At 69.4% G+C, this 54,523-nt stretch carries 58 protein-coding genes, 2 tRNA genes and 1 other RNA gene (2 of these 61 only partly in view); 32 read left to right on the plus strand and 29 right to left on the minus strand.

Annotation, left to right across the window (positions count from 1 at the left end):
- The 3 genes from Q0833_RS02045 to Q0833_RS02055 all read right to left on the minus strand — a co-directional run.
- A protein-coding gene (locus tag Q0833_RS02045) for a capsular polysaccharide biosynthesis protein (protein ID WP_298429750.1) crosses the window boundary here: on the minus strand, window positions 1-34 show its start. Its footprint begins 1,925 nt before the window's first position; 34 of the gene's 1,959 nt are visible here — the first part of the coding sequence; the start codon lies at window positions 32-34; its stop codon lies beyond the left edge, outside the window.
- A 124-nt stretch (window positions 35-158) separates the two neighbouring features.
- Window positions 159-1,298 carry a polysaccharide biosynthesis/export family protein gene (locus tag Q0833_RS02050; RefSeq protein ID WP_298429752.1) on the minus strand — a complete coding sequence of 380 codons (1,140 nt, stop codon included), beginning with the start codon at window positions 1,296-1,298 and terminating at the stop codon, window positions 159-161.
- A 103-nt stretch (window positions 1,299-1,401) separates the two neighbouring features.
- Window positions 1,402-2,685, minus strand: coding sequence for a capsule biosynthesis protein CapA (locus Q0833_RS02055; RefSeq protein ID WP_298429754.1), 1,284 nt, complete (start codon window positions 2,683-2,685; stop codon window positions 1,402-1,404).
- Between the two features lie 130 nt (window positions 2,686-2,815).
- On the opposite strand from Q0833_RS02055, the gene Q0833_RS02060 reads away from it, so the two are divergent.
- The 8 genes from Q0833_RS02060 to nusB all read left to right on the plus strand — a co-directional run bounded on the left by Q0833_RS02060 (window position 2,816) and on the right by nusB (window position 7,834).
- The gene (locus tag Q0833_RS02060) at window positions 2,816-3,415 is read left to right on the plus strand and encodes a riboflavin synthase (RefSeq protein WP_298429756.1); all 600 of its coding nucleotides are present in this window, start codon (window positions 2,816-2,818) and stop codon (window positions 3,413-3,415) included.
- Window positions 3,412-3,624 (plus strand): hypothetical protein, encoded by a 213-nt coding sequence (locus tag Q0833_RS02065; protein ID WP_298429758.1) that lies wholly within the window; start codon window positions 3,412-3,414, stop codon window positions 3,622-3,624. Before Q0833_RS02060 ends, Q0833_RS02065 begins: the two co-directional genes overlap by 4 nt.
- A 73-nt stretch (window positions 3,625-3,697) precedes the next feature.
- Window positions 3,698-3,940, plus strand: coding sequence for a YdcH family protein (locus Q0833_RS02070; RefSeq protein ID WP_298429759.1), 243 nt, complete (start codon window positions 3,698-3,700; stop codon window positions 3,938-3,940).
- Between the two features lie 44 nt (window positions 3,941-3,984).
- Window positions 3,985-4,527, plus strand: a complete 543-nt coding sequence (locus Q0833_RS02075; protein ID WP_298429761.1) for a hypothetical protein — start codon at window positions 3,985-3,987, stop codon at window positions 4,525-4,527.
- Between the two features lie 58 nt (window positions 4,528-4,585).
- Complete coding sequence (locus Q0833_RS02080; protein WP_298429763.1) at window positions 4,586-5,347, plus strand: SDR family oxidoreductase; 762 nt, start codon at window positions 4,586-4,588, stop codon at window positions 5,345-5,347.
- A gap of 63 nt (window positions 5,348-5,410) precedes the next feature.
- Window positions 5,411-6,529 (plus strand): 3,4-dihydroxy-2-butanone-4-phosphate synthase, encoded by a 1,119-nt coding sequence (gene ribB / locus Q0833_RS02085; RefSeq protein ID WP_298429765.1) that lies wholly within the window; start codon window positions 5,411-5,413, stop codon window positions 6,527-6,529.
- A 3-nt stretch (window positions 6,530-6,532) separates the two neighbouring features.
- On the plus strand, window positions 6,533-7,075 hold the full coding sequence (locus Q0833_RS02090; protein ID WP_298429767.1) for a 6,7-dimethyl-8-ribityllumazine synthase: 543 nt from the start codon (window positions 6,533-6,535) through the stop codon (window positions 7,073-7,075).
- 276 nt (window positions 7,076-7,351) lie between these two features.
- Window positions 7,352-7,834, plus strand: a complete 483-nt coding sequence (nusB, locus tag Q0833_RS02095; protein WP_298429769.1) for a transcription antitermination factor NusB — start codon at window positions 7,352-7,354, stop codon at window positions 7,832-7,834.
- Here the strand turns inward: nusB and Q0833_RS02100 are convergent.
- From Q0833_RS02100 to Q0833_RS02120, 5 genes are all read right to left on the minus strand, one after another.
- Window positions 7,831-11,439, minus strand: coding sequence for an efflux RND transporter permease subunit (locus tag Q0833_RS02100; RefSeq protein WP_298429771.1), 3,609 nt, complete (start codon window positions 11,437-11,439; stop codon window positions 7,831-7,833). The genes nusB and Q0833_RS02100 overlap by 4 nt on opposite strands.
- A complete protein-coding gene (locus tag Q0833_RS02105; protein ID WP_298429773.1) occupies window positions 11,439-12,887 on the minus strand; it encodes an HlyD family efflux transporter periplasmic adaptor subunit in 1,449 nt (482 codons plus the stop codon). The genes Q0833_RS02100 and Q0833_RS02105 overlap by 1 nt, the downstream gene beginning before the upstream one ends.
- 74 nt (window positions 12,888-12,961) lie before the next feature.
- Entirely contained in the window at window positions 12,962-13,492 is a 531-nt protein-coding gene (moaB, locus tag Q0833_RS02110; RefSeq protein WP_298429775.1) for a molybdenum cofactor biosynthesis protein B, read from the minus strand.
- Between the two features lie 88 nt (window positions 13,493-13,580).
- Entirely contained in the window at window positions 13,581-14,399 is an 819-nt protein-coding gene (yghU, locus tag Q0833_RS02115; protein ID WP_298429777.1) for a glutathione-dependent disulfide-bond oxidoreductase, read from the minus strand.
- A gap of 89 nt (window positions 14,400-14,488) precedes the next feature.
- Window positions 14,489-15,274: a uracil-DNA glycosylase gene (locus Q0833_RS02120; protein ID WP_298429778.1), complete on the minus strand. Its 786-nt coding sequence runs from the start codon at window positions 15,272-15,274 to the stop codon at window positions 14,489-14,491.
- Between the two features lie 18 nt (window positions 15,275-15,292).
- On the opposite strand from Q0833_RS02120, the gene Q0833_RS02125 reads away from it, so the two are divergent.
- The 7 genes from Q0833_RS02125 (at window position 15,293) to Q0833_RS02155 (ending at window position 20,701) form a co-directional block, all read left to right on the plus strand.
- Complete coding sequence (locus Q0833_RS02125) at window positions 15,293-15,712, plus strand: metallophosphoesterase (protein WP_298429780.1); 420 nt, start codon at window positions 15,293-15,295, stop codon at window positions 15,710-15,712.
- 431 nt (window positions 15,713-16,143) lie between these two features.
- Complete coding sequence (locus Q0833_RS02130; RefSeq protein WP_298429782.1) at window positions 16,144-17,079, plus strand: aspartate carbamoyltransferase catalytic subunit; 936 nt, start codon at window positions 16,144-16,146, stop codon at window positions 17,077-17,079.
- A gap of 381 nt (window positions 17,080-17,460) precedes the next feature.
- Window positions 17,461-18,000 carry a hypothetical protein gene (locus Q0833_RS02135; protein WP_298429785.1) on the plus strand — a complete coding sequence of 180 codons (540 nt, stop codon included), beginning with the start codon at window positions 17,461-17,463 and terminating at the stop codon, window positions 17,998-18,000.
- Window positions 18,001-18,040: 40 nt separating this feature from the next.
- The gene (pyrC, locus tag Q0833_RS02140; protein ID WP_298429787.1) at window positions 18,041-19,312 is read left to right on the plus strand and encodes a dihydroorotase; all 1,272 of its coding nucleotides are present in this window, start codon (window positions 18,041-18,043) and stop codon (window positions 19,310-19,312) included.
- A complete protein-coding gene (plsY, locus tag Q0833_RS02145; protein ID WP_298429789.1) occupies window positions 19,305-19,907 on the plus strand; it encodes a glycerol-3-phosphate 1-O-acyltransferase PlsY in 603 nt (200 codons plus the stop codon). Before pyrC ends, plsY begins: the two co-directional genes overlap by 8 nt.
- A 90-nt stretch (window positions 19,908-19,997) precedes the next feature.
- A complete protein-coding gene (locus Q0833_RS02150; RefSeq protein ID WP_298429792.1) occupies window positions 19,998-20,429 on the plus strand; it encodes a DUF805 domain-containing protein in 432 nt (143 codons plus the stop codon).
- Window positions 20,430-20,512: 83 nt separating this feature from the next.
- Complete coding sequence (locus Q0833_RS02155; RefSeq protein WP_367274931.1) at window positions 20,513-20,701, plus strand: hypothetical protein; 189 nt, start codon at window positions 20,513-20,515, stop codon at window positions 20,699-20,701.
- Here the strand turns inward: Q0833_RS02155 and Q0833_RS02160 are convergent.
- The 4 genes from Q0833_RS02160 to Q0833_RS02175 are packed head-to-tail and all read right to left on the minus strand — an operon-like array spanning window position 20,695 to window position 24,155.
- Window positions 20,695-22,065, minus strand: a complete 1,371-nt coding sequence (locus Q0833_RS02160; RefSeq protein WP_298429794.1) for a glutamate--cysteine ligase — start codon at window positions 22,063-22,065, stop codon at window positions 20,695-20,697. The two genes, Q0833_RS02155 and Q0833_RS02160, sit on opposite strands and share 7 nt — an antisense overlap.
- A gap of 55 nt (window positions 22,066-22,120) precedes the next feature.
- Window positions 22,121-22,633: a hypothetical protein gene (locus tag Q0833_RS02165; protein ID WP_298429796.1), complete on the minus strand. Its 513-nt coding sequence runs from the start codon at window positions 22,631-22,633 to the stop codon at window positions 22,121-22,123.
- Window positions 22,630-23,424: a hypothetical protein gene (locus Q0833_RS02170; protein WP_298429797.1), complete on the minus strand. Its 795-nt coding sequence runs from the start codon at window positions 23,422-23,424 to the stop codon at window positions 22,630-22,632. The genes Q0833_RS02165 and Q0833_RS02170 overlap by 4 nt, the downstream gene beginning before the upstream one ends.
- Entirely contained in the window at window positions 23,421-24,155 is a 735-nt protein-coding gene (locus tag Q0833_RS02175) for a 16S rRNA (uracil(1498)-N(3))-methyltransferase (RefSeq protein WP_298429799.1), read from the minus strand. Before Q0833_RS02175 ends, Q0833_RS02170 begins: the two co-directional genes overlap by 4 nt.
- Window positions 24,156-24,167: 12 nt before the next feature.
- Between Q0833_RS02175 and ubiA the strand changes: the two genes are divergently transcribed.
- From ubiA to Q0833_RS02200, 5 genes are all read left to right on the plus strand, one after another.
- A complete protein-coding gene (gene ubiA / locus Q0833_RS02180) occupies window positions 24,168-25,109 on the plus strand; it encodes a 4-hydroxybenzoate octaprenyltransferase (protein ID WP_298429801.1) in 942 nt (313 codons plus the stop codon).
- A gap of 54 nt (window positions 25,110-25,163) precedes the next feature.
- A complete protein-coding gene (locus Q0833_RS02185; RefSeq protein ID WP_298429803.1) occupies window positions 25,164-27,062 on the plus strand; it encodes an OmpA family protein in 1,899 nt (632 codons plus the stop codon).
- Entirely contained in the window at window positions 27,059-27,382 is a 324-nt protein-coding gene (locus Q0833_RS02190) for a hypothetical protein (protein WP_298429805.1), read from the plus strand. Before Q0833_RS02185 ends, Q0833_RS02190 begins: the two co-directional genes overlap by 4 nt.
- A gap of 529 nt (window positions 27,383-27,911) precedes the next feature.
- A tRNA-Glu gene (locus tag Q0833_RS02195) sits at window positions 27,912-27,986 on the plus strand.
- Window positions 27,987-27,996: 10 nt separating this feature from the next.
- Window positions 27,997-28,071 (plus strand) — tRNA-Asp (locus Q0833_RS02200).
- A gap of 187 nt (window positions 28,072-28,258) precedes the next feature.
- Here the strand turns inward: Q0833_RS02200 and Q0833_RS02205 are convergent.
- Window positions 28,259-29,017, minus strand: coding sequence for a DUF1013 domain-containing protein (locus Q0833_RS02205; RefSeq protein ID WP_298429807.1), 759 nt, complete (start codon window positions 29,015-29,017; stop codon window positions 28,259-28,261).
- A 158-nt stretch (window positions 29,018-29,175) separates the two neighbouring features.
- Between Q0833_RS02205 and Q0833_RS02210 the strand changes: the two genes are divergently transcribed.
- Window positions 29,176-29,817, plus strand: a complete 642-nt coding sequence (locus Q0833_RS02210; RefSeq protein ID WP_298429809.1) for a ribonuclease T2 — start codon at window positions 29,176-29,178, stop codon at window positions 29,815-29,817.
- On the opposite strand, the gene Q0833_RS02215 is transcribed toward Q0833_RS02210, so the two are convergent.
- The 3 genes from Q0833_RS02215 to Q0833_RS02225 form a co-directional block, all read right to left on the minus strand.
- Window positions 29,814-31,088 (minus strand): GGDEF domain-containing phosphodiesterase, encoded by a 1,275-nt coding sequence (locus Q0833_RS02215; RefSeq protein ID WP_298429811.1) that lies wholly within the window; start codon window positions 31,086-31,088, stop codon window positions 29,814-29,816. The genes Q0833_RS02210 and Q0833_RS02215 overlap by 4 nt on opposite strands.
- Window positions 31,089-31,189: 101 nt before the next feature.
- Window positions 31,190-31,786, minus strand: a complete 597-nt coding sequence (gene recR, locus Q0833_RS02220; RefSeq protein ID WP_298429813.1) for a recombination mediator RecR — start codon at window positions 31,784-31,786, stop codon at window positions 31,190-31,192.
- 5 nt (window positions 31,787-31,791) lie between these two features.
- Window positions 31,792-32,136: a YbaB/EbfC family nucleoid-associated protein gene (locus tag Q0833_RS02225; protein WP_298429815.1), complete on the minus strand. Its 345-nt coding sequence runs from the start codon at window positions 32,134-32,136 to the stop codon at window positions 31,792-31,794.
- 157 nt (window positions 32,137-32,293) lie between these two features.
- Between Q0833_RS02225 and Q0833_RS02230 the strand changes: the two genes are divergently transcribed.
- Complete coding sequence (locus Q0833_RS02230; protein ID WP_298429817.1) at window positions 32,294-32,902, plus strand: hypothetical protein; 609 nt, start codon at window positions 32,294-32,296, stop codon at window positions 32,900-32,902.
- 57 nt (window positions 32,903-32,959) lie between these two features.
- Here Q0833_RS02230 and dps read toward each other — a convergent pair whose 3' ends face one another.
- From dps to Q0833_RS02250, 4 genes are all read right to left on the minus strand, one after another.
- Window positions 32,960-33,439, minus strand: a complete 480-nt coding sequence (dps, locus tag Q0833_RS02235; protein WP_298429819.1) for a DNA starvation/stationary phase protection protein Dps — start codon at window positions 33,437-33,439, stop codon at window positions 32,960-32,962.
- A 251-nt stretch (window positions 33,440-33,690) separates the two neighbouring features.
- Complete coding sequence (locus Q0833_RS02240; protein ID WP_298429821.1) at window positions 33,691-35,412, minus strand: DNA polymerase III subunit gamma/tau; 1,722 nt, start codon at window positions 35,410-35,412, stop codon at window positions 33,691-33,693.
- Window positions 35,413-35,455: 43 nt separating this feature from the next.
- Window positions 35,456-35,848 (minus strand): DUF202 domain-containing protein, encoded by a 393-nt coding sequence (locus Q0833_RS02245; RefSeq protein ID WP_298429823.1) that lies wholly within the window; start codon window positions 35,846-35,848, stop codon window positions 35,456-35,458.
- 6 nt (window positions 35,849-35,854) lie between these two features.
- Window positions 35,855-36,421 (minus strand): TetR/AcrR family transcriptional regulator, encoded by a 567-nt coding sequence (locus tag Q0833_RS02250; RefSeq protein ID WP_298429825.1) that lies wholly within the window; start codon window positions 36,419-36,421, stop codon window positions 35,855-35,857.
- Window positions 36,422-36,509: 88 nt separating this feature from the next.
- Here Q0833_RS02250 and Q0833_RS02255 point away from each other — a divergent pair, with 88 nt between their 5' ends.
- Entirely contained in the window at window positions 36,510-37,346 is an 837-nt protein-coding gene (locus tag Q0833_RS02255; RefSeq protein WP_298429827.1) for an alpha/beta fold hydrolase, read from the plus strand.
- Between the two features lie 49 nt (window positions 37,347-37,395).
- Window positions 37,396-38,340 carry a DUF5996 family protein gene (locus Q0833_RS02260; RefSeq protein ID WP_298429828.1) on the plus strand — a complete coding sequence of 315 codons (945 nt, stop codon included), beginning with the start codon at window positions 37,396-37,398 and terminating at the stop codon, window positions 38,338-38,340.
- Between the two features lie 7 nt (window positions 38,341-38,347).
- Here the strand turns inward: Q0833_RS02260 and Q0833_RS02265 are convergent, their stop codons facing one another.
- From Q0833_RS02265 to Q0833_RS02290, 6 genes are all read right to left on the minus strand, one after another.
- Window positions 38,348-38,566 (minus strand): hypothetical protein, encoded by a 219-nt coding sequence (locus Q0833_RS02265; RefSeq protein WP_298429830.1) that lies wholly within the window; start codon window positions 38,564-38,566, stop codon window positions 38,348-38,350.
- 54 nt (window positions 38,567-38,620) lie between these two features.
- Window positions 38,621-38,719, minus strand: an RNA gene (ffs, locus tag Q0833_RS02270) — signal recognition particle sRNA small type.
- A gap of 36 nt (window positions 38,720-38,755) precedes the next feature.
- On the minus strand, window positions 38,756-39,679 hold the full coding sequence (locus Q0833_RS02275) for a hypothetical protein (protein ID WP_298429832.1): 924 nt from the start codon (window positions 39,677-39,679) through the stop codon (window positions 38,756-38,758).
- Window positions 39,680-39,750: 71 nt separating this feature from the next.
- Entirely contained in the window at window positions 39,751-40,515 is a 765-nt protein-coding gene (locus Q0833_RS02280) for an ABC transporter permease (RefSeq protein ID WP_298434927.1), read from the minus strand.
- Window positions 40,515-41,372, minus strand: coding sequence for an ABC transporter ATP-binding protein (locus tag Q0833_RS02285; protein ID WP_298429834.1), 858 nt, complete (start codon window positions 41,370-41,372; stop codon window positions 40,515-40,517). The genes Q0833_RS02280 and Q0833_RS02285 overlap by 1 nt, the downstream gene beginning before the upstream one ends.
- A 125-nt stretch (window positions 41,373-41,497) precedes the next feature.
- Window positions 41,498-42,502 carry an ABC transporter substrate-binding protein gene (locus Q0833_RS02290; protein ID WP_298429836.1) on the minus strand — a complete coding sequence of 335 codons (1,005 nt, stop codon included), beginning with the start codon at window positions 42,500-42,502 and terminating at the stop codon, window positions 41,498-41,500.
- A gap of 211 nt (window positions 42,503-42,713) precedes the next feature.
- Between Q0833_RS02290 and nudC the strand changes: the two genes are divergently transcribed.
- The gene (gene nudC, locus Q0833_RS02295) at window positions 42,714-43,649 is read left to right on the plus strand and encodes an NAD(+) diphosphatase (protein ID WP_298429838.1); all 936 of its coding nucleotides are present in this window, start codon (window positions 42,714-42,716) and stop codon (window positions 43,647-43,649) included.
- Window positions 43,650-43,744: 95 nt separating this feature from the next.
- Window positions 43,745-44,206 carry an SRPBCC family protein gene (locus Q0833_RS02300; RefSeq protein ID WP_298429840.1) on the plus strand — a complete coding sequence of 154 codons (462 nt, stop codon included), beginning with the start codon at window positions 43,745-43,747 and terminating at the stop codon, window positions 44,204-44,206.
- Here the strand turns inward: Q0833_RS02300 and Q0833_RS02305 are convergent.
- Both Q0833_RS02305 and Q0833_RS02310 read right to left on the minus strand, forming a co-directional pair.
- Complete coding sequence (locus tag Q0833_RS02305; RefSeq protein ID WP_298429842.1) at window positions 44,191-44,853, minus strand: glutathione S-transferase family protein; 663 nt, start codon at window positions 44,851-44,853, stop codon at window positions 44,191-44,193. The genes Q0833_RS02300 and Q0833_RS02305 overlap by 16 nt on opposite strands.
- Window positions 44,850-45,698, minus strand: a complete 849-nt coding sequence (locus tag Q0833_RS02310) for a prephenate dehydratase (protein WP_298429844.1) — start codon at window positions 45,696-45,698, stop codon at window positions 44,850-44,852. Before Q0833_RS02310 ends, Q0833_RS02305 begins: the two co-directional genes overlap by 4 nt.
- Window positions 45,699-45,806: 108 nt before the next feature.
- On the opposite strand from Q0833_RS02310, the gene Q0833_RS02315 reads away from it, so the two are divergent.
- The 5 genes from Q0833_RS02315 (at window position 45,807) to Q0833_RS02335 (ending at window position 52,169) form a co-directional block, all read left to right on the plus strand.
- Complete coding sequence (locus Q0833_RS02315; RefSeq protein ID WP_298429846.1) at window positions 45,807-46,331, plus strand: cytochrome c family protein; 525 nt, start codon at window positions 45,807-45,809, stop codon at window positions 46,329-46,331.
- A gap of 176 nt (window positions 46,332-46,507) precedes the next feature.
- Window positions 46,508-48,352: an extracellular solute-binding protein gene (locus tag Q0833_RS02320; protein ID WP_298429848.1), complete on the plus strand. Its 1,845-nt coding sequence runs from the start codon at window positions 46,508-46,510 to the stop codon at window positions 48,350-48,352.
- Window positions 48,353-48,359: 7 nt separating this feature from the next.
- Complete coding sequence (locus tag Q0833_RS02325) at window positions 48,360-49,448, plus strand: microcin C ABC transporter permease YejB (protein ID WP_298429850.1); 1,089 nt, start codon at window positions 48,360-48,362, stop codon at window positions 49,446-49,448.
- 4 nt (window positions 49,449-49,452) lie between these two features.
- On the plus strand, window positions 49,453-50,562 hold the full coding sequence (locus Q0833_RS02330) for an ABC transporter permease (protein WP_298429852.1): 1,110 nt from the start codon (window positions 49,453-49,455) through the stop codon (window positions 50,560-50,562).
- Window positions 50,559-52,169, plus strand: a complete 1,611-nt coding sequence (locus tag Q0833_RS02335; RefSeq protein ID WP_298429854.1) for an ABC transporter ATP-binding protein — start codon at window positions 50,559-50,561, stop codon at window positions 52,167-52,169. The genes Q0833_RS02330 and Q0833_RS02335 overlap by 4 nt, the downstream gene beginning before the upstream one ends.
- A gap of 7 nt (window positions 52,170-52,176) precedes the next feature.
- On the opposite strand, the gene Q0833_RS02340 is transcribed toward Q0833_RS02335, so the two are convergent.
- Window positions 52,177-53,424 carry a D-alanyl-D-alanine carboxypeptidase family protein gene (locus Q0833_RS02340; RefSeq protein ID WP_298429856.1) on the minus strand — a complete coding sequence of 416 codons (1,248 nt, stop codon included), beginning with the start codon at window positions 53,422-53,424 and terminating at the stop codon, window positions 52,177-52,179.
- A gap of 286 nt (window positions 53,425-53,710) precedes the next feature.
- Here Q0833_RS02340 and hemF point away from each other — a divergent pair, with 286 nt between their 5' ends.
- A protein-coding gene (hemF, locus tag Q0833_RS02345; RefSeq protein WP_298429858.1) for an oxygen-dependent coproporphyrinogen oxidase crosses the window boundary here: on the plus strand, window positions 53,711-54,523 show its 5' portion. It continues 96 nt past the right edge of the window; the window shows 813 of its 909 coding nt (coding positions 1-813); it begins with the start codon at window positions 53,711-53,713; its stop codon lies off the right edge, out of view.

A 54,523-nucleotide genomic window follows, 5' to 3' on the forward strand; every position in this document is an offset into this window, starting at 1 on the left:
AGACGAAGCGCGCGACGCGGCGGGGCGCGGTCATGCCGGCGGCCGCGATCGCGGCGCCGGCGGGAGCGAGGGGGCCAGCCCCCTCGCGCTCTCCCGAGGTATTTCGGGCCAGAGGATGGAGCGGGCCGGGCCGCGCGCAGACGCCCGGTGTCTCATGCTCAGTTGACGCCGACGGCCGTTCCCGCTGCGGTGATCTGGCCCAGCGAGCCGAACACGGCGGCGACCGAACGGTTCCAGCCGACGATGGGCGCCTCGGTGACGTAGACCGTGTCGCCGTCGCGGATGACGAAATCGCGGGCGTTGAACATGCCGTTGGGCTCGGTCAGGTCGAGCACGTAGACCAGCCGCTGCGTGCCGGTCAGGTCGTCGCGGCCCATCACGGCCTCGGCGATGGCCTCGGGCTCGTTGCGGAAGACGAAGACGCCGGTCGGGTTGGCGAGGAGGGGGTTCAGGCCACCCACCTCGGCCAGCGCGTCGATGGCGGTGATGACCTCGCTGTCGAATTCCAGGCGGCTCTGGCTGCCGGTGGCACCCAGCACGGTGAAGGACCGGGTGTCCTCTTCGATGAAGATCGTGTCGCCGTTGCGCAGCGCGATATCCATCGACGGGTTCTTGTAGAGATCCGAGAGATAGGCCGTCTCGGTCCGCCCGCCGCGCGTGACGGTGACGAGCGCCACGTCGGGCGAGATGGCGACCCCCCCGGCGGCGGCGATCATCGCGGTCAGCGTCCGCGTCGGCCGCTCGATCGGATAGACGCCCTGCGCGCCCGCGCCGCCGACGACGCTGACCGTCGCGCCGTCACCGGCCAGGCGGCGCACCACGACCTGTGGATCGGGCGTCTGCTCGTCGAGGCGGCGGGTGATGACCTGGCGCAAGGCCTCGGGCGTGTTGCCCGCGGCCCGCAGGCGGCCGGCATAGGGGATGAAGATCATGCCCGCGCTGTCGACCTGCACCTCGTCTATCAGCGAGGCCGAGGCGCCCGCATTGGTCAGGAGCCCGTCCTCGACATTCTCGTAGATGATGAGTCCCAGCGTGTCGCCCGGCCGGATCGTGTCCGCGCCGACGAGCCCCGCATGGCGGAAGGATGGACTGAAGCCGAGCGCGGGCGTGACCGCCGTCGCGCGCGCCACCCGGTCGTTGACCGAGACGATAAAGGCGTCACCCTCGTTGAGGACGGAGCCCGCGAAGATCTCGCGCTTGTTCGGCCCGGATCGGGGGAGGGTGCCGCACGCGGCGATTGCGGAGGCCAAAGTGGCCAGCACCGCAATGCGTGCGGCGCGTCCCAGAGCGATACCCATGGTGCCTGTCCTTCTCGATCTGCCTTCAGTGCCTCGCTCGCCGGGGTTGTCCCCGATCCGGCGCGTCATGTGTCGCGCGGGCGGTGTTGTGGTCGACGGTAGCCTAGCCGGATACCAGTTTCAAATTCTGCCGGGGCGCGGGTTTGCCCGCCTCCAGCCTGTCATAGGGGTCCATGTCCGACAGCATCATGTCGACGACCTGCCGCAGGAGTTGCCGGCGTCCGCGCGCCGAGTAGAACCCGCCCGCCACCTGGGATGTCTCCAGAAGGTAATGGCGGTAGTCGCGATAGGCGCGACTGTCGGGGCGTTCGGGATCGGCGAAGAACGCCTCGACCGACTGGTCGCTGACGAATTCCGGCTTCGAATAGACCGACCGCCCCAGCGCCAGCACCGGCAGCCCGCGCCAGAGCGCCTGCTGTGCCGCGGTCGAGTTCACGGTGATCGCCGAGCGGGCCTCGTTCATCAATCCGGCGAGCTTGCCGCCCCGGAGATAGTGGACGCGGTCGCCCAGCCCGTATTCCGCCACCAGCCTCGCGACCGTCGCCTTGACCGGCGCGCGCCCGTCCTCGAGCGGATGGGCCTTGAGGACGAGGTGGTGATGCGACGGCGCGCCCGCGGCAAAGCCCGCGATCACCTCGGTCAGGAACTCGGTCATCGACGCGTAGGGGGAATGGGCCTGAAAGCTCGCGTCATGTTCGAGCTGCATCAGGCACAGATGATAGGGAAAGCCGCCATGGACGATCCGGCGCGTCTTCCAGCGCCGCTCGAGCGCGGTGAAGGGCATGGTGACGAGGCGGCGCAGATAGAGCCGGAACTCCTTGAGCACCGTGATGTCGCGATGCGGCCGGTAGGCGCGATAGGCACCGGGTCGCGAGACCACGAACCAGTGATAGAGCGCGCCGTAGAAGACGTGGTGGCGCATGTCGCCCCAATGGGCGGGCGCGTCGGGCAGGTCGAGATCGAGCTGCGCCAGCGCGGCCTGCATCTCGGGAACGGTCTTGGCCATCAGGCGCGAATGGGCGTTCGAGCCGTTTCGCTCGTAGCTGATCCACCAGGGCCGCAGGTAGCCTTCCTCGAAGACGTGCACGGTCAGGCCACGCGCCTTGGCCTCCGCGACCGCCTCTGCGTGGATCGCGCGGACGTCGCCGTAGATCACCAGATCGGTGATGCCGCGCGTCTCGACGATGCGCGCGAAGGCGGCGGGCCATGCCTCGGGCGCATCCTGGAATGCGATGTAGCTGTCGCGGTGGAACCAGAACGCATCGTCGCCGCGATTGAAGCCCACGCGCCACGCCTCGCAGCCCGCCGCCCGGAGCAGCCGCCCCAGATGGTGGAAGAAGGGCCCGTGGGGGCCCTGCAGGAACAGGAATCGGCGCGTTGGACGCATTTCGCCCTCCGATAGACGGGTTTGTGGTGCCCCGCCGCGGCGGCACGGGAAAGGCGCGATTGTGGCACGATCGGGGCACTTGTGGCCAATGCGCACTGGCTTTACGTCACGTCCGAGCGACGGAGGCACCATGTTCACGGGCATTATCACCGATATCGGAACGATCCGCGCGCTGGATCGGCGCGGCGACCTCAGGGTGCGGATCGGCACCGCCTACGACGCGGCGGGCATCGACATGGGCGCATCCATCGCCTGCGACGGCTGCTGCCTGACCGTGGTGGATCGCGGCACGGACGCGGACGGGCATTGGTTCGACGTCGATGTCTCGGGCGAGAGCCTGTCGAAAACCGCGCTCGGGGTCTGGGACGAGGGAACGCGCGTCAATCTCGAGCGCAGTCTTCGGGTCGGTGACGAGCTGGGCGGGCATATCGTCTCGGGCCATGTCGACGGCGTGGCCGAGATCCTGTCGGTCGTGCCCGAGGGCGACAGCATCCGCTACCGCTTCGCCGCCCCGCCCGCGCTCGCGCGCTTCATCGCGCCCAAGGGCTCGGTGGCGCTGAACGGGACGTCCCTGACCGTCAACGAGGTCGAGGGCGTCGAATTCGGTGTCAACCTGATCCCGCACACGCAGGAGGTCACGACCTGGGGCACCGCCGCCCCTGGCGACCGCGTGAACCTCGAGATCGACACGCTGGCGCGCTATGTCGCGCGGCTGGCCGAGGCGGGGTGACGGTCCAGTCGTCGATCGAGGATGCGACCGGCGACCGCTGCGTCGATATCCTCGTGACCGGGGACGGCGCGGGCTGGGTCGAATGCCGCCGCGATCCCGAGGATGCCCATGGCTGGCGCCGCCTGCACCCGCCCCGGATGGGCTTCGCCGACGCGGCCCGCGCCCGTGCCGACGCCTGCCGCTCCGTCGGCTGGCTCGCCCTGGATTGACCCGGATCAAGGTGGCGCGCGCCGTCGCGGGTCAGGGTGCCCGCGACCCGAACCCGGCAACGGAGCCCGCCCTATGTCCCATGTGCCCCACGAACTGACCGAGGAATTTCCCGATCAGGCCCAAACCATCACCCGCCTGAAGGCCGAGGCGCCGCATTTCGCCAAGCTGGCCGAGCGCTACCACGTGCTCAACCGCGAGATTCACCGCGCCGAAACCAATGTCGAGCCGTGCTCCGACGTCCATATGCTGGAGCTCCGACGCCAGCGGCTGACGCTCAAGGATGAGATCGCGGCCATCCTGCGCGACGCAGCCTGACGCGCGTCTTGCCCGTTGCGCGCGGATCGCGCATCCCTTGGCGCGTGACGTATGGCATCGGGCATAATTCCGGCACGGACGCCGCGGGCTATCGCGGCCGCCTCCATCAATGGCGCCGCGCGCGCAGCGCCGTGATGGGAAACGTCCTGCCGGTCGAGGTCGTGCGCCTGCGCGTCCGGCGGGCCGCCGCACTCGGGCTCGATTACGGCACCTATGCCAGCGTCCGGGCGGCCACCGGGCGGGACATCGTGGCGCTCCTCTTCTCGTCAAACGCACTCGGCATGATCCGCCGCGCCGAACTCGAGACCGCGCGGGCGGCGAAACTCTCGGAGGTGGCCGCGTCGCGCGGCGTGCTGGTGCATGCGCCGCTTGCTGCCGCGACGCCGGACCCGCTCGACTGGGCCGCGCCGGCACCGCGCTTCACCGACAGTTGGGGTGCGATGCGGCGGCATCTGCGCGCCGTGCTGGCCGACCGGAAGCTGCCGTCGGACGCCGTCCTCATGGTCGGCGACACGGCATTCGAGCGCGAATGGTGCACCGCGGCACGCGCTGCGGGCTATCTTCCCGCCGCGCGATATTTCGGCTGACGCCTTTCAACGCGAACCGTTCGGTCCAATATCCCAGGGGACCCAGACGGAGACCGACATGACCCTTGCCCTGATCACCGGCGCCTCGGGCGGCATCGGCCGCGCGCTTGCGACCCTTCATGCCAAGCGCGGCGGCGACCTCATCGTGACCGCCCGCCGCCTGCCGGAACTCGAGACGCTCGCCCGCGAACTGAAAGACGCGCACGGGGTCAACGTGACGCCGGTCGCCGCCGATATCGGCACGCAGGAGGGGCTCGCCACCATCCTCGCCGCGACCGAGGGTCAGGAGATCGACATCCTCATCAACAACGCGGGCTTCGGCGGGCGCGGACGGTTCGTGGAGCGCCCGCTGGCGGATGACCTCAACATGGTCGACGTGAATATCGTCGCCGTGATGACGCTCTGCCACGCCATCGGGACGCGCATGGTTGCGCGGGGGCAGGGGCGGATCCTGAATGTCGGCTCGACCGCGGGCATGCTCCCCGGACCGCTCCAGGCGACGTATTTCGCGTCGAAGGCCTTCGTGAACAGCTTCAGCCAGGCCTTGGACGAGGAGATGCGCAAGGACGGAGTCACCGTGACCGTCCTCGCGCCGGGCTACGTTGCGACGGATTTCGCCGCCCGCGCCGATCTGGAGGGCACCGCATTGACCAAGGGCGGCAGCACGCCCGATGCCGTCGCCAAGGTCGGGTACGACGCGATGATGAAGGGCAAGCTCGTCGCTATCAACGAAGGCCAGCTCAAGGTCGCGACCCGGCTTCTGGGGCTGCTGCCGCGGCGTCAGGTCCTGAAGATGGCGCGCCGGATGCAGAGCAAATGAGCGCAGGCGCACTGGCCCCCGTGCGCGCCGCCCGCTAGGAAGCCATCCGACAGGAGGTGCCCCATGGCAGACCCCATTCCCTTCGAGGCGCCCGGCCCGGTGGAGCGCGAGAATTCCGACGTGATCTCGGCCATCGAGGACATCCTCGAGGATGCGCGCAACGGCCGGATGTTCATCCTCGTGGATCACGAGGATCGCGAGAACGAGGGCGACCTCGTGATCCCCGCTCAGATGGCCACGCCGGACGCGATCAACTTCATGGCGACCCACGGGCGCGGCCTGATCTGCCTGACGCTGCCGGGTGAGAGGATCGACGCGCTGGGCCTGCCGCTGATGGCGTCGCAGAACTCCTCGCGCCACGAGACGGCCTTCACCGTGTCCATCGAGGCCCGCGAAGGCGTGTCGACCGGCATCTCGGCCCATGACCGCGCCCGCACCGTCAGCGTTGCCATCGACGCCTCCAAGGGGCCGCAGGATATTGCGACGCCGGGCCATGTCTTTCCGCTGCGCGCCCGCGACGGCGGCGTGCTTGTGCGGGCGGGCCATACGGAAGCCGCCTGCGACATCGCGCGGCTGGCCGGGCTGAACCCGACCGGCGTGATCTGCGAGATCATGAAGGATGACGGGTCGATGGCCCGGCTGCCCGACCTCATCGCCTTCGCGCAGTTGCACGGTCTGAAGATCGGGACGATCAGCGACCTCATCTCCTACCGGCGCCGCCACGACAACCTCGTCAACCAGACGGCGAGTCACCCGGTCACGTCGCGGATCGGCGGCGAGTGGCTGATGCGCGTCTTCACCGACGAAACGCAGGGTTCGGAACATATCGTCCTGACCAAGGGCGACATCGCGCAGGCCCCCGTGCTGGTGCGCATGCACGCGATGAACCCCATGGAGGATGCGCTGGGCATCGGCGACAGCGACCTGGCCGGTGCGATGCAGGTCATCGCCGAGGAGGGGCGCGGCGTCGTCGTCCTGTTGCGTGACACCGAGATGAAGCTCGATCCCGGCGGCGTCAGCCCGCAGAAGCTCCGGCAATACGGGCTGGGGGCGCAGATTCTCGCGGCCCTCGGCATCCACGAGATGGAGCTGGTCACCAATTCGGGCACGCCGAAGGTCGTGGGGCTCGATGCCTACGGCCTGACGATCACCGGCACGCGCGCCATCCCCAAGGAGGCCTGAGCGATGGCCGGACATTCCGACAACGTGCTCGACCTGCCCAAATTCGACGAGGCGCCGAAGATCCTGATCGTTATCGCGCCCTACTACGGCGCGATCTCGGCGGCGCAGCTGGTTTCCGCCCGCGCCGTTATCGAACGAGCCGGAGCCACGCATCAAACGATTGAGGTGCCCGGCTCGCTGGAGCTCCCGACTGCCATCGGGATCGCGCATCGGCAGGCGGATTTCGACGGCTACGTGGCGCTTGGCTGCGTGATTCGGGGGCGGACGTCGCATTACGACGTGGTCGTGAACGAGAGCGCGCGGGCCATCGCGACGCTCGGGCTGGCCGGGGCCTGCATCGGCAACGGGATCATCACCGTCGAGAACATGGAACAGGCCGAGGAGCGGGCGGACGCGGACCGGCTGGACACGGCCGGCGGCGCGGCGGCGGCGGCGTTGCACCTGGTCCATCTGCAGCGCGTACTGACGACGGAGACGAAGGGCATCGGCTTCCGGCCCGGCAGCTTCCAGCACGATGCGGCGCGCAAGGGTCCGACGGTCGCCTGAGCGGCGTTTGCGATTTCGAAAGATCTCGCTGCTAGTCCGATGCGCGGGAAGACGTTCCCTGCGGACGAGCATGTGGCGCCGGATGCGGACGCCGCGCCCGATCGTGCGCGCGCCGGCCGACCCGATGCGCCGAACAGTTCCTGAAGATTATTCGTACGAATAATCTCTCCTTTCCTTCGTACGAAGGAAAGGTGCTTGGGCGGCCGCGCAAACCGAACGCGGCGCGGGCCCACGCTCTCGCTTGACCCGCCCCGCGGCGGGCCATAGGTCGCCGCCATGCCGAACACCTCCGCCGACGACCGACGGGCGCTTCGCCGCCGCATGAAATCCGCCGCCCGCCTCTACGCGGTGCAGGCGCTGTTTCAAATGGAGGCGATGGCGCAGACACTCGACTCCGTGCGGGTCGAGTTCGAGGATCATCGCTTCGGCATGGTCACCGACGAGGGCGCCTTCTCGGAAGGCGATGTCGATCTCTTCCGCGCGCTGCTCGAAGCCGCGGTCGCGGAGCAGAACCGGATCGACCAGCTCACCGACCGCGCTCTCGTGGCCAAGTGGCCGCTCGGGCGGATCGACCCGACGCTTCGGGCGGTCTTCCGGGCCGCAGGCGGCGAGCTTCTGGTGACGCAGACGCCGCCCAAGGTCGTGATCAACGAATTCGTCGAAGTCGCACGCGCGTTCTTTCCCGAGGGCAAGGAAGCCGGCTTCGTGAACGCCGTGCTCGACCACATGGCGCGCGAGGCGCGGCCCGAGGCGTTCTAGGCGGGCCGACGCGCGCGACGCGCGGCAAGCACCGTCGCCGTCAGCCCCCAAGTCGCCACCAGAAGCGCGGCCACGCCGGCAAGGAAGAGCGCCAGCGCCTCCGGCACGCCCTCGACCGGCAGGGGCACCGCCGTCGCCCCCGTCACCAGCATCCAGCCCAGCGTCGCCACGCCCCAGCCGATGATCGCCGTCCCCAGCGCCAATCCCAGAAGGCCGACGCCCCGGCCCCTGCGGCGCGCGGGCAGCCGGGCCATGCGGCGCAGCGCCGTGCCCATCCGCGCGGCGTCGTGGCCCATGGCCAGGATGGCCGGGACGAGCACCAGCACGAGCACCATTCCGAAGCCCAGCCCGTAGGCCAGCGTGATGACCGTCGGTCGCAGGAACTGCGCTTGGCTGGACGTCTCATAGAGAAGGGGTGCCAGGCCCAATACCGTCGTCAGCGTCGTCAGGAGCACGGGCCGCAGCCGGTCGCAGACCGCGTCGACGATGGCGGGCCGGATCGCGCGGTCCTGCGCGTATTCGTCCACGGTCGTCACCAGCACGATCGAATCGTTGATGATGATCCCGGTCATCCCGATCAGCCCCACGATCGAGAACATCGACAACGGCACGTCCCAGAACCAGTGCCCCCAGACCGCACCGATCAGACCGAAGGGGATGACGGCCATGATCACGCCCGGTCGCGTCCAGGACGAGAAGATCCAGGCCAGCACCAGATAGATGCCCAGAAGACAGGACACGAGGCCAACGGTCGCGTCGGTCAGGAATTGATTTTCCTGCTCGGCCAGCCCCGAGACACGCCATTCGACCTGCCGGAGCGACGCGATCTCGGGCAGGATCTCCTCGGTCATGATGCTGCTGATCTCGGCGGCGCGCGCGGCGTCGTCCTGGTTCAGCTCGCCCGCCACGCCGACGAACTGGACGCCGTTTTCGCGGTTCACGGACGCGAAGCCCGAGCGCGTCGCGACCGTGACGATATCGGCCAGCGCGACGGCGCCGCCGCCCGACGGGGCCGCGAGGCGCAGCTCGTCGAGGAAGTCGGCCCGGATCTCGCCCTCGGGCAGCTCGACGCGGATCGCGCCGGTGCGCGGCCCATCGGGGAAGGTCGCGGCCTCGATCCCGCCCAATCGGTCGCGCAGCACGCGGCCCAGCGCGTCGATATCGAAACCCAGCGCCTCGCCCTGCGGCGTCAATTCGAGGATCAGTTCGTCCTTGTCATAAGGCAGCGTGTCCTCAAGCCCCGATACTTCGGGGAAGCGGGCCATCGCAATCTTCAGGTCCTCGGCTGCGGCCTTGAGCGAGGCGGAATCGGCGCCGAAGAAATTCACGCCGAGCGCATCGCCGCCAGGCCCGGACCGCCAGCCGCGAAAGCTGATTTCCTCGGTGAGCGGAAGCTGCCGCGCCGTCTCCTGCAACTCGCCGACGAACTGGAAGCTGGAATAGGGGCGCAGATCCGCGTCGATCAGTTCGATCGAGATCGCACCGAGCTGATCGGCGTCCTTCTCGTCCGCCGATGCCAGCGGGCGGCCGGTATTGCCGCCGATCTCGGCGATGACATAGGCAAGCGGGTCGACGCCGTAGCGCTCCGCATAGGCCGCGCCAAGATCGGTTGCGGCGCGCTGTAATTCGCGCATCTGCGCGATGGTGTCGGCGCGGGTGGCGTTGTCGGCCATCGCGAAATTGCCCGTGACCGAGCCGCGCTCGGGGGCGTTGAAGAAGCGCCATTGAACGTCGCCCCGCATGAAGAGCGCCGCTTGCGTGGACAGGAGCACGATCGCGGCCGCCGCGACCGGGTAGCGGGCATGGATGGCGAGGCGGACGAGGGGGCGAAACACCCGCTCGCGCACCCATTCGAAGCCCGAATTGACGGTGGTCGAGACGATGTCGATCCCGTGCCGCGACAGCCGCGACCAGAGCGCCTGCCGGTCGCCGATCAGCCCCGTCAGCCGTGCGAAGGCCAGCGCACCGCCCGCCGCCAGCGGCAGCGCCAGACCGACGGGCGTGAGGCGCGGCCCCGCCTCGCTCAGCCCCAGCCGCCAGGCCACGAAGAGCGCCGTCACCCAAAGGAGGGTCACCGCCGCCACGATGAACACGGTCAGTGCGACGGCCCCCACGGTCGCCCGCGTCCGGTCGAAGCCCTTCGGCTCGCGATGCTTCAGCGCGCCGGCCATGTGATGCGGCAGGATCAGGAAGCACTCGATCAGCGACGCGATCAGCACGACAATCACCGTGAACGGGATATCCGCGATCAGCGATCCGAAGCGGCCGCCGATGGCGACGAGGCCGAAGAACGCGATCACCGTCGTCAGCGTGGCCGAAAAGACCGGTGTGAACATCCGGCGGGCCGCGTTCTCGGCCGCCGTCTCCGGGTTTTCACCCAGCCGTCGGGCGCGGAAATCGGCGTGTTCGCCCACCACGATCGCGTCGTCGACCACGATCCCCAGCGTGATGATCAGCGCGAAGAGCGACACCATGTTGATCGTCAACCCGGCCAGCCACATCAGCGCGATGGCCGAGAACATCGCGACCGGTATGCCCGCGGCGACCCAGAAGGCCGTGCGCGCGTTGAGGAACAGGAAGAGCAGGATCACCACGAGCCCCAGCCCGAGCACGGCGTTGTCCACGAGGATATCGATCCGCCCGGTGATCGCCTCGGTCCGCGTGCGGATGAGGTCGATGCGCACGCCGTCGGGCGCGGCCGCGACGATTTCGGCGGCGACCTCCTCCACCTGCCGTTGCAGCGCGATGGCGTCGCCCTCGGCGCTGCGGTCCACGCGCAGGCTGATGGCCGGGTCGTCGCCGACGAAATATGCCCGGTCGCGGTCCACCCCCTCGGAGGTCACGCGCCCCACATCGCCCACGGTCAGCGCGGTGCCGTCGGCGTCGCGCCGGATCACCACGTCCTCGATCTGGGCGGGATCGCGGCGGTCGGTGCCGGTGCGCACCCTTGCGTTCGCCCCCGAGACATCGCCCGCGGGATCGGCCCGGCTCTGGGCGGCGATAGCCTCCGCGATCTGCGAAAGGGTCACGTCGTAGCGCAGGAGCGCCACGGTCGGCACCTCGACGACGATCTCGGGCGCGGCGACGCCCCGAATGGTTGTCCGCGTGACCCCCGCCGCAAAGAGCCGGGTCGTGAACGCATCCGTCAGCCGCGCCAGCTGATCGACGCCTACGGGTCCGGTCAGGATCACGTCCGTGACTCGGTCGGTCCAGCCGCCCTGACGGACATCGGCGTCCTCGGCCCCGTCGGGCAGCGTCGTCAGCGCGTCCACCGCCGCCTGCACGTCCGCCGCTGCATTCGCCATGTCGCGGCCAGGCTCGAATTCCAGCGTCACCGAGGCCCGGCCCTCGCGGCTGGTGGCACGGCTGTCGGTCACGCCCTCGACGGCGAGGAGCGCGGGCTCCAGTACCTGCACGATCCCCAGGTCGACATCCTCGGCCCCGGCCCCGTCCCAGACCACCGTGACATCCACGTCGTCCACGACCACGTCGGGAAAGAATTGTGCGCGCATATTCGGCAGGGCCAAGGCGCCCGCGGCCAGCATCAGCACCAGGAGGAGGTTCGCCGCCGTCCTGTGGCGCGTGAAGTAGCCGAGGATGCGCATCAGCCGCCCGACCGCGCTTCGAGACGCTGGACCATCTCGGCGGGCACTTCGGCCTCGTCCAGCCGCGCGAGCATCCGGGCCTTCACCGGGTCGGGCAGGCGGGTGTTGGCCTCGACCACGGCCTTGAGGCGGCTGCGGGTCTCATCGTCGAGCGTCACCATCTCGTCGGGTTCGGGCGGGGCGCCGTCGCGCAGCGGCCGGACGCGGATGCCCGCGCCCAGCGCCGGGCCGCGTTCGGCCACGACCTCGCGCCCGTCGATCTCGCCGCGGACCAGCACGTCGTCGCCCTGCCGCCGCAGGAGCGTGACGTCGACTGTCTCCAGCCGGTCCTCCGCGCCGAGCACCAGCACGGTGCCCTGGGCCGACAGCGCCGTCGACGGCAGAAGGACCGCGTCGGCCAGCGCCGGCTCCTCGACCTCGACCCGGACGAAATCGCCGGGCCGAAAACCCTCGGCCCCGGTCAGGCGCGCAAAGACCAGTCGCCCGGTCTGTCCTTCGCCGACGGCCGGGCTCTCGCGCGTGATGGTGCCCGCGGCCTCCAACAGCAGGCCCTGCACGTCGAGCACCGCGCGTACGGGCGCTCCGACCAGGGCGCCGGTTTCCGAAAGGAGCCGCGCGTGCTGTGCGGCAGAAAGACGGAACGCCACCTCCAGCTCGGAGGGATCTATCAGCGTCGCGACCTGCTCGTTGGGGTTTACCAGCCCGCCGCGCAGCACCGACACGTCCGAGAGCTGGCCCGCGAATTCCGCCCGGAGCGAGCGGTCGTCTAGGTCGCGCTCGGCCTGGGCCACCGCGATCCGGCCGCGCTCGACCGAGAGGCTCGCGGCGTCGATCCGGGTCTCGGCCTGCGCGATGGCGCCTTGGCGCGACAGGATCGTCTGTTCGGCCGCCGAAAGCGCCAGCTCCGCGGCCTCGACGGCGGCCGTCGAGCCGACGCCGCGTTGCGACAGGTCGGCCTGCCGTCCCACGGCCTGGCGCTGCAGGTCGCGCTGCGCCTCGGCCCCGGCCAGCTCGGCCCGCGCGAGCTCCAGGCCCCGGCGCGCGTCGCGCAGCTCGGCCTCGGCCCCGCCGAGATCGGCGCGGGCCACGGAGAGGTCGGCCTCGGCCGCACTCGGGTCGATCTGCAGAAGGTCCTGCCCGGCCTCGACCGTGCCGCCCTCCTCGAAGCCCTCGGCAAGCGCCACGACGCGCCCCCCGACCGGGGCGCGCAGCTCCAGCACCCGGCGGGCGCGGACCTCGCCGAAGGCGGTCAGCGTCGGGACGATGCGCCGGGCCTCGGCGGTGACGACATTGGCGGCCAGCACGCGCTCGCGGGCTGGCGGGCCATCCCCGTCGCGCGCGGCGCGGTCCTCGAGCGCCGACAGCGTGATCTGTGCCGCCCAGCCCAAAAGGCCCACCGTCAGCGCGGCGAGGAAGAGGGCGGTCAGGCTGCGACCGAGAAAGCGCATGTCATCTCCGGGTTCCGTACCGCTTTATAGATAATGCGACCGCTGCGTTATCCAAAGTCACACGCAGGCGCGCGTCACTTCCGTCGCAGGTGCTCGTCGAGACGCGGCATGATCTCGACGAAGTTGCAGGGCATGTGCCGGTAGTCGAGCTGGTGGACGAGGATCTCGTCCCAGGCGTCCCGACAGGCCGAGGGCGAGCCGGGCAGTGCGAAGAGATACGTCCCCTGCGCCACCCCCGCGCAGGCGCGTGACTGCACCGCGCTCGTCCCGATCTTCTTCACGCTGACAATGGTGAACATCGTGGCGAAGGCGTCGATCTCCTTCTCGTAGACGTCGCGATGCGCCTCGACCGTGACATCGCGCCCTGTCAGGCCCGTGCCCCCGGTCGAGATCACGACATCGACCCCGTCTTCGCCGCACCAGCGGTTCAGATGCTCGCCGATGGCCACCCGGTCGTCGGGACAGATCGCGCGATCGGCCAACACGTGCCCGGCGGCCTCCAGCCGCGCGACCAGGGTGTCGCCCGACCGGTCGTCCTCGGGCGTCCGCGTGTCGGACACCGTCAGGACGGAGATGCGGCAGGGCAGGAACGCGCGCTCGGTCATGTCTTCGATGTTCCTCAAATATGCCGGGGGGTGCGGGGGGCTGGCCCCCCGCCCGGTCGCCGCATCCCCGATGCGGCGATCCGTCGGATCAACGGTCGAAGTCCTTCGCCGAATGGCGCTCGGGCAGCTTCAGGCTCTCGTCGTCGCCGAAGGTCCGGTTCACCATTCGGCCCCGGCGCACGGCGGGCCGCGCGTCGATCCGCTTGGCCCATTCCATGACGTGCTCGTATTCGTGAACCGCCAGGAACTCGGCCGCCTCGTAGAGCCGCCCGAGGCAAAGCTGGCCGTACCAGGCCCAGATGGCCATGTCGGCGATGGAATAGTTGCCCGCCATCCACTCGTTATCCTCGAGATGCTGGTCGAGCACGTCGAGCTGGCGCTTGGCCTCCATCGCGTAGCGGTCGATCGGATATTGCAGCTTTTCGGGCGCGTAGGCGTAGAAATGGCCGAAGCCGCCGCCGAGGAACGGGGCCGAGCCCATCTGCCAGAACAGCCAAGACAGCATCTCGGGGCGCGACTCGCCCAGGAACGCGCGGTGCCGTTCGGCGAGGTGAAGCATGATCGCGGCACTCTCGAAGACGCGGACATTGGCGCCCTTGGTGCGGTCGAACAGCGCGGGAATCTTCGAGTTCGGGTTCACGTCCACGAAGCCCGTCGAGAACTGGTCACCCTCCGAGATGTCGATGAGCCAGGCGTCGTATTCGCAATCGTGCCCGGCCTCCAGAAGCTCCTCCAGAAGCACCGTCACCTTCACGCCATTGGGGGTCGCCAGCGAATAGAGCTGCAGCGGGTGCTCGCCGACGGGCAGGTCCTTGTCGTGCCGCGCGCCGGCCGTGGGGCTGTTGATGTTGGCGAACTTGCCGCCGGAGACGGTATTTTCCCAGACGGCGGGGGGCGAGTAGGTCATCGGTGATCCTCGGTCGTAGACGTGGCCCGTAACAGGTAGCACCGCGCCGCCGGGGTCAATGCGCAGCCGCCCGCGCCGCGCGGGGGAGGTCAGCCGCGCAGCCGCGCCGCGAGCGACAGAAGATCGGCCCAGGCGTCCCGCTTGGCGGCCGGCTGGCGCAGGAGATAGGCCGGGTGCAGCATCGGGAGCGCCGGTCGCCCCTCGGCCTCGGCCCAGTGCCCGCGCATTCGCGTGATGCCCTTGCGCCCCAGCAGCGCGTCGCAGGCATGGTTTCCCATCAGCACGAGGATCTCGGGGTCGGCCAACGCGATGTGACGCCGCACGAAGGGCAGCATCATCGCCGTCTCCTCGGGCTCGGGGTCGCGGTTCGACGGCGGCCGCCAGGGGAGGACGTTGGTTATATAGACCGCGTCGCCTGCCTCGCTGTCGCGCGACATGCCGATGGCGGCCAACATCCGGTCCAGAAGCTGCCCCGCCTGTCCGACGAAGGGGCGCCCCGCGCGATCCTCCTCACGGCCCGGTGCCTCGCCCACGATCATCACGCGCGCCGCGGGGTCGCCGTCGGAGAAGACGAGGTTGCGCGCGCCAAGCCGCAGGTCGCACCACGGATAGGCTGCCAGCGCGGCCTGAAGTGCGGCCAGGTCACCTGCCTCGGCCGCCATGCGCTCGGCCTCCGCCACGGGATCGGAGGCGGCGGGCGCGACCCTCGGTGCGGCGGTGGCGTCGGACGCTGCGGCGGCGGATGCGGCGGGCGGCATCCGCTCGGGCAGGGCGTAGCGGTTCAGCGGCATCTCCCCGATGGCCTCGTCGCAGCCCATCTCGAGCTGCCATTCCAGCATGGCGCGCGCGGTCAGGGGATCGAGATCGTCGAGCATGACGCACCCCTAGCGCGGATGGCGGCGCGCCGGAAGGGTGCCCGCCGCCTTGCGCCCGCCGCCGATCGCTGCACCATGGGCGGCATGGATCACTTGGCCGTCATCGCCGATATCCACGGCAACGTGGATGCCCTGACGGCCGTCCTGGCCGAGATCGACAGGCGCGGGATCGCGCGGATCGTGAACCTCGGCGACCACGCCAGCGGCCCGCTCGCCGCCGCCGAGACGATGGCCTTGCTGCGGACCCGCCCGATGCAGGCGATCCGCGGCAATCATGACCGCTATCTCACGACCCTGGATCCGGCGGCGATGGGCGCGTCCGACGCCCACGCCCATGCCGAGCTGACCGAGGCCGATCTCGCCTTGGCTGCGCGCGCTGCCGGCCACTCTGTCCGTGGCGCCCGGAATCCTCGCCTGCCACGGCACGCCCGAGGATGACGAGATCTACCTGCCCGAGCGGGTCGATCGCGCGGGCGTCGTCGCACCGCGCCCGGCGGGCGAGGTCGCGCAACTGGTCGCTGGGCAGGAGGCCTCGCTCGTGCTCTGCGGTCATACGCATCTGCCGCGTCGCGTCGACCTGCCGGACGGGACGATCGTTCTCAATCCCGGCAGCGTCGGCTGCCCGGCCTATACCGACGACATGCCCGTCCCCCACGCCGTCGAGACCGGCACACCCGCCGCCGCCTGGGCCGAGATCCGGCGCGGGCCGGAAGGCTGGCGGACGTCGGTCCATCACGTTCACTACGATGCGACGCGGATGATCGCGTTGGCCCAGGCGGCCGGGCGGCCAGAATGGGCCGGGCGCTCGCGACGGGCCGCATCGCAGGCGGGGCTTGATCGCCGCCGTCCCGCGCCGCACAAGCGCGGTCATGTTCACCCAACGCCACCTCCTCGGGATCGAGCCGCTGCACCCGGTCGAGATCACCACGCTGCTCGACCGCGCCGACCACTACGCCGAGGCGACGCGGGCCGGAACCAAGCATGGCGACGCGCTGGCGGGGCTGACGCAGATCAACATGTTCTTCGAGAACTCCACACGCACGCAGGCGAGCTTCGAGATCGCGGGCAAGCGGCTCGGGGCGGACGTGATGAATATGGCGATGCAGGCCTCGAGCCTGACCAAGGGCGAGACGCTGATCGACACCGCGCTGACGCTGAACGCCATGCGCCCGGACATCCTCGTGGTGCGCCATCCTCATTCGGGCGCGGTCAACCTTCTGGCCGAGAAGGTGAACTGCGCCGTCCTCAACGCGGGCGACGGGCGGCACGAGCATCCGACGCAGGCCCTGCTCGACGCGCTGACCATCCGCCGCGCCAAGGGCCGTCTGCACCGTCTGACGGTGGCCATCTGCGGCGACATCGCGCACAGCCGCGTCGCACGTTCGAATCTGCTTCTGCTGGGCAAGATGGAGAACCGCGTCCGCCTTGTCGGCCCGCCCACGCTGATGCCGGCGGAGGTGTCCGAACTCGGCGTCGAGGTCACCGACGACATGGCCGAGGGCCTGGCCGATGCGGATGTTGTGATGATGCTCCGCCTCCAGCGCGAGCGGATGGATGGCGGCTTCATCCCGTCCGAGCGCGAGTACTACCATCGCTACGGTCTCGACGCGGCCAAGCTGGCCCATGCCAAGCCCGACGCGATTGTCATGCATCCGGGGCCCATGAACCGCGGCGTCGAGATCGACGGGACGCTGGCCGACGACATCAACCGCTCGGTCATCCAGGAGCAGGTCGAGATGGGCGTCGCCGTCCGCATGGCCGCGATGGACCTTCTGGCGGCGAACCTGCGGGCGCAGACCGGATAGCTCGCCGGAGGGCCGCGCCCTGTCTTGACGCGGACGAGCGGAACGCTTCACGCCTCGTTCATCGCTCGGCCCCCGGCGCATCCGCTACGCGCTGACCGACCGGGGGGCCTACGCGGTGACCCGCTGGTTGGCCCCGGAGCCGACGCGGATCGCCCCCGATGCCGAGGCGATCCCCATGATCGACTGGCCCAGCTGCGGCGTTCACTTCGTCAACCGGGCCGAGCGGGACACTGACGGCGAGACATCGCCCACTGCTCGGTTTCGCCACGCTGGACGGCCCCCGCGCGGTCTACGATCTGGCACTCCGCGCGGTGGCATCCGAACCCTGACGCGGGCTCGTGCGTTGGGTGACCGGAACACCCGCACCCCACGAGGCCCGACATGACCCTGACGCTGCCCCCGAACGACCCGCGCATCCACGTCTTCTCCGTCTCCGACGGCCCCCTGCGCCTTGCGCATCAGACCTACCTGTCGCAGTTGACCGACCCGCCCGCCGATGCCCTGCCGCTGGAGACGGCGCTGGGCGCGTCGGTCGACGCGACCTATGCCGAGGTCTTCGCGATCTCGGATATCGCGCCGATGACGCTTCGCGACTACCTGGCGCAGGCCCATGACATTCCCGCCGACGCGCTCTCCGCCGACGCCGCCCGGCTGGACGCGCTCTCGGGCGACGTGGTCGTTCTGGCGCCTCGTGCGGTCGAAGGTGTCACGACGCTGACCCCGCGCCCCGAGCTGACCCATATCGGCAGTTACGGCACCGCGCAGGCCGATGACACGCCCGTCACCCTGCCGCCCGCCGCGCGCGAGCCCCGCATCGCCACACCCGGTGCCGCGACCGGAACGCCGCTCCAGCAGAAGACGATCGTCTGGATCATTCTGGGCGCGCTCGTGCTGGCCGGTCTGCTGGTCGCACTCCTCTGAGGCGTTGCGCGGCGGGCGCGCCCCCGCTAGCACCGGCGGCATGGCCGCCACGCTCTTCACCAACGCCCGCCTGATCGACCCCGTCGCGGGCACCGACACCCGCGGCGACCTCCGGATCGAGGCAGGGCGTATCGCCACCGCCGGCCCCGCGGCCGAGGTGATCGATTGCCGGGGGCGGTGCCTGGCGCCCGGTCTGGTGGATGTCGGCGTCAAGGTCGGTGAGCCGGGCGAGCGCCACAAGGAGAGCTTTCGCACCGCTGGCGCGGCCGCCGCGGCAGGCGGCGTCACGACCATCGTCTGCCGCCCCGACACCCAGCCGCCGATCGACAGCCCCGAGATGCTGGACCAGGCGCGCGCCCGCGCCGCCGACGCCCCGGTACGCGTTCGGCACATGGCCGCCCTGACGCGGGGCCGCGCCGGGCGCGAGATGGTCGAGATCGGGTTCCTCATGGATGCCGGCGCGGTCGCCTTCACGGACGGCACCCATGTCACCGCCGACACCAAGGTTCTGACCCGCTGCCTGACCTATGCGCGGTCGCTGGGCGCGCTGGTGATCGGGCATCCGCAGGATCCGGGTCTCTCGGCGGGGGCCGCGATGACATCGGGCAAGTTCGCCTCGCTGCGCGGCCTTCCGGGCGTCTCGCCCCTGGCCGAGCGGCTGGGGCTGGAGCGCGACCTTGCGTTGGTCGAGGCCACCGGCGCGCGCTGGCATGCCGACCAGATCACCAGTGCCGTGGCCTTGCCCGCGCTGCGTCGTGCGCGGGACGCGGGCCTCGACACGACGTTCGGGACCTCGATCCATCACCTGACGCTCAACCTGATGGACGTCGCCGACTACCGCACCTTCTTCAAGCTGGTCCCGCCCTTGCGCGAGGAGACGGATCGCATCGCCATCGCCGAGGCCCTGGCGACGGGCGAGATCGACATCGTCTCGTCGATGCATACGCCGCAGGACGAGGAATCGAAGCGCCGTCCCTTCGAGGAGGCAGCCCCCGGTGCCGTCGGCCTCGAGACGCTGCTGCCCGCCGCCCTGCGCCTCGTCCATGCGGACATGATCGACCTTCCGACGCTCTGGCGCGCGATGTCGACGGCCCCCGCCCGCCGCCTCGGGCTGGAGGGCGGAACGCTGGCGGCGGGCGCACCCGCCGATCTCGTCCTCTTCGATCCCGACGCGCCCTTCGTCCTCGACCGCTGGACGATGGCGTCGAAGTCGAAGAACACGCCCTTCGACGGCGCCCGGATGCAGGGCCGCGTCCTCGGCACATGGGTCGGCGGCACTCGCGTCCACGGCGAGGCGCCCGCCCATGCCTGAGATCGTCACACCCCCCGTCCTCCTCGCGCTGACGGCGCTTCTGGCCTATCTCCTCGGGTCGGTGCCGTTCGGGATCGTCATGGCGCGGCTATTCGGGCTGGGCGACCTGAGGGCCATCGGGTCCGGCAATATCGGCGCGACCAACGTCCTGCGGACGGGCTCGAAGCCCGCGGCGCTCCTGACGCTGATCGGCGACGCGGGAAAGGGCGGGGCGGCCGTGCTCGTCGCGCGCGCGCTTCTGGCCGAGGACGCGGCCCAGCTCGCGGGCTTCGCGGCCTTCCTTGGGCACTGCTTCCCCGTCTACCTGCGCTTTCACGGCGGCAAGGGCGTCGCGACCTTCCTCGGCACGCTGCTGGCGTTGGCCTGGCCGCTGGGCCTCGCGGCCTGCGCGACCTGGCTCGCGGTGGCCGCGGCGCTGCGGATGTCCTCGCTCGCGGCCCTCGTGGCGGCGGCTTCGACCCCGCTCTGGGCCTTCTGGATCGATCCGCGCGCGGCCCTGCTCTGCGCGGCCCTGGCGGCCCTCATCTTCTATCGCCACGCCGCCAATATCCGCCGCATCGCCGCCGGGACCGAGCCGAAGATCGGGCAGAAGTGACCTTCGCCGTCCGACCGGGTCCGCGCCCGCCGGACTTTGACAGCCGCGCGTCCTCTGGCATCATCGCCCGCGTTTGGCTGGGAGCATGACATGACCTTTTCGGAATCCGTGCGCACGGTTCTGCAACAGAAATACGCCACCTTCTCGGGGCGCGCGTCCCGTTCGGAATTCTGGTGGTTCGCGCTGTTTTCTTTCATCGGCGGCGTGGTCGCCAGCCTGATCGACGGCGTCATCTTCGGAAGCGACAACGGCGGCATCGTGAACGGGCTCTTCACGCTGGCGATCATCGTGCCGTCGCTGGCGGTGGGCGCGCGGCGCCTGCACGATACCGACCGCACCGGGTGGTGGCTGCTGATCTGGCTGGTGCCTTTGATCGGGTGGATCGTCCTGATCGTGTTCTGGGTCCTGCGCGGCACCGATGGAGAGAACCGCTTCGGCCCCCCGCCGCACGTCGCGCCGCGCCTGGATCACGCGTCGGCCGGGCCGATCTCGTCCAGCTCGATCCCCAGGGTCGACCGCTGAGCGACGCGATCCGCGCCGCCGACCGTCTGAACGCGCTTCCGGTCGGGGGATTTCGGGGGCGTGCGCTGGGGCGTGACTGGCTGGTGACGCGCGCGCTCCATGCGGGCGGCGCATCCGAGAAACTGGTGGCGCGCAGCCTCGACGGCGCGGATTACGTCTCGCTCAACCTTTACCGGTTGGAGGCGGGGCCGCGGCTGCGCCCCTGCGAAATGCCCGCAGCCAAGGTGATGGCCTTTCTCGACGACCTGTCGGTGACGCCCGCCCCTCAGTAGCTCCGCTCGGCATAGATCCGGTCAAGATCGCCGCCCCACTTGCCGTGATAGTCGTCGAGAAGCTCGTCGGCGGGCACCTTGCCGGTCTCGACACTCTCCTTGAGGGCGTTGAGGAAGTGGGTCTCGTCGGGCACCAGCCCGCCGGCCCCGGCCTTGCCCCGCGCCACGAGACCGGCTTCCGCGATGGCGAGGCATTCGCGCGCGAGATCGTGCATCCTGACGCCGTTCGCCTCGGCCTGCAGCCCATCTTCGCTGGCCGCCACACGGAGCGCCAACCGCGTCTCCTGATCCCAATTCTTGGCCAGGTCCCAGGCCGCGTCGAGCGCGCTTTCGTCGTACATCAACCCGACCCAAAAGGCCGGCAGCGCGCACAGCCTGCGCCACGGCCCGCCATCGGCGCCGCGCATCTCCATGTATTTCTTGATCCGCGCCTCGGGGAAGAGCGTCGTCAGGTGGTCCGCCCAGTCCGACAGCGTTGGCACCTCGCCCGGCAGCGCGGGCAGCTCGCCCCGCATGAAATCGCGGAACGACATGCCCAGCGCGTCGATATACGTGCCGTCGCGGTAGACGAAATACATCGGTACATCGAGCGCGTAGTCGGCCCAGCGCTCGAACCCCATCCCGTCCTCGAAGACGAAGGCGGGGATGCCGGTGCGCGCGGGGTCGAGATCGCGCCAGACGCGCGCGCGCCAGGACTTGTGGCCGTTGGGCTTGCCCTCGAAGAAGGGCGAGTTGGCAAAGAGCGCGGTCGCCACCGATTGCAGGCTGAGGGCGACGCGCAGCTTCTTGACCATGTCCGCCTCGGAGGCGAAGTCGAGATTCACCTGCACCGTCGTCGTGCGACGCATCATGACCTTTCCCATGGTGCCCACCTTGTCCATGTAGGCGTCCATCAGCTTGTAGCGGCCCTTGGGCATCAGCGGCATCTGGTCGTGGGTCCAGACCGGCGCGGCGCCCAGCCCGATGAACTTCACGCCGATCTCGTCGGCGATGCTGCGCACCTCGCGCAGGTGGTCGTTCACCTCGTCGCAGGTCTGATGGATGGTCTCGACCTGCGCGCCCGACAGCTCGAGCGCGCCGCCCGGCTCGAGCGAGACATTGGCGCCGCCCTTCTCGAGCCCGATCAGGTGGCCGCCCTCCTCGACCGGGGTCCAGCCGAAGCGGTCGCGCAGCCCGGCGAGCACGGCGTGGATCGAGCGGTCGCCGTCATAGGGCAGCGGCTTCAGGGTATCGACGCAGAAGCCGAACTTCTCGTGCTCGGTGCCGATGCGCCATTCGTCCTTGGGCTTGCAGCCGGAGGCCATGTATTCGACCAGTTGCGCGGGGTCGGTGATCGGACCGCCGCCGGATTGGGGAATGGACATGGGGCAGGGGCCTTTCAGTCGCGTCTCGCCCCGGACGAGTGAGCGCCGGGCGGGATCAAGTCAAGGCGGCCGCGTCTTGCCTGCGCCACAAGATCGCGAGGCCGGGTGTGCGCCCCTGCACCGCGCGGACCATCGCGCCGCCGTCGAAGCCGGGCAGCGGGGCCAGCGCGTCGAGCAGCATCTCGGCGCCCTTCGCGCCCTCGGGGATGAAGACCGCGCCGCCCGAGACCGGGGTCAGCCGCCAGAACGCCTCGCCCCCGGGCGAGCGGCGGAACGCGAGCTCGGCCAGCTCGTCCAGCGCGACCGTGCCGCCCATGACCGGCCCGAGATAGGTGATGCGGCCCTCGACCACCTCGACGATGCCCGGCGCTTCGGCCTCGGTGCGGAACCGCGCGTGGCGGATGCCCGACAGCGCCAGCACGGCGCCAACCAGCACCAGCGCGATGCCGAACAGCGCGGGCAGACCCGATGATGTCGCCACCAGCCAGCCGCCCCAGAGGATCGCCGCGCCACCCAGCACCGCCTCGCGCCAGCGCAGGATCGTCGCGGTGGCTTCGGGGCGGATCATCGGGGCACCTCGGGGCGGTCGTCATAGGGCGCGCGCACCGGGGGCGGCAGGGGGCCGCCGAGATCGTGCAGCGCGACGGGCGCCGCGTCGGGCGCCTCCATCTGCCAGATGTGGCCGCCCGCGGTGACGTGCAACCCGTCGCCCCAGGGCTCGGCCCAGTCCCAGTCGGGCTGGGGCCTCGCTGCACCGGAGGGATCGACGAGCTCGTAGCGCGCCGCGATCTGTGCGCGGCCTTCGGCTCCGAGCGCGAAACGCTGCCGCAACCGCCAGCTCCCCGCGAGGTCGCGGGTCAACACCGCATCGTAGCCCGTGCCCGAGACATGGACCCAACCGCGGCGCACGAGCTTGGCCACCTGGAGTTCGCCCATGTGAAAGCCGTCGGTCGAGGTCGGATAGGCCATCGGGTCGTCGGTAATTCGGAGCTCGCGCGGGGCGTCGGACAGGGGGCCCGTCCCGTTGAGCCAGAGCGCGCCGTCCGCCGTGAAGGCCCCGCCGCCATGCCAGCCATCCGTTTGCGCCACCTGCGCGATGGCGTGGAGATAGGGCGCGCGGCTGACCACCGTGCGATAGCCGGTCGCCCCGCCATCCACGAGATAGACCAGATGCGCGCCGTCGGGCGCGAGATCCGAGCGGAAGGGAAAGATCCGCCCGTCGAGCCATTGCCCGAAGGTTATCGCCCCCGTGGCGCGGTTCCAGCCCCAGCTTGCGGCACGATGCGACGGGCCGCGCCGGAGGACGACCGCGTGGTGGCTATCCGTCGCGGTCAGCACAAGGAGGCGCGGCGCGCTCACCAGTCGCCCCGCGCCGATTGCCAAAGCGTCAGGGCCGCGACCGCCGCCGTGTCGGCGCGCAGGATTCGGGGGCCGAGCGCGATCGGCGCAGCCTGCGGCATGGCGCGGATGCGTGCGCGTTCCGCCTCGGCGAACCCGCCTTCGGGTCCGATCAGGATCGCCGCGGGCGCCGGCGGGATCGGCGCCGGCGCGCCTGCCCCGGACCAGTCGGGATCGTCCGACAGCGCCTCGTCCGCGAAGATCAGCGCGCGGCCCTCGGGCCAGCCATCCAGCAGCCGGTCCAGCGTGACCAGCTCGGCCACCTCGGGGACGAAGGTGCCGCCGCATTGCTCGGCCGCCTCGACGGCATGGGCCTGAAGGCGGTCGCGGCGGATGCGTTCGGAATTGGTGAACCGCGTAATGACGGGCAAAATGCGCGCGGCCCCCAACTCGGTCGCCTTCTCGACGATGAAGTCCGTCCGGGCCTTCTTGATCGGCGCGAAACATAACCAGAGGTCCGGCGGATCGCGCTGCGGTGCCACTTGGTCTTCGCAGGTCAGGACGCCGCCTCGCTTCGACACCGTCTCGATCCGCGCGCGCCACGCGCCAGATGCGCCGTCGAACACTGTCAGCGTGTCGCCCGGCCCCAACCGCATCACGCCCGAGAGGTAATGCGCCTGCGCCTTCTCGATCCCGACCGATTGCCCCGCCCCGAGCGGACCGGCTATGTGCAGCCTGACCTTGCTGTCCATCGGGGGCCCTCCATGACCGACACGTCCGATCAAGGACAGGTGGCCGACGCCGTCAAGGGCAACTGGGTCGACACCCGTGCCCCGGCCTGGTCGCGGCCCTTTCTGCGGCTGAGCCGCGCCGACCGTCCGATCGGCACGTGGCTCCTGCTGCTGCCGTGCTGGTGGGGGCTGACGCTGGCCGTCGCGGCGACCGGGTTCCGGCCGGTCGCGATCTGGATCGCGCTGGGCTGTGCCATCGGCGCGTTCCTGATGCGCGGCGCGGGCTGCACCTGGAACGACATCGCCGACCGCGACATCGACGCCTCCGTCGCGCGCACCCGGTCGCGGCCGATCCCATCGGGGCAGGTGGGGGTGCGGGGCGCGCTGACCTGGCTTGCGGCGCAGGCGCTCGTGTCCTTCGCGATCCTCCTGACCTTCAACGGGTCTGCCATCGCGCTGGGCATCCTCTCGCTCCTGCCGGTGGCGGTCTATCCCTTCGCCAAGCGGTTCACATGGTGGCCGCAGGTCTTCCTCGGGCTGGCATTCAACTGGGGCGCGCTCCTGGCCTGGACGGCCCATACCGGCAGCCTCGGCTGGCCGCCGGTGCTGCTCTACCTGGGCGGCATCGCCTGGACGCTGTTCTACGACACGATCTATGCCTACCAGGACGTCGAGGACGATGCGCTGATCGGTGTGAAGTCCACCGCCCGACGCTTCGGCGACACGCCCGCGCCGTGGCTGCGCGGCTTTCTCGTGACGACGGTGCTCCTGATCTCGGGGGCGGTGCTTCTGGCGCTCGATCCGGTGCCCGCTCTGGTGGCGCTGGTCGGGGTCTGGGCGATGGGCTGGCATCTGGCGTGGCAGTTGGCCCGGCTCGACATCACGGATCCGGCGCTCTGTCTGACGCTCTTTCGCGCCAACCGGACGACCGGCCTGATCCCCCTGCCGTTTTTCGCCATCGCGGCATTGCTTTGATTGTGCCCGGCGTGGGCCGGGTCTATCACGCAGGCGGGGACGGACAGGATACGCATGAGCCGCAGGACGACGATCGCCACATCCGCCGCATTCGTGCTGGCCGCCGCTGGCGCGGCGAGTGCCGCATGGCTGGCCGCCGGCGTGATCGAGGAGCGTTCGCGCAACGCGGTCGCCGCGACCCTCGCGACGGCGGAGATGGGCTGGGCCGGGGTCGAGACCGACGGCCTCCAGCTGATCCTCACCGGCGTCGCCCCGAGCGAACCTGCCCGCTTGCGTGCCGTGACCCGCGCCGGAACGGTGGTCGACCCCCGCCGGATCGTCGACGGCATGGATGTCGAGGCGTCCGAGCCGGTCGCCGCCCCGCGCTTCTCGCTCGAGATCCTGCGCAACGAGACAGGCGTGTCGCTGATTGGCCTCGTGCCCAGCGCGGGCGGGCCCGAGATGCTGTCCGAACTGCTGGCCGAGCTGAACGCCAACATGGCGCTCGACGTCACCTCGATGGTCGAGAATGCCGACCACCCCGTGCCGCCCGCCTGGGACGAGACGCTGCGCTTCGCCTTCGCCACGCTCGAGGGCCTGCCGCGCTCGAAGATCAGCATCGTGCCGGGCCGCATCTCGGTCACAGCCGTCGCCGACAGCGCCGAGCAGAAGGCGCGGCTCGAGACCGAGCTGGCGCGCGCGCGCCCCGAGACGGTCGCGCTGGAGCTGGAGATCGCGGCCCCGCGCCCGGTCATCACGCCCTTCACGCTGCGCTTCGTGATGCCCGACGGGGCCGCACCGCGCTTCGATGCCTGCGCCGTCGACAGCGCCGAGGCCCGGACACGGATCCTTGCCGCTGCCGGTGATGCCGGGTTCGAGGGCAAGGCGCGCTGCGAGATCGGGCTGGGGGTGCCCTCGGCCTCCTGGGGGGAGGCGGCGGCCCTGTCGATCCGCGCGCTGGCCGAGCTGGGCGGCGGGTCGGTCACGCTCTCGGATGCGGATGTCACGCTGGCGGCGCATGAAGGCACGCCGCGCGACCCCTTCGACCGCATCGTCGCCGAGCTGGAGACCGCGCTGCCGGACATCTTCGCGCTGACCGCCGTCCTGCCCGAACCGGCCGATGCCGACGGCACCGGCACGGCGTCCGGCACGCCCGAATTCGTCGCCACGCTTTCGCCCGAGGGGCAGGTGCAGCTGCGCGGACGGCTTTTCGACGAGGCGCAGGAGAACGCCGTTCTCAGCTACGGGCGCGCGCTGTTCGGCGTGCAGCGCACCTATATCGCGACCCGCAACGACGCGACCTTGCCGCAGGGCTGGCCTGCGCGCGTGCTCGCCGGGCTCGACGCGCTGTCGCGGGTCGAGAACGGCTCGGTCGTGATCCGCCCCGACCTCGTGGTGATCCGCGGGATCACCGGCAACCCGCGCGCCGAGGCGGATATCTCGGGTCTGCTGTCGTCGAAGCTTGGCGCCGAAGCCGAATACCGGATCGAGGTCGACTACCGCGAGGAGCTGGACCCTGTCCTGAACATCCCCACGCCCGAGGAATGCGAAGCCGAGCTGAACGCCATCCTGGTCGAGCAGAAGCTGACCTTCGCACCCGGCGAGGCCGTAATCGAGGAGGCGGGCGACGGACAGCTCTCGCGGCTGACGTCGAAGCTCGACGACTGCAAGCGCGCCGCCTTCGAGATCGGCGGCCACACCGACAGCCAGGGCCGCGAGGAAATGAACCTCTCGCTCAGCCAGCAGCGCGCCGAGGCCGTCCGCGCCGCCCTCCTGTCGCGCGGCGTGCCGCCCTCGCAACTGGTCGCGACGGGCTTCGGCGAGGCCGATCCGATCGCCGACAACGACACCGAGAGCGGCCGCGAGGCGAACCGTCGCATCACGTTCACCCTGCTCGGCCGCCGCGATGCCGACGCGCCCTCGCCGCTGCGCGAGCGGGCGACGGCCGCCGAGACCGAAGGATCCACCGAATGAACCGCACTGAATTCGTCATCGCCATCGCGGTGATCCTCTTCGTCGCCTTCGTGCTGGGCTGGTTCGCGTCCTGGCTGGTCTACCGCTTCAGCCGGGTGACGACCTCGGACGTGGCCGAGCTGGAGGACATGGCCAAGTCGCTGCACGAGGCCGAGGAACAGCGCGACGAGGCGATCACCTACCTGCAATACCGCGAGCAGGAGCTGTCGACCAAACTCAGCCAGACCGAGGCCGAACTGAAGGCCACGATGGACGGTTTGCGCGAGGCCCGGCAGGAGGCCTCGGAGCTGCGCGGCTATATCGAGTCGCTGAACGCGTGAGGGGCTCGGACTCCGAAATAGCGGCTAAGCGGACAAAGCGGACCTTCACAGCGTTAGATCGAAGGTCCGTTTAGTGCGTAAACTCACAAAAAAGTCTTGTCCGCCCAAGCACTTGTGTGATAGCCGGTCGGAAATCGGAGTAAATGATGAAAGTACGGCTTTCAGAACGAGATACCTGGACCAACGCCCTAGCGGGGTGCGTGGACTAGGTATGCGCATCCTCCAAGGTTAGGTTTGCGAAAACCTTTCTCTCAGGGCGGCACCTTCAGGTAGCCGCCTTTTTTGTTTCAAAAACCCAAGGAGATCAGAGCTGTGTCCAATCAGCTATTGGAAGAACCTGACGATACAGTGGAGACCGCGCACAACTGCGCGGTCTCCCTGATCTCATCTTCACGCATACGACACCAGCGTTCTGTTCCGACATTGCCGCCTTCGGCAGTGAATACAGAAGAATTGCCTTAACTTATTGATTTAAAATAATAAATTGACGCTCACCGCTCGCCCGATGTATGAAGCTCTCATCTGCTCTGGGGCGTTCGTCGAGTGGTCAGGACATTCGTCTTTCTAACGGAGAACACGGGTCCGAAACCCGTACGCCCTACCAAGCAGATTGCGGTCGCGTAGCTCAATGGGAGAGCACCGGATTGTCTATCCGGGTGTTGCGGGTTCGAGTCCCGTCGCGACCGCCACGCGCTCTAATCCTAACCGAAGCTTGTGGTTCCGTCCCCGAGACCAACATTCGCCGCACTGCGGAAGTTCAGCACTTTGGGCTCGAACCCGACCTCCGCCGCACGGCATTGACCCGCCATGCGACCCTGGCTCCGGGTCGCCCGGTACCCCGAGCCGCGCGTTCCAAGCACGGCCCGGACTCGGCGCCTACTTGTTATCCTCGTCATCGTCTTCGTCCTCGGGGAGGTTGAAGAAGCTGTCGGCGTCGCGGACGTCGCGGGTGTCCTTCGGCTCGTCATCCTCGGCATTGCCCGAGAGCGTGAAGGTCTCGAGACCGGCCATCGAGGCGGGCATCGCGGGGCCGTCGGGGTCGGCGCCGAGCGACTGCTCGGTCGAGACGAGCTTGCGACGCTCGTCGTCGGACATGACCTCGCCCTCGGCGGCAGTCTTGGCGGCGGCCTTCTGGACGGCGGCGTCCAGCTCGGACTGCTTGCAGAGGCCCAGCGCCACGGGGTCGATCGGCTGGATGTTCTGGATGTTCCAATGCGTCCGCTCGCGGATCGCCTGGATGGTTGGCTTGGTGGTGCCGACCAGCTTGGAGATCTGCGCGTCGGTCAGCTCGGGGTGGAACTTCACCAGCCAGAGGATCGAGGCCGGCCGGTCCTGGCGCTTCGACAGGGGCGTGTAGCGCGGGCCGCGGCGCTTCTGCTCGCCGTCGGAGGCGGGGTTGTGCAGCAGCGTCAGCTTGCGCGACGGGTCCTTCTCGGCGGCGTCGATCTCGTCCTGCGTGAGCTGCTTGTTGGCGATCGGGTCGAAGCCCTTGACGCCCACGGCCACGTCGCCATCCGCGATGCCCTGCACCTCCAGCTCGTGGAGATCGCAGAAATCGCCGATCTGCTTGAAGCTGAGTGTCGTGTTGTCCACCAGCCAGACGGCGGTGGCCTTGGCCATGATCGGTTTGTTCATCGCGTGCGCTCCTATGCGGACCAGTTGCCGGATCCCGATTTGCGGACGGACCTTCCCCGTCGCCCGGATCAGGGGCTGCGGCGGGGTCGCCGTGTTCTCGCTTTCGGGGAACTTGGAGCGCTATATAGGCAAGGCGATCCTGATCGGAAAGACCTCAAATGCGCCTGACTGTCCTGCTCGGCTTCCTCCTTGCGACCCTGACGCCGCCCGCCGCCGCCGAGGGCGAGGCCGCGGGCGCGTTCGATTACTACGTGCTGTCGCTGAGCTGGTCGCCGACCTGGTGCGCGCTGGAGGGGGACGATCGCCAAGCACCTGAATGCGCGGCGGGTGCGGCGCGGGGCTTTTCGCTCCACGGGCTCTGGCCGCAATACGAGACCGGCTGGCCGAGCTATTGCCGCAGCCCCCACCGCGAGGCGACGCGGGGCCAGACGGCGGCGATGGCGGACGTGATGGGATCAGCGGGGCTGGCCTGGCACCAGTGGAAGAAGCATGGCCGATGCTCGGGGCTGACGGCGGAGGACTACTTCCGCCTGGCGCGGCTGGCCTATGAGCGGGTCCAGCGCCCCGCGATCCTGCGCGAGCTGGGACGCGCGGTGACGCTGCCGGCGCATGTCGTCGAGGCCGCTTGGCTTGAGGCCAATCCCGCGCTCGAGGCGGACGGGATCACGGTGACCTGCCGCGCGGGCCGCATCCAGGAGGTGCGGCTCTGCCTGACACGGGATCTCGCGCCGCGGCGCTGCGGTGCGGACGTGGTGCGCGACTGCACGCTGGACGCGGCGCTGCTGGCGCCGCTGCGCTAGGCGTCGGAGCCCGTACCCAGCCAATCCACCGCGCGCGCGGGACGCCCGAGATGGTAGCCCTGGCCGAAGTGAATACCGAGATCGCGCACCGTCTCGACCTGGCGCTCGGTCTCGATGCCTTCTGCGACGATATCGGTGCCCAGCCGCTGGGCCAGCGTCACGAGGCTGGCGAGGATCGCCTCTTCGCGGCCTGCGCCGCCGAGGCCGTCGACGAAGCTGCGGTCGATCTTGAGGATGTCGACCGGGAAGCGGCGCAGGCGTTCGAGGTTCGACAGCCCGGTGCCGAAATCATCGAGTGCGATGCGGACGCCCCGCGCCCGCAGCTTGTCGATCAGGTCGGCGGCGCGCGCCGGGTTCACGACGATCGCCGTCTCGACGATCTCGAACACCATCCGGTCGGGCGGCAGCGTGTCGAGGAGGTGCCGCATCCAGCGACAGCCGGGGCTGTTCTGCCCGTCGAGCACGGCGCCGGTGATGTTGAAGGTGACGTAGTAGATGCCGTCCTCGGCCAGAAGGGGGCGGGCGGCGGCGCAGGCAAGATCGGCGAGCCGTTCCGAGCCCGCCTCGGGGATGCGGTCCAGCGTGTCGACGAAGGGCGCGGGACCGACCAAGGCGCCATCGTCCTTGCGCCAGCGCAGGAGCGCCTCGAACCCCGCCACGCGGCGGTCGCGCAGGTCCGCGATGGGCTGCAGGTGATACTCGATCGCGGCGCTGTCGATGGCGGCCTCGACCTCGGCGCGGGTCGGCAGGATCGAGGGCGATGTGATCGCGCGCGCGGTCTCGGTGCGGTTACCCCCGAGCGCCTTGGCCCGCGCCAGCACGCTGTCGGCATGGAGGACGGCGCGGTTGCGGCTCTCGTCGGTGCCGATCCGCACGACCCCGGCCGAGAGGGTCCGCGCCATGAGGCCGGTCGTGCCCTCGACCACCACGGAGGCCGCGAGATGGCGGAGCCGTTCGGTGAGGGCCGCCGCTTCGTCGAGGCCGAGCCCCGGCAGCCAGAGCACGAAACGCCCGTTCTCGGAGCGCTCTACCCCGAGCCCTTTCGGAAGCGCGCGGCGCAGCGTGTCGTCGATGGCGTTCAGCAGGCGGTCGCCGGTGTCGAAATCCGACGAAGCGTTGAGCCCCTTGAGGTCGTCCACGTCAAGCAGGCCCAGCGCGCCGCCCTTCGATGCCGCGCCCGTAGGGCCCGGCCCGGCTGCCATACCGCGTCCCAGCCCCGGCAGGCGGGCGAGCCCGCGCCGGACCATCGCCAGGACGTCAGATTGCGCCATGTTCTCTATCCTCGTGGCGGCCCGTGGCGACCGCGCGGCATGTACGAGACAGCCCGTTCATCCACGCGGGGATAGGCAGCCAATGGGGCGACAGCATGGCCTCAGAAGGCCGTGCGCGACGAGAGGGCCGCCTTCAGCGTCCCGCCATCCAGATAATCCAGCTCACCGCCGACCGGAACCCCTTGCGCCAAGCCGCTGACGACGACGTCGAGGCCGCCGAGTTCGTGGGCGACATAATGTGCGGTGGTCTGCCCCTCGACCGTGGCGTTGAGCGCGAGGATGATCTCGGTCAGCCCCTCGGCGGTGACGCGGTCGCGCAGCTTGGGGATGTGCAGATCCTCGGGGCCGATGTCGTCCAACGGCGAAAGCGTGCCGCCGAGCACGTGGTAGCGCCCGCCGAAGACCTGCGCGCGCTCCATCGCCCAGAGATCGGCGACGTCCTCGACGACGCAGACCTGCCCGTTTGCGCGCTTTTCGGAAGCGCAGATGGCGCAGATGTCGCCGGTCGAGAGGTTGCCGCAATTGAGGCAGGTGCGCACGCTGCGCCCGACCTCGTCCAGCGCCCGCGCGAGCGGCAGGAGCTGCGCGTCGCGCTTCTTGAGAAGATGAAGGACGGCGCGGCGCGCCGAGCGCGGCCCGAGCCCCGGCAGACGCGCCATCATGTCGATCAGGGCGTCGATGTCGCGATGCCCGTCCATCGGCGTCAGAACGGCAGCTTCATGCCCGGCGGCAGTCCGAGCCCTTCGGCCATCTTGCCCATCTCCTCGCGCGATTTCTCGGCGGCGCGGGCCTGGGCGTCCTTGATGGCGGCAAGGATCAGGTCCTCGACCATCTCCTTTTCGTCCGGCTGGAAGATCGAGGGATCGATATCGAGCGCCACCAGATCCCCCTTGGCGGTCGCGGTCGCCTTGACGAGGCCCGCACCGCTTTCGCCGGTGACCTGAATGTCGGCAAGCCCGTCCTGCATCTCGCCCATCTTGGCCTGCATCTCCTGGGCCTTCTTCATCATCCCGGCCATATCGCCGAGGCCGCCCAGTCCCTTGAACATCGTGTCGTTCCTCCTTGGATCGCGTCCCCTCTGAGGTAGCGACGACGGGCCCGCGGTGCAACGGGCCGCTTATCCGATAAAACTCGTCGGAAATATGTTGACTCTTTTTGTCAGGTTAGGGACGGATAGGGCAGGGAGCCAGTCAGAGGATGTCGCCATGCCCGATCGCAAACGCCACCCGCTCGTGCGGATCATCATCACTGCGCTGACGCTTCCCGCCGCCGCGCAGGCTCAGCCGGTGACGCCGGAGGCACTGGTCGAGCGGCTGCAGGAGGGCGGCTATGTCGTCTATATCCGCCACGCCGCCACCGAGAGCGACTACGCCGACCAAGTCACGGCCGATCCGGGTGATTGCGCGACGCAGCGCGTCCTCAGCCGGTCGGGCTGGGCCGATGCGCGGGGCATTGGCGAAGGGTTCGAGCGGCTGGGCATCCCGGTCGGCGAGGTCCTGTCGAGCGAATATTGCCGGGCGTGGCAGACGGCGGATCTGGCCTTCGGTCGCCGCGAGGAGGTCGAGGCGCTGAACTTCCTGCCGTCCGAGGACTATTCCGAGGCGCAGGTGGCCGAGATGCGGGCCCGCGTCATGCCGCTACTGATCGCGCCCGAGGCCGGAGCGAACCGGGTGATCGTCGGCCATGACGACCCGTTCGAAGCGGTCACCGGTATCTATCCCGAGCCGCAGGGCGTCGCATATGTCCTGTCGCCTGCGGATGGTATGTTGGAGGTTCTCGGGTCAATCCCCCCCGATGCCTGGCCCGACCTCTGACACGAAGCGCCCGCCCCGCGGTCACGGGGCGGGCGCGGACCTGATGGGTAGCGCGGATCAGCTGGCGGCGTTGGCGCCGATGAACCAGGTATCCTTCTCGACCATGCGGCTGACCTCGGTCAGCAGGTCGGCGGTGTCCTCGTCACCGGCCTCGTCTGCGGCGTCCATGCTCTTGCGGACGGCTTTGCCGTAGGTCTTGAAGCGCTTCACCAGCTCGGCGACGTGCTCCTCGATATCCGTGAGCTCGACCGGATAGGGATCGAGCCCCGATTTTTCGGCCACGACCTGCGTGGTGCCGCGCGCGAATCCGCCCATCAGCGCGACGCGCTCGGCCATCATGTCGGTGCCTTCGCCGAGACGGGCGGAGACTTCGTCCAGGAGCTCGTGGACGCCGATGAAGCCGCGACCGCGCAGGTTCCAATGGGCCTGCTTGACGGCGAGGCGAAGGTCGATGCCCTGGGCGAGGCGGGCGTTGAGCTCCTCGCACATCTGTTCCTGGGTCTGTTGGTCGATACCGGTGACGAAACTGTCGGGCATGGGGGCTCTCCTTGGCGCTGCGGTTGCGACGGGCCAACACGGAAGGGGACGATTCGGTTTCAGGCAGAGGCGCGGGAAACGGAGGGCGGGGCCGGGGGACGCCCCCCGGACCCCCGGTGGGACGGGCTGTGTAGTGCGGCCGGGCCGTCGTCGGTCGCGGGTGCGGAGGGGGCGCTGCCCCCGCCCTTCGGGCCCCCCGAGGTGTTTCGGGCCAGAGGATCGAGGGGACGTGCCTGCGGGACGAAGCGCGGTCAGTCCTCGTCGAAGGGGTCCCATTCGTCCTCGACCTCGCCCAACGCCTCTTCGGCGGCGGCTTCGGCGATCGCGGCGCGGGAGCGGACCTCGACCAGCTCGGCGCCGGGGAAGGCGTCGAAGATGGCCTGCGTCGTCGGGTGGGCCAGCGCTTCGGCCTCAATCCGCTTTGCTTCGCCGTCGCGTGTCTCGGCGATGGTGGGATCGCCGCCATCGGCCACGACCGAAACGCCCCAGCGCGCGCCGGTCCAGCCTTGCAGCCGGCCGCCGAGGCGCGCGGCGAGGTCGGCGGCGGCACCGGGCGCAGGTTCGAACTCGATGCGGCCGGGCCGGTAGCTGACGAGACGGACGCCCGTCTCGACCTCGACCAGCAGTGCAACGTCGCGATTGGCACGGATCAGTTCGACCACCTCGGGGAAGGTGCCGAACCGGGCGAGGGCCTCTTCGGCTCCGGCCTGCGGCGCGGGCTGGGCGCCGCCGCGTGCCACGCGGGCCACGGGCGCACCGCCGGGTTCGGGCGCGGGGCGCGGGGCCGACGGCGCGGCGCCGGCGGGCGGTGCGTCGCGGAGCTTGCGGACCAGCTCGTCCGGGGAGGGGAGGTCGGCCACATGGGTCAGTCGGATCACAGCCATCTCGGCGGCCATCATCGCGTTGGGGGCGGCGGCCACCTCCTCGAGCGCCTTCAGGAGCATCTGCCATGTCCGCGTCAGCGCGCGCATCGGCAGGCCGGTTGCGAAGGCTTGGCCCCGGGCGCGTTCATCGGGGCTGACCGTCGGGTCCTCGGCGGCGTCGGGCGTGATCTGAATGACCGAGACCCAATGCGTGATCTCGGCCAGGTCGCGCAGGATCGCCATCGGGTCGGCGCCGTGAGAATATTGCGCCGAGAGCTCGGTCAGGGCAGCCGCAGCCTCCCCCTTCATGATGAGGTCGAAGAGGTCGAGGACCCGCCCCCGGTCGGCCAGCCCCAGCATGGCGCGGACCTCGTCGGCGGTGGTTTCGCCCGCGCCATGACTGATGGCCTGGTCGAGCAGGGACATCGCGTCGCGGACCGAGCCCTCGGCGGCGCGCGCGATCAGGGCGAGGGCGTCGCCCGCGATCTCGGCCTCTTCCTTCGTGGCCACGCCGCGAAGGTGGGCGATCATCACCTCGGGTTCGATCCGGCGCAGGTCGAAGCGCTGGCAGCGGCTGAGCACGGTGACCGGGACCTTGCGGATCTCGGTGGTGGCGAAGATGAACTTCACATGCGCAGGCGGTTCCTCGAGCGTCTTCAGGAGCGCGTTGAACGCGCTGTTCGAGAGCATGTGCACTTCGTCGATGATGTAGATCTTGTAGCGCGCCGAGGCGGCCCGGTAGTGCACGCTGTCGATGATCTCGCGCATGTCGCCGACGCCGGTATTCGATGCGGCGTCCATTTCGAGCACGTCGACATGGCGGCCCTCGGCGATGGCCACGCAGGGCTCGCAGACGCCGCAAGGGTCGGTCGTCGGCCCGCCCGTGCCGTCGGGGCCGACGCAGTTGAGGCCCTTGGCCACGATGCGTGCCGTCGTCGTCTTTCCGGTGCCGCGGATGCCCGTGAGGATGAAGGCCTGCGCGATGCGGTCGGCGGCGAAAGCGTTGCGGAGGGTGCGGACCATTGCGTCCTGGCCGATCAGGTCGGCGAAGGTCGCGGGGCGGTACTTGCGGGCGAGCACCTGGTATTCGGGTTTGGTCTCGTCGCTCATCGCGGCCCCTCTCGGTCAGGGGGCCTGTGTAGCGCCCGCGTGGTCAGAGCGTCCAGAGGATGCCGCCGACAAGGACCGCGCCGGCCGAGAAGATCGCGGCCAGGAGGCCGAAGGTGCCGGTCGATTGTTCCTCGGTGTCATGGGTGTCGAGGCGGCGCTGGCCTTTGCACGAGTTGCGCCAGGCGGCGTAGAAGATGATGAGCGCGGCGCCGATGAAGACGGTGGCCACGCCCTTCGGGAGCCAGGTCGGCTCGGCCTCGTTGAACACGGCCTTGAGGCCGACGGCGATGGCGATGGCGGCCATTCCGGTGCGCATCCAGCCCGCGAAGGTCCGCTCGTTGGCGAGAACGGTGCGATCCTCGGCCCAATCGGTGCGGTCCTCGGCCCATTGCGTCTTGGTGTCGGCGTCGGACTTGTCGGGATGGGTATCGGCCATGTCGCCTCAACCCCCCGTGGCGGGCGCGGTTCCGAGGAGGGCCGGCAGGGCGCGGAGGGGGGCGGGGTCGTCCTCGGCCCGGGCGAGCGTCCAGACCCCGATCAGCATCGACCAGAGGCGCCGCGCGGCCTCGGCGGGCGCGGGATGACCGAGACGCGCGGCATGGCGGGCGGTGGCGTCGATCCAGCGTTCGAGATGCGCGAGCCCGGCGGCCCGGCCCTCGGCACTCGGCCCGTCGAGCAGAAGTGTCTGGACGGGGCATGTGCGCCAATGGGGATGGCGCTCGAAGAGGCGGGCGAATTTCTCGGCGAGGCGCTGGGTGCCGGCGTCGAAATCCTCGGCCGGGTCGTAGGCCCGCGCCACGATGTCGAGAAGGAGGTCCGACGTGGCATCGGTGGCGGCGCGCGCCAGGTCGGCCTTTCCTTCGGGAAAGTGGTGGTAGAGCGAGCCCTTGGGCGCACCCGCCCGCGTCAGGAGATCGGCGACCGACGTGCCGTGATAGCCGCGCTCCTGAAAGAGCGTGATGGCCGCGTCGATCAGGCGCGTGCGGGTGTCGGGCGGCTGCGTCGTCATGGCCCGGTGACTGACATGACTTGACCGATTGGTCCAGCCGTGCAGATTGGACCAAACGGTCTAGACCATTTGGTCCAAGGAGGCGCCCATGTCAGTGGAGACGAAATCGATCCCCTCGGGGGACCGCTGGCTGGCCGGGCGGCTGGCGCGCCCGGATACGACGCCGCGCGCGGTGGCGGTGCTGCACGGGGCGACTGGTGTTCCGGCAAGGTTCTACGCCGAATTCGCGGATTGGCTGGCGGCGACACGCGGTCTCGCGTGCTTGACCTACGACTACCGCGATTTCGGCGCGTCCAGCTCGGCCCGCGGCAGCGACGCGACGATGACCGACTGGGGTGTGCGCGACCAGCAGGCCGCGCGGGACTGCTTGCGGGCCGCCCTGCCGGACGCGCCGCTTTGGGTGATCGGGCATTCGCTGGGCGGCATGATGCTGCCGTTCCAGACCGGGCTGGACGGGATCGAACGCGTCTTCACCGTGGCATCGGGCGCCGTCCATGTCTCGGATCATCCCTGGCCCTACCAAGCCCTGGCGCGGGCGTTCTGGTCTCCGGTGCTGCCGCCATTGGCGCGGCGGCTGGGCTACCTGCCCGCGCGCGCGATGCGGGTCGGGCATGACCTTCCGGCGGAGGTCTACGCGCAATGGCGTATCTGGTGCACCTCACGCGGGTTTCACGCGGCGGACGCGACACTCGGACGCCCGAACCCGCACGCGCTGACCTGCGGGGTGCGGATGGTCGCGGTGGCGGATGACGATCTCTGTCCGCCGCAGGCCGTTTGGCGGCTGATGCGGGCCTATCCGCAGGCGCGGAAGCGTCAGGTCACGATTGTACCGGGCGCCGTGGGGTTGGAGCGGATCGGGCATCTCGACATCCTAGGGCCCCGGGGCCGCCCGGCCTGGGACAGCGTGATGGGTCCGGCGGACTGACTTGCCGATCGGGACGTCTCGGCGCAGCGTGCGACCCGGAGGTGATCCGATGACCGACCCGAACCGGAATTGGCCCGACATTCCCTATGCGCCCTGGGCCGAGACCTGCACGGCGCTGCATCTCTGGTGCCAGATGCTGGGCAAGGTCCGCCTGTCGCAGACGCGCTGGGTGAACCATTCGTGGCACGCGACGCTTTACGTCACACCGCGCGGGCTGACGACGGGGCCAATCCACGCGGCGGGTGGTGATTGTCTCACGCTGACGCTCGACCTGCACGATCACCGTTTGCTGGCCGAGGCGGCTTCGGGCAAGCGGGACGGGTTCGTGCTGGCGCCGATGTCGGTCGCGGCGTTCCACGACCGGCTGCGGCGCGCGGTCGAGGCCGTGGGCGGGCGCTTCGACATCCACGGCGCGCCCAACGAGCTGCCCGACCCGGTGCCCTTCGCCGAGGACCGGACCGAGCGGCCCTATGACGCGGATGCCGTGCGCCGCTTTCACGAGGCGCTTCTCCGGATCGTGCCGGTCTTCGAGCGGTTCCGGACGGGGTTTCTGGGCAAGGTCAGCCCGGTGCATCTCTTCTGGGGATCGTTCGACCTGGCCGTGACGCGCTTTTCGGGGCGGGGCGCGCCGCCGCATCCGGGCGGCATCCCCGCGTTGCCCGACGCCGTGACGCGCGAGGCCTATAGCCACGAAGTGTCGTCGGCGGGGTTCTGGCCGGGTGCAGGGGCGGGCGTGGCGATGTTCTACAGCTACGCCTATCCCGGCCCCGAGGGCTTCGCGGATCGCGGGGTGGACCCGGAGGCGGCACATTGGGACGCCGACCTGGGCGAGTTCCTGCTGCCCTACGCGGCGGTACGGGCGGCCGACGATCCGGCCGAGACGCTGCTGGCATTCCTGCGCTCGACCTATGACGCGGCGGCCGACACGGGCGGCTGGGACCGTGCGGCGCTGGAGTGTGCCGAGGGTGAGGTGGGGCGGCCGCGTCCGGTCTGATCCGGCGTCAGTCGTCGATGCGGCGGAACGCGACCGAGAACCACGGCGCCTTGTCGGGCTGGTCATTGGCCTTGAGCACGCAGACCAGCTCGTCCCCGACCTGGAGCTGCGCGGCTTCGGCGGCGGCGTGTGGGATAAAGACCTGTTCGTCGGTGTCGCTGCGGATGGCGAAGGCTGGGGCGTTCTCGTTCGCCTTTGTGACGAACACGATGGTCTTTTCGGCCATGGGCGGAGCGGTCCTGAAACCTGAAAGCTAAATGATCATGCGCTGGCGCGGCGAGGGTGAGAGGCTGGACGACGACCCAAGTGGGACTCGTTGTGGCTGCTTCCTTCCGGACCTGACCAGGTTGGCGAGGCACCTGCCCGCGCCAACCTCTCGGGGCTCGAGATAAGGCCAGAGCAGGGCTGATGCAAGTCAGTCGAGCCGCGCCGCGAGCCACGTCCAGGCATCGGCCGCGATTGCCTCGCCGGTTCCGTAGAACCAGTGCGAGTGGCCTTCGAGGCGGATCAGGTCGAACGGATGGCCCATCTCGGCGGCGCGGCGGGCGCTGTCCTGCGCCAGGCCGAACGGGAAGGTCCGGTCCACCGAGCCAAGGTAGTGGCGGATCGGGACGCCCGCGCCGGCGGGCACGAGGTAGTCCGGCGGCACGGTCCCGGCATGGACGGCCACGGCGCGCCACGGGCCGTCGTAGCGGTTGGCGATGGTCTGCGCGGCCATGCCGCCCCGCGAGTGGCCGAAAAGAACGACGCGGGTCCGGTCGACGGGATAGATCTCGGCCGCCGCGTCGAGGGCGACGAGCAACGCGCGCGGGTCGGGTATGCCGGCATCCCAGCCGTCGATGGCATCGAGATTCGGCGCGACGAGAACGAGACCTTTCGCCTCCGCCGTCTCGCGCCACATGTCGACCATGCTCTCGCCCGTGCGGCCCGCCCCATGGAGGAGGAGGATCGTCGGCCGGGGCGCGTCGCCCTCGGGCGCCCAGCCCCACCAGTGGAGGCCCGCGTCAGCGACCAGGTGGCGGCTGCCCTGATCAGGTTCGGGGGTGTATTCGATGGACGCGCTGCAATCCGTGAGGTCGGTGGTCGACCGCTCGGTCAGGCGCGCATGGCCCGGTGCGGCGACGGCGCGCAACGGCACCTCCGGCATCACTCGCGCCAGGCTTGCGAGACCCACGACGCCGCGGGCGCGGACGGCGACGTCGCTGGCGGCGGTCCGCACCTGGGCGGCGACGTCCCGGGCCTGGGTACGCGCGCCTTCGGGCAGGGCCTGCGACCCCGCGCCCACGATCAACGCCAGACCCATCGAAAGGAGCGCCAGCGCCCCAATCCGTGTCAGCATCCCATTCGTCCCGTTCTGGTTCGTTCCGGGAGCGCTCTGCCGGATAAACCGGGCGAAAGTTCGGCGTGCGGTCAGCCGGGCGCGCGTTCCGCCCAGCCCGCGAAGATGCGTTCGAGAAACACGACCACGTAGAAGAGCGCGATGCCGAGGAAGGCGAGCGCGATCAGCACCGCGAACATCAACGGGTAGTCCGCGTTGGTGCGCCCGGAATCGAACAGCGCGCCGAGGCCCTTCCCATGGGGCGACACGATCTCCATCAGGTTCGTTCCGATGAAGGCCAGCGTGACCGAGACCTTCAGCGCGCCGAAGAACTCCGGCAGGGTCTTCGGCAGCGCGATCTTCCAGAAGATCGTGGTGTTGGATGCCCCGAGGGACCGAAGGATGTCACGGTATTCCGGCTCGAGCGTCGAAAGGCCGATGGAGATCGAGACGGCGATCGGAAAGAACGAGATCATGAAGGCCATCAGCACCGTGTTGAGGTCGTGCTGGCCGATGAAGAGAAGTGCCACGATCGGGACCACGGTCGCCTTGGGGACGGCGTTGAAGCCGACGAGAAGGGGATAGAGCGCCTCGCGGGCGAGGCGCGAGAATCCCATGATCATGCCGAGGACGACGCCGAAGATCACGGCAAGTGCGAGGCCCAGCATCGTGCGCCAGAGCGTCTGCCAGCCGCCGACGAGGAACAGCTCCCAGTAGCGGGCATAGGCGGGGGGCAGGTCCGAGGGCGAGGCCATCACGAAGTTAGGCCAGCCATTCGCCCAGACGAGCAGCTCCCAGAGCAGAAGGAAGATCAGCATCGCGGCGGCGGGCACGGCGATCTGGCGCAGTGTGCGGATCATCGCGGGCTCTCCGTAGCGGTGTCGCGGGCCGTGGCGGCGACGTCGCGGTCGGGGGCGGAGTGCGGATCGGGGGCTTCGACCTCGCGGCCCTGTGCGATCTGGATCTCGCGGCGGAGCGTCGCCAGAAGCTCGACGGCGCGCGGCGCGTAGAGGTCGTCGAGCGAGCGGTCATTCCCGAGGTCGATCTCTACGATGCGCTGGGCGCGGGCGGGCCGGGCGCTGAAGACGACGGTGCGGTCCGAAAGGAACACCGATTCCCGAAGGTCATGGGTGATCAGGACGCAGGTCACCCGCTCCTGCCGCCGCAGATCGTGCATCGTCTGCCAGAGATCCTCGCGGGTGAAGGCGTCGAGCGCGCCGAAGGGCTCGTCGAGGATCAGGACCTCGGGGCGGTGCACAATCGAGCGGCAGAGCGAGGCGCGCTGACGCATGCCGCCCGAAAGCTCCGACGGCTTCTTGTCCTCGAACCCTTCCAGACCGACCAGCGCGAGGAGTTCGCGGGCGCGGTCCTGCTGCTGGATCTTCGACATGTCGGTCGAGACGATCTCCAGGGGCAGCATCACGTTCTGCAGGATCGTGCGCCATTCCAGAAGGACGGGGTTCTGGAAGGCCATGCCGACCGTGCTGCGCGGCCCGGTCACCGGCTCGCCCCCCAGCCGCACGGCGCCCTGGTCGGGCTTCATCAGCCCCGCGACGAGGCGGGTCAGGGTGGACTTGCCGCAGCCCGAGGGGCCGACGACGGCGGTGAAACTGCCCTCGGGCATCTCCATCGACAGGTCGTCCAGCACCGGCAGCGGTCCCGCCGCCGTGGCATAGGCATGGGTGACGTGTTCGAGGGCGATGGGCAGCGACATGGGCAGGGGTGTCCGGGTATCGGGGGGCCACCCCGGATCAGGCCGGGGACGGGACATGCGCCCGGCGAAGGCGGGGCCGGGCGCGGGGATCGAGGGGCGCGCGACGGCGCGCGCGCCCCGTCGTGTCACTTGAGCATGCGATCCGCCGCGTCGGGCAGGTATTGCCCGTCGAAATAGAGGCTCGCGTCAGGCTCGTTCTGGAATTCGTAGACCAGCTTCGTCTGCTCGATCGCCGCGGCCATCCGGGCGTCGTCGATGCCGCCCATGCCGTTCTCCATCGCAAACGGCGTGGCGACATTGGCGTCGATGGCCAGTTGCAGGCGACGCTGTTCGAGATCCACATCGCCCGCGGGGTTGCGGTCGATCACGGCCTGCGCGCCCATCGCGGGATCGGCGATGACGTCGGCCCAGCCCTTGGCGACGGCCCGCAGGAAGCCCTTCACGGCATCCGGGTTCTCGGCGGCGAAATCCGTGTTCACGATAATCGCGTTGCCGTAGAGATCGACGCCGTGATCCGCCATCAGGATGGTGACGATGTCGTCCTCGGGCACGCCGAGGCGGACGAGGTTCAGATAGCTCGAGAAGCTGAAGCCCGTGACGCTGTCGACCTCGCCCTCGGCCAGCATCGGCTCGCGTGTCGGGAAGCCCACGGGCTCGACGGTGATGCTGTCGACGTCGAGGTCGTTGGCGGCGGCGAAGATCGGAAACTGTGCCCAGGCGCCGTCGGGCGGCGGCGCGCCCAGCGTCGAGCCGTTGAGCGAGGCGACGTCCGTGATGCCCTGGCTCTTGCGGCCGACGATGGCGAAGGGCGGCTTGTCGTAGACCATCATCACGGCGGTGACCGGCGCGCCTGGGTTCTGGTCGAGAAAGCGCATCAGCGAATTGATGTCGGCGAAGCCCACGGGGAAGGCGCCGGTCGCGACCTTCGGGATGGCGTCGAGCGAGCCTTGGCCCGCGGTGACCTCGACCGACAGGCCCTCGGCTTCGAAATGGCCGTTGTCGATGGCGGCGAAATAGGCGGCGGACGGGCCCTCGAATTTCCAGTCGAGCGCGAAGGGCATCTCGGTCTGGGCCCAGGCCGGGACGGCGAGGGTCAGGGCGGCGGCGAGGCCGGACAGACGTGCGAACATTGGTTTCAACTCCCCAGTTGGATCGGCGCCCGGTTGTGCGCGGGCGGCCCGGCAGGGACCAGCCGCGGGGCCGTCGCCGTTCAGCCTGCGCGCGTCGTTGCTCGGTTTTCAAGCGATTCCCCGAAGTGGCGCCTGATTTCCGGGCAACGCGTCGGGGCTTGCCCGGCCCGGCGGCATCGCCCATTCAGGGCGGATCGCGACGGGAGGAGCCATGAAGATCGCCGAAACGGTTACATTCGGCGGCGGTGGGCTCGACCGCGCCGAAGACCTGCGCCGCCATCCCGAGCTTCTGGCCGAACTGCCGGTGCGCACGCTCCTCCTCTGGCGCGGCAAGCCCTTGGTGCGGGGCGACGCGCTGCATGTGATAGACGGGCCCGCGATGACGGATCACGGGCATCCGGTGCTGGTCGGCAAGATCGACGGGCACGCCCTGATGGCGCGGGACGTGTCGGGGCTGGCGGTCGACGGCGTGGACGAGGAGACGGGCGCCTTCCGCGATCCGACGCGGCAAACCCATCCCGACCTGCCGGACAGCACCGAATTCGCCGAGCTGCGCCAGCTCATGACGCAGCTGACCCCGATCGAGGCCGAGATCGGCGCGACCGCCAAGGGCGTGCTGGAATGGCATCGGACGCACGGGTTCTGCTCCAATTGCGGCACGGCCACGCAGTCGGGAAAGGCCGGATGGATGCGCGGCTGCGCGGGCTGCGGGCGGATGCATTTCCCGCGCACCGATCCGGTGGTCATCATGCTGGTGACGCGGGGCAACCGCGTGCTGCTCGGCCGGTCGCCCGCTTGGCCCGAGGGGTTCTTCTCGTGCCTCGCCGGGTTCATGGAGCCGGGCGAGACGATGGAGGCCGCTGTCCGCCGCGAGGTCTGGGAAGAGACGGGGGTGCATGTCGGACGGGTCGGCTATCTCGCGTCGCAGCCGTGGCCCTTTCCCGGCTCGCTGATGCTGGGCGCCCATGGCGAAGCGACGTCCGATGCCATCGAGATCGACCCCGAGGAGATCGCCGAGGCGATCTGGCTCGAGCGCGAGGAGCTGATGGACGTTTTCGCCGGTACCCATCCGCGGATCACGCCCGCGCGCGAAGGGGCGATCGCGCATTTCCTGTTGCGGAACTGGCTGGCCGACCGGCTGGACTGATCGCGCGTCGATCGCCACCTCCGCGATTGACCCGATCGCGCCCTTCGCAGTATCGGCCCAGCCAGCCCAGCCCCCGTACGAACCCCGGAGTCGCCATGAAATTCGTCGCCGTCGAAGACATCGCCGCCCCGATCGAGCACGTCTGGGCGCGGGTGTCCGATCTCGACCGGTTCGAGGCGCGGATCGCGCCCCGTGTCGGCCGCATGACGCGCAGCCCCGACGGCGAACCTCGGCCGGGCACCGCGTGGTCTGCGCGGGCGGAGGTGGCGGGCAAGAAGCGCGACGTGACCGTCACGCTCAACCAGCTGGACGGGCCGCAGCGCATGGACCTGAGTGCCGCGACCGACGGGATGGACGTGGGCATCGACGTCGCGCTCGAGGCGATGTCGCCGATGCGCACGCGGCTGACCGTGACGACGGAGGCCAAGGCGCGGTCGCTGGCCGCGCGGCTGATGCTGCAATCGGCCAAGCTGGCGCGGCAGACGCTGGCAAAGCGCTACAAGGGCCGCGTCGCCGAGTTCGCGCAGGCAGTCGAGACGGGCTACGGCGCGGGCTGAGACGGGCGCGGCGGGCCGGGATCGGTCGCCGCGAGCGCGGGCCAGTCGGCGATCGCCGTCCACCAATCGGCCAAAGCGGGGCGGCGCGCCACGCGGTCAGCCCCCTCGGGGGCCTGCACGAAGGCCGCGACCATCGGCGCGAGATGGCAATCGGCCAGAGTGATTGCCGTGCCGTCCAGCACGAGCCCTTCGGCGGCCACGGCGTCCAGCGCGTCGAGCACCGGCCCGGCGGCGGCCAGCCCGTCCGCGATGGCGTCCGGGTCGGCGGCCACGCCCATCGCGGAGCGGAAGACGGCATGGGAATAGACGCCGCGCACCATCGGGCGATAGGCGTAGGCATCGACGATCGAGATGACCTGCGCCATCCGCGCCGCGGCGCGGGCGTCGGCGGGCACCATCGGCGGGCCGGGAAAGGCCGCATCGACATAGCGTGTGATCGCCGCCGTCTCGTAGATCGTGGTGTCGCCATGGACGAGGATCGGCACCCGCCCGAACGGATGCAGCCGGCCCAGCGCGGGGTCGGGCGGATCGGCGAAGGGGTCGATCTCGGCCGTGGCATGGTCGACGCCCTTGGCACAGAGCGCGAGGCGGGCGACGCGGGTATAGACGCTGTAGCGGTAGCCGTAGAGGACCACCGCGTCTGTCACGCCGCGCCGCCGCCTTCGAAATGCTCCGGATCGGCGGGATAGACCCCGAGGATGTCGAGCGCCGAGGTGAAGTAGCGCAGTTCCTCGAGGGCGCGGGCGACGGGCGGGTCGTCGGGATGCCCTTCGATATCGGCGTAGAACTGGGTCGCGGTGAAGACGCCGTCGACCATGTAGCTCTCGAGCTTGGTCATGTTGACGCCGTTGGTCGCGAAGCCGCCCATCGCCTTGTAGAGCGCGGCGGGGATGTTGCGGACGCGGAAGACGAAGGTCGTCTTGATCGGCCCCGAGCTAGGCGCGGCGCGGGTCGGATCGCGCGACATGATGAGAAAGCGCGTGGTGTTGCGGTCGTGGTCCTCGATATGCCTTGCCAGCACGTCGAGCCCGTAGATGTGACCCGCCATCTCGGAGGCGAGCGCGGCCTCGGCGGGATCACCGGCCGCGGCGATCTGCTTGGCGGACCCGGCGGTGTCCGCGCCGATCCGGGGGCGGATGCCATGGGTCCCGAGGAAGTGGCGGCACTGGCCCAGAAGCACGGTGTGGGATTGCGCGACCCGCACGTCCTCGAGCCGCGTGCCGGGCACGGCGAGGAGGTTGATATGCACGCGCACGAAGGCCTCCTCGATGATGTGGAGGCCGGAATGGGGCAGCAGCGAATGGATGTCGGCCACGCGCCCGTAGGTCGAGTTCTCGACCGGCAGCATGGCCAGGTCGGCCGTGCCGTCGCGGACGGCGGCGATGGCGTCCTCGAAGGTCGGGCAGGGCAGGGGATCGTGATCGGGCCGCGCCTCGTGGCAGGCCTGGTGCGAATAGGCGCCCAGCTCCCCCTGGAAGGCAATCGTCGACATCGTTGAACCCTCGCGGCGCTGGTGCGTTTGGTCGCGGGGACGCCACTTGCTTCCCCGGCCCGAGTTCACATACATACCCGCGAGCCCAGACGCGAGAGAGTGCAGCATATGGATACGATGACGATCACCAAGGCCGGCGGCGCGATTTGCGGGTCACTTCTGATCGCACTGCTGGGTTTGTGGTTCGCCGAGGGGCTTTATCATTCGGACACGGGTCACGGCGAAGAGCATGCTGCGGGCTATGCGATCATCGTCGAGAGCGAGGATGCCGGGGCCGACGTGGACGATGCCGTCCCCGAGGCCCCCTTCGAAGAGGTCTACGTCAACGCCTCCGCTGACGCGGGAGAGCGTCTCTGGCGGCAATGTTCGGCCTGTCACCAGCTCGAAGCCGGCGCGAATGCGACCGGCCCCTATCTTCACGGTGTCGTTGGACGGGCCAAGCATTCCGTCGATGGCTACGACTATTCCGATGCGCTCCTGTCACAGGATGGCGAATGGACGCCGGAGAACATCTCGGCCTTCCTCGAGAACCCGCGTGAATACGCGCCGGGCACCAAGATGGCCTACCGCGGCATGGAAGATGTCGAGGACCGGGCGAACCTGATCGCCTATCTCGCGACCTTCGGCGGCTGAGATCCGCCCCCGACATGCAGCGGGGCTGTCCATCGGGGCGGCCCTTTTCGCGCGCCTTTCCCCGTGGCGCCAATGCCCTATCTCACGCACTGGTGAATCGAACGGGTCGCCGCGCCCCTTGCGCCCGGTCGCGCCCGCTCTTTACCTGTTCGCCAACCTTTAGGGAGGGCCTGTCCATGCTCGCACGTGCCGCCGCCATCGCCATTCTCGCCGCCGCCCCCGCCGCGGCCCAGGAGAATGTCACCGTCAGCCACGGCTACACGAATTTCGGCGAGCTCAAATACGGCCCCGACGAGGTGCTGGCCTACGTCAATCCCGATGCGCCCAAGGGCGGCGAGATCAGCCTCGCGACGCTGGCCACCTTCGACAGCTTCAACCCCTACGCGCGCAAGGGCGTGGCGGAATCGACCGCCGCCGATCTGGTCTACGAGCGGATCATGTTTTCGGCCGCCGACGATCCTTACGGCACCTACTGCTATCTCTGCACGACAATCGAATATCCCGACGACCTCGAATGGCTAATCATCAACTTGCGCGAGGACGTGACCTTCTCGGACGGCACGCCGATGACCGCCGAGGACGTGGTGTTCACCGCGAACCTCTTCCTCGAACAGGGCATCCCGGAGTTCCGGCAGGCGATCGGCAACTTCTTCTCGAAGATCGAGGCGACCGGCCCCTACCAGGTCCGCTACGAGTTCGGGCCCGATGCCGACTTCCGGACGCGCGTGGCGCAATCCGGTGCCTGGGTCGCGTGGTCGAAGGCGTGGTTCGAGGAGAGCGGCCAGCGCCTTGACGATAGCTCCGACCGGCCCTTCCTCGGAACCGGGCCATATGTGCTCGACCGGGTCGATATGGGGCGCAACGTCGTCTACCGGAAGGATCCCGACTGGTGGGGCGCGGACGTGCCGTCGAATGTCGGGCGGCACAATTTCGATGCCGTCCGGATCGAGGCGTTTCTCGATCAGACCGCCGCGCTCGAAGCGTTTAAGGCGGGCGAGTACACCGTGCGCACGCCCGGATCGGCGCGCGAATGGGCGGTCGACTACAACTTCCCGGCGGTCGAACGGGGTGACGTGATCGCCGAGACGATCCCCGACGGCGGCATCGACGCGGCGCGCGGACTGGCCTTCAACCTGCGCCGCGAGAAGTGGCAGGATCCACGGGTGCGCGACGCGGTGCGGATGCTCTTCAACTTCGAATGGTCGAACGAGACGCTGTTCAACGGTCTCTACGAGCGGCCCTATTCCGTCTGGGGCAATTCCGACCTGGCCGCCGACGGCCCGCCCACGCCGGGCGAGCTGGCCGTGCTGGAGCCGCTGGTCGCCGAGGGCCTGCTGGACGAGGCGATCCTGACCGAGGACGCCGTCATGCCGCCGGTCAGCGATCCGTCGGGCAACGCGCCCGACCGCCGCACCCGCCGCGAGGCAACGCGGCTTCTGGCCGAAGCCGGCTGGACCGTGGGCGATGACGGCCTTCTGCGCAACGAGGCGGGCGAGACGCTGACGCTTTCGATCATCCAGTTCGACGCCAATCTCGACCGGGTGATGAACCCGTTCATCCAGAACCTGCGCCTTGTCGGGATCGACGCAAGCCTGCGCCGCACGGACACGTCGCAATATGTCGAGCTGCGCCGCAACCGCGACTGGGACCTGTCGAACATCATTCCGGGGCAGGGATACGAGCCGGGGCCGGGCCTCGTGCAATGGTTCGGCAGCGAGACGCGCGAGGACAGCAGCCGCAATATCATGGGTCTCGCCGATCCGGCGGTCGACAGCCTGATCGAGTCGGTCGTCGTCTCGGACACGCTCGACGATCTGCGCGACCGCACGCGCGCGCTTGATCGGGTGCTGCGCGCCCATGGCTTCTGGCTGGCGCAGTGGGAGAACCGGGACATCTGGGTGGCCTACTGGAACCAGTACGGGCGGCCCGATCCGCTGCCGCCGCTGGCGGTCGGCCTTCTGGATTTCTGGTGGTACGAGGCCGAGAAGGCCGAAGCCCTGCGGGCCTCCGGGGCGCTGTAACCTCCCGATGGGCGCCTACATTCTCCGACGTCTGTTGCTCATGATCCCGACGCTGCTCGGGATCATGATCATCAACTTCACGCTGGTGCAGTTCGTGCCGGGCGGCCCGGTCGAGCAGATCCTCGCCCAGCTCGAGGGTGGTGGCGACGTCTTCGGCAACATCTCCGGCGCCTCGACCGAGCTGCAGGAGGGTCAGGGCCAGGGCAACAACTCGGGCTATGCCGGCGCCCAGGGTCTGCCGCAGGAATTCATCGACGAGCTGGAGGCCCAGTTCGGTTTCGACAAGCCGCCGCTGGAGCGGTTCCTCAACATGATGTGGGACTACATGCGGTTCGACTTCGGCGAGAGCTACTTCCGCTCGATCTCGGTCGTGGACCTCGTGATCGAGAAGATGCCCGTATCGATCACGCTGGGCCTCTGGTCGACGCTGATCGCCTACCTCATTTCGATCCCGCTGGGTATCCGCAAGGCCGTGCGCGACGGCTCGGGCTTCGACACCTGGACCTCGGGCGTCGTGATCGTGGCCTACGCCATTCCCGGCTTCCTCTTCGCGATTCTGCTTCTGGTCGTCTTCGCGGGGGGCAGCTACCTGCAATGGTTCCCGCTGCGCGGCCTGACCTCGGACAATTTCGAGACGCTCTCGCCGATCGGCAAGGCGCTCGATTACCTGCACCACATCGCGCTGCCGGTGCTGGCCTCGACCATCTCGGCCTTCGCGGGGCTGACGCTCCTGACGAAGAACTCGTTCCTCGACGAGATCCGCAAGCAATACGTCGTCACCGCCAAGGCCAAGGGCCTGCCGGAAAGCCGCGTCCTTTACGGGCACGTCTTCCGCAACGCGATGCTGATCGTGATCTCGGGTTTCCCGGCGCTCTTCGTCAGCGTGTTCTTCGGCGGCTCGCTCATCATCGAGACGATCTTCTCGCTGGACGGGCTGGGACGGCTGGGCTTCGAGGCCGCGGTCAGCCGCGATTACCCGGTGATGTTCGGCACGCTCTTCACCTTCTCGCTGATCGGGCTGGTCATGGGGCTGATCACGGACCTGACCTATATCTGGATCGACCCCCGGATCGACTTCGAGAGCCGGGAGGCCTGACGCCGTGGCCCTCTCCCCCCTCAACCAGCGGCGGCTGCGCAACTTCCGCAAGAACCGGCGCGCCGTCTGGTCGCTGGCGATCTTCACGGTGCTGTTCGGGCTGAGCCTGATCGCCGAGCTCATCGCCAACGACAAGCCGCTCCTCGTCTCGTATCGGGGCGAGTTGCACGTGCCGGTCTTCGCGTTCTATCCCGAGACGGCGTTCGGCGGCGATTTCCAGACCGAGGCGGCCTATACCGATATCGAGGTCCAGTGCCTGATCGTGTCGGGCGGCCTTGAGGATTGCTTCGACGACCCCGAGGGCGTCATCGCCGAGGTCGAGGCGACGAACGCCGTCGCGGGCGAGCCGGTCGAGGCGGGGTGGATCCTCTGGCCGCTCATTCCCTACAGCTACAACACGGTGAACGACATCGACGGCGCGGCGCCCTCGGCCCCCGACGGCCAGCACCTGCTGGGCACCGACGACACTGCGCGCGACGTGCTGGCAAGGGTGATCTACGGCTTCCGCCTCTCGGTCATGTTCGCGCTGATCGTAACGCTGCTGACCTCGGTCATCGGCATTGCGGCGGGGGCGGTACAGGGCTTCTTCGGCGGCTGGACGGACCTCATCTTCCAGCGGATCATCGAGATCCTGGGCGGGGTGCCGAGCCTCTACATCATCATCATCGTGGCCGCGATCATACCGATGAACTTCTGGCTGCTGGTCGGGCTGTCGGTCCTGTTCGGCTGGACGGCGCTGGTGGGCGTGGTGCGGGCCGAGTTCCTGCGTGCGCGCAACTTCGAATACGTCCGCGCCGCCCGCGCGCTGGGCGTCGGCAACGGCACGATCATGTTCCGACACGTTCTGCCCAACGCGATGGTCGCGACGCTGACCTTCCTGCCGTTCCTCGTCACGGGCTCGATCGCGGGGCTGGCCTCGCTCGATTTCCTCGGCTTCGGCCTGCCCTCCTCGGCGCCGTCGCTGGGCGAGTTGACGCTGCAAGCCAAGCAGAACCTGCAGGCCCCGTGGCTGGCCTTCACGGCCTTCTTCACCTTCGCGATCATGCTGTCGCTGCTGGTCTTCATCTTCGAGGGCGTCCGCGATGCCTTCGATCCGCGGAAGACCTTCGCATGACCGCGCTTCTCGAGGTCCGCGACCTGCGCATCGCCTTCCGCCAAGACGGCGTGACGACCGAAGCGGTTCGCGGCGTGTCCTTCACCGTCGAGAAGGGCGAGACCGTGGCCCTCGTGGGCGAGAGCGGGAGCGGCAAGTCGATCACGGCGCTCTCGACCGTCTCGCTCCTGCCCGACAGTGCGCAGGTCTCGGGATCGGTGACCTATGACGGCGCGCAGATGATCGGGGCCGACGAGGCCGAGCTGCGCCGCGTGCGCGGCAACGATGTCAGCTTCATCTTTCAGGAGCCGATGACCTCGCTCAACCCGCTGCACACGATCGAGAAGCAGCTCGCCGAGTCGATCCGCCTGCACCAGGGGCTTGAGGGCGACGCGGTGCGCGCGAAGATTCTCGACCTGCTCGACAAGGTCGGCATTCAGGACGCCGAGAGCCGGTTGCCCTCCTATCCGCACCAGCTGTCCGGCGGGCAGCGGCAGCGGGTCATGATCGCCATGGCGCTGGCCAACGGGCCGGAGCTTCTGGTCGCGGACGAGCCGACGACGGCGCTGGACGTGACGATCCAGGCGCAGATCCTCGAACTCCTCGCCGATCTCAAGCGCGAGGAGGGCATGTCGATGCTCTTCATCACCCATGATCTCGGGATCGTGCGGCGCTTCGCCGACCGGGTCTGCGTGATGGAGAAGGGGGTCATCGTCGAGACCGGCCCCGTGGCCGAGATCTTCGACCGGCCACAGCATCCCTATACGCGGAAGCTTCTGGCCGCCGAGCCGACCGGGCGACCCGATCCGGTGCCCGCAGACGCGCCCGAGATCGTGTCGACCGAGCACCTGAAGGTCTGGTTCCCGATCCAGAAGGGCCTCCTGAAACGGACGGCGGGTTACGTGAAGGCCGTCAACGACGCGACGCTGAGCGTGCGCGCGGGCGAGACGGTGGGCATCGTCGGCGAGAGCGGGTCGGGCAAGACGACGCTGGCGCTGGCGATCATGCGGCTGATTTCGTCCGAGGGCGCGATCACGCTGGAGGGCCGCCGCATCGACGGGTTGAAGTCCAAGGCCTTGCGCCCGCTCCGCCAAGCGATGCAGATCGTGTTCCAGGACCCCTACGGCTCGCTCAGCCCGCGCATGACGGTGGCCGAGATCGTGGCCGAGGGTCTCAAGCTGCACGACACGGGCGATACGCGCCCCCACCGCGACCAGGTGGCCGAGATCCTGACCGAGGTGGGCATCGACCCCGCCGCGATGGACCGGTACCCGCACGAGTTCTCGGGCGGGCAGCGGCAGCGGATCGCTATCGCGCGGGCCATGATCCTGCGCCCGAAGCTCGTCGTGCTGGATGAGCCGACCAGCGCGCTCGACCAGACGGTGCAGGTGCAGGTGGTGGAACTGCTGCGCGACCTGCAGGCGAAGTATGGCCTCGCCTATCTCTTCATCAGTCACGATCTGAAGGTCGTGCGCGCGCTCAGCCACAAGGTGATGGTGATGAAGCGCGGCGACGTGGTCGAGTCTGGCGACGCGGCCCAAATCTTCGACGCGCCCGCCGACCCCTATACGCGCGCGCTGATGGCGGCGGCGTTCGATCTTAAGGCGGCGGAGGCGATCCCGGCCTGACGGGGGTCTAGCTGCCCTGAACGACGTCGCAATCGACTTCGCGGGCGCGCAGCCGGGTGCAGGCGCGCTCGGCCTCGCGTTCCGACAGCCCGACGAAGCTGGGGTCATAGCCGCCCTGAGCCTGGTTCACCTGTCGCAGCGCGTCGTCGAGCGTGTCGAGCTCCTGCAGCGCCGTCCGCAGCAGAAGCTTGTCGGCCGCCGAGCGCGACGGCTGGCGACTGAGCGAGATCGCGAAGACGCGCCCGCCGGATGTCGAGGCGCGGGTGACGACCTCGCGCGGGGCGGGGACCGCGGCCTGTTCCTCGATCGCGACGGGGCGCGGCGCGGGCGTCACGGTCGAGGGAAGCGTCGCCGAGGCGAAGAGCTGGACACCGAGGGTCCCGCGCATGATCGGGCGGACCGACACCGCGGGCGCCGAGGGGCCGGGCCGCGATGCGCCGTTATAGACGGGCAGGGCGGGGCGCCGTTCGGTCACGTGCCGGGGCGCGCGGTCGAAGCCCATGTCCAGAAGCTCGGCGATGCGCGCGTTGCGCGCCGCCGTCGAGCGGCCGCCGAAGACCGTGGCGATGATCCGAACCCCGCCCCGCTCGGCCGAGGAGACGAGGTTGAAGCCCGCCGCGCGGGTGTAGCCGGTCTTGATGCCGTCCGCGCCGCGATAGGCCGCCAAGAGCTTGCGGTTTGTGTTGCGCACCTGGGTGATGCCCGCATCGGTCGAGACCCGCGAGAAGAGGTTGTAATATTGAGGATAATCGTAAAACAGCCGCCGTCCCATCGTGGTCATGTCGCGGGCGGTGCTGAGATGGCCCGACTGCGTGAGGCCGTGGGCGTTGTGGAAGGTCGTCGATCCCATCCCGAGGGCGCGGGCGGTGCGGGTCATGCGCTCGGCGAAGGCCTGCTCCGAGCCGCTGATCGCCTCGCCGATGGCAGTCGCGGCGTCGTTGGCGGATTTCACGGCGGCGGCGCGGATCAGGTAGCGAAAGGCGATCTTCTGTCCGGCGCGCAGGCCCAGCTTCGAGGGCTGTTCATTGGCGGCGTTGCGCGAGATTCGGACCTCGGTGTCCAGCGTGATCTCGCCCAGGCGCACGGCCTCGAAGGCGACGTAAAGCGTCATCATCTTCGTCAGCGAGGCGGGATGCAGGCGTGCGTCGGCATTGCGCGACCGGAGAACCTCGCCGGTGCGTGCGTCGATCACCATCTCCGCATAAGGCGCGGCCTGCGCCGGAAGGGCCAGGAGAAGGGCGACGATAAGCGGCATCAGACCCCCGAGGGCCCGCTGGATCATTGTCATGGTGCGACTGCTCTGTCTGCCGTACGGGCCGACTTTGCGTCGGTCCCAATTGCTATGAGGGTAACCGCAGGCGGGCCCCGGAATCCACCCTCGAACGGTCTTGCCCCGAAATTACCCCGATCTGTTGCGGGATCCCCAGATGTGGGGTCAGGGCGGCGTTCGGCCTACCAATCCCGGCGTGGAATGTGGCAGGATCGTGGCACCGGACGCCCCCCATGTGGCCCGGGCGACTCTACGCACGAATGGATCGACCATGACCGAGACCTCGACCCCCCGCGCCGCCGCGGCCCCCGACCATGCCAGGCGCGAGGCCGCGGCTTGGTTTCGCACGCTGCGCGACCGAATCGTCGCGGCCTTCGAGGCGCTCGAGGACGTGGCCAGCCCCCATGCCGATATGCCCGCCGGACGGTTCGAGGTGACGCCCACGACACGCAGCTCCGACGACGGCTCGGACGCAGGCGGCGGGATCATGTCGGTGATGCGGGGCGGTCGGCATTTCGAGAAGGTCGGCGTCAACTGGTCCGAGGTGCACGGGACGCTCGCGCCGCGCGCACAGAAGGCGATGGCGGCGCGGGGCGTGCCGGGCATGGCCGAGGATCCCCGCTTCTGGGCCAGCGGCATCAGCCTCGTGGCGCATATGCGCAACCCGCACGTGCCTGCGGTCCACATGAACACGCGAATGTTCTGGACGCCCCATGCGTGGTGGTTCGGCGGCGGGTCCGACCTGAACCCCGCGATCGAGTATTCCGAGGACACGGCACATTTCCACGGCGAGATGCAGGCCGCCTGCGACGCCCACGAAGCGGGACGCTACGACCGGCTGAAGGAATGGGCCGACGAGTATTTCTATGTCCCCCACCGGGGCCGGGCGCGGGGCGTGGGCGGTATCTTCTACGATGATCTCAACACGGGCGACTGGGACGCGGATTTCGCCTTCACTCGATCCGTGGGCGAGCATTTCCTGCCCGCCTTCGAGCCGTTGGTGGTCAAGCGCCGGGACCAGCCCTGGACCGAGGCCGACAAGGACGCGCAGCTCGTACATCGCGGGCTCTATGCCGAGTACAAC

Source organism: uncultured Jannaschia sp. (genome assembly GCF_947503795.1).
In the GTDB taxonomy this organism is placed as follows: domain Bacteria; phylum Pseudomonadota; class Alphaproteobacteria; order Rhodobacterales; family Rhodobacteraceae; genus Jannaschia.

Excerpts from the sequence above, each read along its gene's own strand:
- Q0833_RS02070 (WP_298429759.1), top strand. The coding sequence starts at position 3,698 with ATGTCCCATGTGCCCCACGAACTGACCGAGGAATTTCCCGATCAGGCC.
- Q0833_RS02275 (WP_298429832.1), bottom strand. The coding sequence starts at position 39,679 with ATGCTGACACGGATTGGGGCGCTGGCGCTCCTTTCGATGGGTCTGGCG.
- Q0833_RS02130 (WP_298429782.1), top strand. The coding sequence starts at position 16,144 with ATGTTCACCCAACGCCACCTCCTCGGGATCGAGCCGCTGCACCCGGTC.
- Q0833_RS02160 (WP_298429794.1), bottom strand. The coding sequence starts at position 22,065 with ATGTCCATTCCCCAATCCGGCGGCGGTCCGATCACCGACCCCGCGCAA.
- moaB (WP_298429775.1), bottom strand. The coding sequence starts at position 13,492 with ATGACCGAGCGCGCGTTCCTGCCCTGCCGCATCTCCGTCCTGACGGTG.
- Q0833_RS02325 (WP_298429850.1), top strand. The coding sequence starts at position 48,360 with ATGGGCGCCTACATTCTCCGACGTCTGTTGCTCATGATCCCGACGCTG.
- Q0833_RS02285 (WP_298429834.1), bottom strand. The coding sequence starts at position 41,372 with ATGTCGCTGCCCATCGCCCTCGAACACGTCACCCATGCCTATGCCACG.
- Q0833_RS02215 (WP_298429811.1), bottom strand. The coding sequence starts at position 31,088 with ATGGCGCAATCTGACGTCCTGGCGATGGTCCGGCGCGGGCTCGCCCGC.
- Q0833_RS02245 (WP_298429823.1), bottom strand. The coding sequence starts at position 35,848 with ATGGCCGATACCCATCCCGACAAGTCCGACGCCGACACCAAGACGCAA.
- Q0833_RS02190 (WP_298429805.1), top strand. The coding sequence starts at position 27,059 with ATGAACCGCACTGAATTCGTCATCGCCATCGCGGTGATCCTCTTCGTC.
- Q0833_RS02310 (WP_298429844.1), bottom strand. The coding sequence starts at position 45,698 with ATGTCGACGATTGCCTTCCAGGGGGAGCTGGGCGCCTATTCGCACCAG.
- Q0833_RS02080 (WP_298429763.1), top strand. The coding sequence starts at position 4,586 with ATGACCCTTGCCCTGATCACCGGCGCCTCGGGCGGCATCGGCCGCGCG.
- Q0833_RS02320 (WP_298429848.1), top strand. The coding sequence starts at position 46,508 with ATGCTCGCACGTGCCGCCGCCATCGCCATTCTCGCCGCCGCCCCCGCC.
- Q0833_RS02265 (WP_298429830.1), bottom strand. The coding sequence starts at position 38,566 with ATGGCCGAAAAGACCATCGTGTTCGTCACAAAGGCGAACGAGAACGCC.
- Q0833_RS02150 (WP_298429792.1), top strand. The coding sequence starts at position 19,998 with ATGACCTTTTCGGAATCCGTGCGCACGGTTCTGCAACAGAAATACGCC.
- Q0833_RS02105 (WP_298429773.1), bottom strand. The coding sequence starts at position 12,887 with ATGCGCTTTCTCGGTCGCAGCCTGACCGCCCTCTTCCTCGCCGCGCTG.
- Q0833_RS02055 (WP_298429754.1), bottom strand. The coding sequence starts at position 2,685 with ATGCGTCCAACGCGCCGATTCCTGTTCCTGCAGGGCCCCCACGGGCCC.
- Q0833_RS02225 (WP_298429815.1), bottom strand. The coding sequence starts at position 32,136 with ATGTTCAAGGGACTGGGCGGCCTCGGCGATATGGCCGGGATGATGAAG.
- Q0833_RS02340 (WP_298429856.1), bottom strand. The coding sequence starts at position 53,424 with ATGCCGCTTATCGTCGCCCTTCTCCTGGCCCTTCCGGCGCAGGCCGCG.
- ubiA (WP_298429801.1), top strand. The coding sequence starts at position 24,168 with ATGACCGACACGTCCGATCAAGGACAGGTGGCCGACGCCGTCAAGGGC.
- Q0833_RS02135 (WP_298429785.1), top strand. The coding sequence starts at position 17,461 with ATGACCCTGACGCTGCCCCCGAACGACCCGCGCATCCACGTCTTCTCC.
- dps (WP_298429819.1), bottom strand. The coding sequence starts at position 33,439 with ATGCCCGACAGTTTCGTCACCGGTATCGACCAACAGACCCAGGAACAG.
- nudC (WP_298429838.1), top strand. The coding sequence starts at position 42,714 with ATGAAGATCGCCGAAACGGTTACATTCGGCGGCGGTGGGCTCGACCGC.
- Q0833_RS02175 (WP_298429799.1), bottom strand. The coding sequence starts at position 24,155 with ATGGACAGCAAGGTCAGGCTGCACATAGCCGGTCCGCTCGGGGCGGGG.
- Q0833_RS02165 (WP_298429796.1), bottom strand. The coding sequence starts at position 22,633 with ATGATCCGCCCCGAAGCCACCGCGACGATCCTGCGCTGGCGCGAGGCG.
- Q0833_RS02205 (WP_298429807.1), bottom strand. The coding sequence starts at position 29,017 with ATGAACAAACCGATCATGGCCAAGGCCACCGCCGTCTGGCTGGTGGAC.
- Q0833_RS02255 (WP_298429827.1), top strand. The coding sequence starts at position 36,510 with ATGTCAGTGGAGACGAAATCGATCCCCTCGGGGGACCGCTGGCTGGCC.
- Q0833_RS02260 (WP_298429828.1), top strand. The coding sequence starts at position 37,396 with ATGACCGACCCGAACCGGAATTGGCCCGACATTCCCTATGCGCCCTGG.
- Q0833_RS02210 (WP_298429809.1), top strand. The coding sequence starts at position 29,176 with ATGCGCCTGACTGTCCTGCTCGGCTTCCTCCTTGCGACCCTGACGCCG.
- Q0833_RS02050 (WP_298429752.1), bottom strand. The coding sequence starts at position 1,298 with ATGGGTATCGCTCTGGGACGCGCCGCACGCATTGCGGTGCTGGCCACT.
- Q0833_RS02290 (WP_298429836.1), bottom strand. The coding sequence starts at position 42,502 with ATGTTCGCACGTCTGTCCGGCCTCGCCGCCGCCCTGACCCTCGCCGTC.
- Q0833_RS02240 (WP_298429821.1), bottom strand. The coding sequence starts at position 35,412 with ATGAGCGACGAGACCAAACCCGAATACCAGGTGCTCGCCCGCAAGTAC.
- Q0833_RS02300 (WP_298429840.1), top strand. The coding sequence starts at position 43,745 with ATGAAATTCGTCGCCGTCGAAGACATCGCCGCCCCGATCGAGCACGTC.
- Q0833_RS02250 (WP_298429825.1), bottom strand. The coding sequence starts at position 36,421 with ATGACGACGCAGCCGCCCGACACCCGCACGCGCCTGATCGACGCGGCC.
- recR (WP_298429813.1), bottom strand. The coding sequence starts at position 31,786 with ATGGACGGGCATCGCGACATCGACGCCCTGATCGACATGATGGCGCGT.
- Q0833_RS02060 (WP_298429756.1), top strand. The coding sequence starts at position 2,816 with ATGTTCACGGGCATTATCACCGATATCGGAACGATCCGCGCGCTGGAT.
- nusB (WP_298429769.1), top strand. The coding sequence starts at position 7,352 with ATGCCGAACACCTCCGCCGACGACCGACGGGCGCTTCGCCGCCGCATG.
- Q0833_RS02335 (WP_298429854.1), top strand. The coding sequence starts at position 50,559 with ATGACCGCGCTTCTCGAGGTCCGCGACCTGCGCATCGCCTTCCGCCAA.
- yghU (WP_298429777.1), bottom strand. The coding sequence starts at position 14,399 with ATGACCTACTCGCCCCCCGCCGTCTGGGAAAATACCGTCTCCGGCGGC.
- Q0833_RS02090 (WP_298429767.1), top strand. The coding sequence starts at position 6,533 with ATGGCCGGACATTCCGACAACGTGCTCGACCTGCCCAAATTCGACGAG.
- Q0833_RS02100 (WP_298429771.1), bottom strand. The coding sequence starts at position 11,439 with ATGCGCATCCTCGGCTACTTCACGCGCCACAGGACGGCGGCGAACCTC.
- Q0833_RS02125 (WP_298429780.1), top strand. The coding sequence starts at position 15,293 with ATGGCGGCGCGCCGGAAGGGTGCCCGCCGCCTTGCGCCCGCCGCCGAT.
- pyrC (WP_298429787.1), top strand. The coding sequence starts at position 18,041 with ATGGCCGCCACGCTCTTCACCAACGCCCGCCTGATCGACCCCGTCGCG.
- Q0833_RS02185 (WP_298429803.1), top strand. The coding sequence starts at position 25,164 with ATGAGCCGCAGGACGACGATCGCCACATCCGCCGCATTCGTGCTGGCC.
- ribB (WP_298429765.1), top strand. The coding sequence starts at position 5,411 with ATGGCAGACCCCATTCCCTTCGAGGCGCCCGGCCCGGTGGAGCGCGAG.
- Q0833_RS02120 (WP_298429778.1), bottom strand. The coding sequence starts at position 15,274 with ATGCTCGACGATCTCGATCCCCTGACCGCGCGCGCCATGCTGGAATGG.
- Q0833_RS02315 (WP_298429846.1), top strand. The coding sequence starts at position 45,807 with ATGGATACGATGACGATCACCAAGGCCGGCGGCGCGATTTGCGGGTCA.
- Q0833_RS02230 (WP_298429817.1), top strand. The coding sequence starts at position 32,294 with ATGCCCGATCGCAAACGCCACCCGCTCGTGCGGATCATCATCACTGCG.
- plsY (WP_298429789.1), top strand. The coding sequence starts at position 19,305 with ATGCCTGAGATCGTCACACCCCCCGTCCTCCTCGCGCTGACGGCGCTT.